The 57671-nt window shown below is 45.6% G+C and carries 35 protein-coding genes (2 of these 35 only partly in view); 20 read left to right on the plus strand and 15 right to left on the minus strand.

What is annotated here, in order from left to right; translation table 11 throughout:
* The 20 genes from U2P89_RS01860 to U2P89_RS01955 form a co-directional block, all read left to right on the plus strand.
* Positions 1 to 2447, plus strand: the 3' portion of a protein-coding gene (locus U2P89_RS01860; RefSeq protein ID WP_322190449.1) for a TonB-dependent receptor. It extends 736 nt beyond the left edge of the window; only the last 2447 of its 3183 coding nucleotides appear in the window; its start codon lies off the left edge, out of view; the stop codon is at positions 2445 to 2447.
* Between the two features lie 18 nt (positions 2448 to 2465).
* Positions 2466 to 4085, plus strand: coding sequence for a RagB/SusD family nutrient uptake outer membrane protein (locus tag U2P89_RS01865; protein WP_322190450.1), 1620 nt, complete (start codon positions 2466 to 2468; stop codon positions 4083 to 4085).
* Positions 4086 to 4106: 21 nt separating this feature from the next.
* A complete protein-coding gene (locus U2P89_RS01870) occupies positions 4107 to 5489 on the plus strand; it encodes a DUF5018 domain-containing protein (protein WP_322190451.1) in 1383 nt (460 codons plus the stop codon).
* A gap of 171 nt (positions 5490 to 5660) precedes the next feature.
* Positions 5661 to 6557 carry a PIG-L deacetylase family protein gene (locus U2P89_RS01875; protein ID WP_322190452.1) on the plus strand — a complete coding sequence of 299 codons (897 nt, stop codon included), beginning with the start codon at positions 5661 to 5663 and terminating at the stop codon, positions 6555 to 6557.
* A gap of 42 nt (positions 6558 to 6599) precedes the next feature.
* Entirely contained in the window at positions 6600 to 8900 is a 2301-nt protein-coding gene (locus tag U2P89_RS01880) for a DUF6259 domain-containing protein (protein ID WP_322190453.1), read from the plus strand.
* A gap of 91 nt (positions 8901 to 8991) precedes the next feature.
* Positions 8992 to 10338 (plus strand): alpha amylase family protein, encoded by a 1347-nt coding sequence (locus U2P89_RS01885; RefSeq protein ID WP_322190454.1) that lies wholly within the window; start codon positions 8992 to 8994, stop codon positions 10336 to 10338.
* A 29-nt stretch (positions 10339 to 10367) separates the two neighbouring features.
* On the plus strand, positions 10368 to 11618 hold the full coding sequence (locus U2P89_RS01890) for a phosphodiester glycosidase family protein (protein WP_322190455.1): 1251 nt from the start codon (positions 10368 to 10370) through the stop codon (positions 11616 to 11618).
* A 150-nt stretch (positions 11619 to 11768) separates the two neighbouring features.
* Positions 11769 to 14822 carry a TonB-dependent receptor gene (locus U2P89_RS01895; RefSeq protein WP_322190506.1) on the plus strand — a complete coding sequence of 1018 codons (3054 nt, stop codon included), beginning with the start codon at positions 11769 to 11771 and terminating at the stop codon, positions 14820 to 14822.
* A 16-nt stretch (positions 14823 to 14838) separates the two neighbouring features.
* Complete coding sequence (locus tag U2P89_RS01900) at positions 14839 to 16602, plus strand: RagB/SusD family nutrient uptake outer membrane protein (protein ID WP_322190456.1); 1764 nt, start codon at positions 14839 to 14841, stop codon at positions 16600 to 16602.
* A 221-nt stretch (positions 16603 to 16823) separates the two neighbouring features.
* Positions 16824 to 19997 (plus strand): TonB-dependent receptor, encoded by a 3174-nt coding sequence (locus U2P89_RS01905; RefSeq protein WP_322190457.1) that lies wholly within the window; start codon positions 16824 to 16826, stop codon positions 19995 to 19997.
* Between the two features lie 23 nt (positions 19998 to 20020).
* A complete protein-coding gene (locus tag U2P89_RS01910) occupies positions 20021 to 21682 on the plus strand; it encodes a RagB/SusD family nutrient uptake outer membrane protein (RefSeq protein ID WP_322190458.1) in 1662 nt (553 codons plus the stop codon).
* 7 nt (positions 21683 to 21689) lie between these two features.
* A complete protein-coding gene (locus U2P89_RS01915) occupies positions 21690 to 23204 on the plus strand; it encodes a Gfo/Idh/MocA family oxidoreductase (RefSeq protein WP_322190459.1) in 1515 nt (504 codons plus the stop codon).
* Positions 23205 to 23383: 179 nt separating this feature from the next.
* Positions 23384 to 24238 carry a sugar phosphate isomerase/epimerase gene (locus U2P89_RS01920; RefSeq protein ID WP_322190460.1) on the plus strand — a complete coding sequence of 285 codons (855 nt, stop codon included), beginning with the start codon at positions 23384 to 23386 and terminating at the stop codon, positions 24236 to 24238.
* Between the two features lie 116 nt (positions 24239 to 24354).
* Entirely contained in the window at positions 24355 to 26073 is a 1719-nt protein-coding gene (locus U2P89_RS01925; protein ID WP_322190461.1) for an FAD-dependent oxidoreductase, read from the plus strand.
* 31 nt (positions 26074 to 26104) lie between these two features.
* On the plus strand, positions 26105 to 27988 hold the full coding sequence (locus U2P89_RS01930; protein WP_322190462.1) for an FAD-dependent oxidoreductase: 1884 nt from the start codon (positions 26105 to 26107) through the stop codon (positions 27986 to 27988).
* A 55-nt stretch (positions 27989 to 28043) separates the two neighbouring features.
* Positions 28044 to 29090: a DUF4434 domain-containing protein gene (locus tag U2P89_RS01935; RefSeq protein ID WP_322190463.1), complete on the plus strand. Its 1047-nt coding sequence runs from the start codon at positions 28044 to 28046 to the stop codon at positions 29088 to 29090.
* 36 nt (positions 29091 to 29126) lie between these two features.
* Positions 29127 to 30206, plus strand: coding sequence for an SGNH/GDSL hydrolase family protein (locus U2P89_RS01940; RefSeq protein WP_322190464.1), 1080 nt, complete (start codon positions 29127 to 29129; stop codon positions 30204 to 30206).
* Positions 30207 to 30221: 15 nt separating this feature from the next.
* A complete protein-coding gene (locus U2P89_RS01945; protein ID WP_322190466.1) occupies positions 30222 to 31337 on the plus strand; it encodes a DUF4434 domain-containing protein in 1116 nt (371 codons plus the stop codon).
* Between the two features lie 75 nt (positions 31338 to 31412).
* Entirely contained in the window at positions 31413 to 32816 is a 1404-nt protein-coding gene (locus tag U2P89_RS01950) for a sugar porter family MFS transporter (protein ID WP_322190467.1), read from the plus strand.
* Between the two features lie 87 nt (positions 32817 to 32903).
* Positions 32904 to 34532, plus strand: coding sequence for a sialidase family protein (locus U2P89_RS01955; RefSeq protein WP_322190468.1), 1629 nt, complete (start codon positions 32904 to 32906; stop codon positions 34530 to 34532).
* An 84-nt stretch (positions 34533 to 34616) separates the two neighbouring features.
* On the opposite strand, the gene U2P89_RS01960 is transcribed toward U2P89_RS01955, so the two are convergent.
* The 15 genes from U2P89_RS01960 to U2P89_RS02030 all read right to left on the minus strand — a co-directional run.
* Positions 34617 to 37103, minus strand: coding sequence for a DUF4982 domain-containing protein (locus U2P89_RS01960; protein WP_322190469.1), 2487 nt, complete (start codon positions 37101 to 37103; stop codon positions 34617 to 34619).
* A 113-nt stretch (positions 37104 to 37216) separates the two neighbouring features.
* A complete protein-coding gene (gene acs / locus U2P89_RS01965) occupies positions 37217 to 39124 on the minus strand; it encodes an acetate--CoA ligase (protein ID WP_322190470.1) in 1908 nt (635 codons plus the stop codon).
* Positions 39125 to 39224: 100 nt separating this feature from the next.
* Entirely contained in the window at positions 39225 to 39389 is a 165-nt protein-coding gene (locus tag U2P89_RS01970) for a hypothetical protein (RefSeq protein WP_322190471.1), read from the minus strand.
* A 41-nt stretch (positions 39390 to 39430) separates the two neighbouring features.
* Positions 39431 to 40447, minus strand: coding sequence for a glycoside hydrolase family 5 protein (locus U2P89_RS01975; protein ID WP_322190472.1), 1017 nt, complete (start codon positions 40445 to 40447; stop codon positions 39431 to 39433).
* A 4-nt stretch (positions 40448 to 40451) separates the two neighbouring features.
* Positions 40452 to 41651 carry an AGE family epimerase/isomerase gene (locus U2P89_RS01980; protein ID WP_322190473.1) on the minus strand — a complete coding sequence of 400 codons (1200 nt, stop codon included), beginning with the start codon at positions 41649 to 41651 and terminating at the stop codon, positions 40452 to 40454.
* A 52-nt stretch (positions 41652 to 41703) separates the two neighbouring features.
* Positions 41704 to 44139, minus strand: coding sequence for a GH36-type glycosyl hydrolase domain-containing protein (locus U2P89_RS01985; RefSeq protein ID WP_322190474.1), 2436 nt, complete (start codon positions 44137 to 44139; stop codon positions 41704 to 41706).
* 51 nt (positions 44140 to 44190) lie between these two features.
* Positions 44191 to 45612: an MFS transporter gene (locus U2P89_RS01990; RefSeq protein WP_322190475.1), complete on the minus strand. Its 1422-nt coding sequence runs from the start codon at positions 45610 to 45612 to the stop codon at positions 44191 to 44193.
* 9 nt (positions 45613 to 45621) lie between these two features.
* Positions 45622 to 46803 carry a glycosidase gene (locus U2P89_RS01995; protein ID WP_322190507.1) on the minus strand — a complete coding sequence of 394 codons (1182 nt, stop codon included), beginning with the start codon at positions 46801 to 46803 and terminating at the stop codon, positions 45622 to 45624.
* 11 nt (positions 46804 to 46814) lie between these two features.
* Complete coding sequence (locus U2P89_RS02000; protein ID WP_322190476.1) at positions 46815 to 47960, minus strand: glycoside hydrolase family 26 protein; 1146 nt, start codon at positions 47958 to 47960, stop codon at positions 46815 to 46817.
* 10 nt (positions 47961 to 47970) lie between these two features.
* Entirely contained in the window at positions 47971 to 49368 is a 1398-nt protein-coding gene (locus U2P89_RS02005; RefSeq protein WP_322190477.1) for a glycosyl hydrolase, read from the minus strand.
* 6 nt (positions 49369 to 49374) lie between these two features.
* Positions 49375 to 52197, minus strand: coding sequence for a glycoside hydrolase (locus tag U2P89_RS02010; RefSeq protein WP_322190478.1), 2823 nt, complete (start codon positions 52195 to 52197; stop codon positions 49375 to 49377).
* Positions 52194 to 54563 (minus strand): hypothetical protein, encoded by a 2370-nt coding sequence (locus U2P89_RS02015; protein ID WP_322190479.1) that lies wholly within the window; start codon positions 54561 to 54563, stop codon positions 52194 to 52196. Before U2P89_RS02015 ends, U2P89_RS02010 begins: the two co-directional genes overlap by 4 nt.
* A gap of 28 nt (positions 54564 to 54591) precedes the next feature.
* A complete protein-coding gene (locus tag U2P89_RS02020) occupies positions 54592 to 55866 on the minus strand; it encodes a glycan-binding surface protein (RefSeq protein ID WP_322190480.1) in 1275 nt (424 codons plus the stop codon).
* A gap of 30 nt (positions 55867 to 55896) precedes the next feature.
* Positions 55897 to 57618: a RagB/SusD family nutrient uptake outer membrane protein gene (locus U2P89_RS02025; protein WP_322190481.1), complete on the minus strand. Its 1722-nt coding sequence runs from the start codon at positions 57616 to 57618 to the stop codon at positions 55897 to 55899.
* Between the two features lie 21 nt (positions 57619 to 57639).
* On the minus strand, positions 57640 to 57671 hold the end of the coding sequence (locus tag U2P89_RS02030; protein ID WP_416188604.1) for a SusC/RagA family TonB-linked outer membrane protein. 3163 nt of this gene lie beyond the right edge of the window; the window shows 32 of its 3195 coding nt (coding positions 3164-3195); its start codon lies beyond the right edge, outside the window — the gene reads right to left on this strand; its stop codon occupies positions 57640 to 57642.

Raw genomic sequence — 57671 nt, forward strand, 5'->3', positions numbered from 1 at the left:
AGATAACGTATACAGGAAAAGTTTCGTATAATCAAAACACTCTATTCCCTGAGTTTTTAAATGGTCCCGATTTTATCAAATGGTACAATAAAGCATTAGAGATGGACGGACTTGATCCTGTTTTTTCACAGGATATTTATGAGAAATCGTTATATGGAGATCCGGAAGGGAAAATATCCGACACCAATTGGCACAAAGAAATTATGAAACCCGGAACGTATTCCACTCACCATAATATCAATGTAAACGGAGGAAGCGACAGAGTAAGGTACTTTTTGTCCGTTGGATATTTTACCCAGGACGGAATTGTGGATAATTTTGATTACACCCGTTACAATGCACGTTCGAACGTAGATGTTAACTTAAATCATGGCTTCCGATTGGAGCTCGACTTTGCCGCCCGTCAAGAAAAGCGCAGTTCAGGATATTTTAGTGTTTCAAATCAAGCATGGAATAACCCAATTATGCTTGCATCGAAAGTATTCCCGTTTTTGCCTACAACTTATGATGGGCTACCGACTGTAGGGGCATTTAACAAGACCAATACACTTAATCCGGTAGTCTATAACAACATTGGTTATAATAATTCGGTGATGAATGTTTTGCAGACGTCTGCTAAGTTTGCATGGGAACTACCATGGGTAAAAGGATTAGAATTAGGTGTCAAACTAAGTTATGATAAAGATTATACTACCACTCGCAGTTGGGCCGCTCCCGTAACAGTGAATAGCTATGATATTGCGACGAACGAGTATTCGGAGGTATTAACGAATCTTGGAGTTACGGACACGAACACTGAAGCGTTTACCCATGGAATAGGACAGTTTTACCGGAGGACATTACAACCATCGATCACCTATGCTAATACGTTCGGTAAACATGATATTTCGGGTTTATTGCTATTTGAAGAAGCGGTACAGGAAGGAGAAAATCTTGGTGCAGTAGCCGTTGATTTCGATGTAACTTCGTTGCATGAACTGGATATGGGAAACGATATTAAGGATAATAACGGAAGACCGAATGTTTGGGGAAATAGCAGCATTTTCAAACGTGCAGGATTTGTAGGTAGGATCAATTACGCATTTGACAACAGATACTTAGTTGAATTAGCCGCTCGTTACGACGGCTCTTCACGCTTTCCTCCTACGAACCGTTGGGGATTCTTTCCTGCCGCATCTGTGGGATGGAGACTTACAGAAGAGTCATTCTTTGAGTCGTTTAAAGAAAAAAGCAATATAGAAGACTTGAAATTAAGGGCATCCGCGGGAGTTCTCGGTAATGACCGTATTTCAAATAATTATGCCTATCTCAATATGATGAGAAAAAATCCGGCAACCATATATATAGGAGATAAAGAATATATCTCAGTATATACAGCAGGAGAAGTAAACAGAGATATTACCTGGGAAAAAACAGCAACATATAATGTGGGATTTGAATTGATGTTCAACAAAGGAATCTTTGGAATGGAATTCGATTGGTTTTATAAATTAACCAAGGATATTTTGATTAGCGGTGGTTCGCTGTATCCTCCTTCGCTAGGAGGTAATTACCCCGGAACAATCAATGGAGGGGAAGTCGAAAACCGGGGTTTTGAACTGGTTTTAACCCACCATAACAGAATAGGACAAGTGCAGTATGATATTAAAGGAAATATGGGATGGGCGCGTAATAAAATACTTAAAATGAACGAAAGCCCCAATACTCCGTCATACCAAAAACGTACAGGACGTAAAATGGGAGAAAAAATGGGCTTCATTGCGGAAGGGCTTTATCAGTCGGAAGAAGAGATAATGAATTCTCCTACATTGAGCCATTTGGCAAAGATTTCGCAAATTCGTCCGGGAGATATTATTTACAAAGATCTTAACGGAGATGGAAAAATTGACAGTTCACAAGATTACACCTTCCTCGGGAATAGCAACTTTCCTGAACTAATGTATGGAATTAATCTGGGATTACAGTGGAAAGGTTTCGATGCCTCTGTTTTCTTCCAAGGGGCAGCCATAGTTGATATGTTTTTGAGCGGTGTTTATGACAATGGAAATGTAGATGCAACTATTTATACACGTCCGTTTCATGGAAATGGTAATTCACCCTACTTCCTGATAGAAAACAGTTGGACTCCGGAAAATCCAAATTCCGAGTTCGCCCGCCTCACTACAGTAGCGGCAGAAGTGGGTAATGCCAATGGATGGGCTTCTTCGTGGTGGATGCGGGATGCGAGTTATTTGCGATTAAAAAATGCCCAAATAGGGTATACAATACGAAGCAATTATTTGAATAATATCGGCGTGGAAAATATCAGGTTAACCCTTACGGGGTCTAATCTTATCACATGGTCTGGGCTTAATAAATACGGCATTGACCCTGAAGCGCCTGAGATCAGCAACGGATATTACCCGCAGCAAAGAACTTATGAATTCGGGATTAACATAACTCTTTAAAATAAAAACAAAATGAAAATGAATCATATAAATAAATATTTGCTTTTGATTGTATCTCTTTCCTTATTTTTAGGGGGATGTGACAGCAATTATTTGGATCCGGAACCCCGTACCATATATACTGAAGCTGAGATATGGAAAACAAAAGAGAATACATATCTGTACATCAATGGTTTTTATAAACCTATTTATGAATATGGTCCCTACGGCCTAAAATATGCCGATGTCTCATTGAGTGACGGCTTCAGTGATATTGTAAAATATCATCAACATGTGATGGGACCTAATGGTGGAGATGTAAATAAAACAATCTTAAGTTCCATAATCAGCCCGACCTCTATTGTTTTATCGGATTATGATTATGAATACAACCGTATACGTAGAATCAATGAATTCTTGTATGGATTGGAGAATTATGCCAGCTACGATCCGGCAGACATCACGCTAATGGAAGCTCAAGCACGATTCTTTAGAGGACTTTTGCATTTTATGTTGGTAAGGAGTCATGGCGGAATAATTATCAGGGATTATATTGACGGACCCAACGAAGCATATAAGGCTCGAAGTACGGAAGAGGAATGTTATGATTTTATTACCAAAGAACTTGACTTTGCAGCCGATAATCTACCAAGCGAATGGGATAAAGAAGAATTAGGGCGTTTGACCAAAGGAGGAGTGTATGGCTATAAATCAAGAGTTATGTTGTATGCCGAACGTTGGCAGGATGCTGTGGATGCAGCCGAGCAAGTTATAAAGGAAGAGGGAAAATTATACCAGCTTGAGTCGGATTATGATGATATTTTTAAAACAAAAGATAGCAAAGAAGGAGTACTAACCTATCGGTTTGGTGGTACTTTGGGGCATACATTTCACAAACTGTATTGTCCTAAAGGCGACAAGAGCGAAGGAGTTATTGGTATAGCAAGCCCTACTCTGGAAATGGTAGACTCCTATCGGATGAGTGATGGCAGTGAATTTGATTGGAACAATCCGGAACATGCCGCTAATCCCTATCAAAACAGGGAACCCCGATTCTATGCTTCTATCCTCTATAACGGAGCAACTTGGAAAGGACGCACCATTGAGACTTTTGTCGGAGGGACGGATGGTTTTGAACATTATGCTGCCCCGCAGAGCTCGGGAGGAACAACCACGGGATATTATATCCGTAAAATGGTGGATGAAAATGCTCCTATGGATGGCATCAGTACACAAAGCTGGTACGAGGTACGTTATGCTGAAGTACTCCTGAATCACGCCGAGGCGCTGAATGAATTGGGCAGAAGCCAGGAAGCGTTGGTTTCGCTTAATAAAGTTCGCGCAAGAGCTAAATTACCCAATATAACTACTACGGACAAGGAGGCTTTGCGCGATATTATCAGGGAAGAACGTAAAATTGAATTGGCTTTTGAAGGACATCGCTTGTGGGATCTTCGTCGTTGGAAAACCGCGGTAAATACACTTAACGGAAAACGAATGCATGGTACAAAAATAACAAAGGTTGGAGACTCTTTCTCGAATGAAACAGTTGAATGTGATGATGCCGACCGGGTCTTCAAAGAAAGTTATTATAAACTTCCCGTTCCTCAAAGTGAGATAAATAACAATCCGTTATGTAAACAAACACCACTTTGGTAAACAATTAAATAGATAATAGTTATGAGAAAAAGTATATATATATCAATATGCGTCTTTGGTTTGGCCTTTATTGTGGGATGCCAAGAAGCAGAAGAATTGATCCCAACTGCCGGGAATAAGCTTACTGCGCTTAGCTTCCTAACATCTGATCTTATTGAGACGAAGATATCGGTAGAAGAATTCGATTCAGACGAACCTATTGTAATTGACGCAGATGTGAATGGGTTAAAAACAACCGATATGAAAAAAATCAACGTTTCGGCAAATATTCCCAACAATGCACGAGTTGAACCTGCTTTCGTCGGGCCGGTGGATTTATCGCAACCCTATCATTTCGAAGTAGTGGGATCTGACGGCGCAAGACAAGAGTACATCATCGAAGCCAAACTAAGTGTTGTTTATCAACATCACACATTATGGAAGAAAACGGCAACCGAGCTTGGTTTTACAAACCATAACAATGGCGCTGTCGGCATTAGCGGAGATTATATTGTGGTGCATGACCGTGCCGGATTTAAATACTTCAACATTTCAGATGGTAGCAAAGCCGGAGATATATCCATGGAAGGAATTGACTGGGGAACCCTTCCAAGAACCGTACCTCTTCATATGGCCACGGATGATGCCGGAAATATTGCGTCTTGCAATTTTGCAGCTGCAGTAGGAGAAGAAATACACATGTTTTGGTGGGAAGGTGTAACAGCAAAACCCGAACTCCTGTTTACATATGTATTGGATATTCCGAATGCACAGGTCGGAAGGAAAATTTTCGTGAAAGGCGATATGACTACTCATGCATATCTTTATTTGGGTATATCAAACAACAACATCTTCTTACAATGGGAAATTAAAGATGGAAAAGTTGTTTCGGAGCAGCCCCGAAAAGTAGATTATTCTATTGATTACACTATGGGAATACAAGCTAAAATAGTACCTACAGAATTTGGGGCAAACAGTAATTACTTTATAGCCCGCTACGAAAACGGAGTCGCAAGGATTGCTATCACATATATGGATGGTACAACCAATCAACCTATTTATCAATCGGAACATCATATTCAAGACGTATTCCATCAATGGTTAGGCGGCGGGCATGCTTTTGATTATGCTGAAATGGACGGAGCCTATTATATATTCCTTATCGAACAAAACGAATATAATTGGATGCGAGAAATTTTCGATGTTAGAAAAGTGATACTCAGACCTGACAAAATTTCCTCAATAATGGACCTTATAAAAGAACGGACATGGAATGATTGGCTGAATTTTCCGTTAGATACCAATTTCGCCAGCAATGGAAATGTAACCGCAGATGTTCGGGCAAGAGTTGCTCCTGACGGACAATCGGCAATTGTTGCTTTTTTGTGTACAAATGGTGGAGTAGAGTTATGGAAAATTGAATAAAGCTCTAGGAAATAAGTTGACTAGTCCAAAAGGAGGGTGTCTGAATATGGAAGTGCACCCTCTTTTTCCCATTTTCTTACTTTAAAATAAGAAAATAACAGAACTCTATTTACAACGGCAAGTCTCGATTGTTTTTTCAGGAACATTTATAGATTAAATAATGGATAGGATATGAGACAAATCATTCATTTAATATTGGTTTTGATTTTGGGAGGAATAGCGATGAATGTGAAAGCGGAAGAGATGGAAAATAAAGGAAGAAGAGTGATCGTGATCTGCGCTCATCCCGACGATGCCGAACTGACAAGCGGAGGCACCTGCATCCTTCTTTCCCGAATGGGTTATAAAATAAAATATGTTTCTCTTACAAATGGGAATAAAGGACATCATGAAGGAACGAAAAATGAAACAGCCATTCGCAGATACAAAGAAGTACAGGAAGTAAAGAGACGGATGAACTGTGAATATGAAGTCCTGAATAATGAAGACGGCGAATTGGAATCAACGTTAAGGAATCGCATGGAAGTGATCCGGTTGATCCGTGAATGGAAAGCCGATATTGTGATTACACATCCTCCCTATGATTATCATCCCGATCACCGGCATACCTCCTTATTGGTACAGGATGCTGCTTTCCTGGTAAATGTGCCGAAGATACTGCCGGAAGTTCCGGCATTAGAGCAAAGCCCTGTATTTTTGTATACAAGAGGCCGCTACATTAATTCGCAGAAACCTCGGCCCGATATTACGGTGGATATCACGCCGGTTATTCGGGAAAAAGCACATGTAATCGATGCTCATGCGTCCCAGATATATGAATGGTTGCCTTGGATTAACCGAAGCAACGACATCATTCCTGTAACACAGGAAGGAAAAATAGAATATATCCTCCGGGAATATGTGCTGAAGCGCGGGGAGATAAAAGAGAAAGATAAACCTGTTGTTGAAAAATGGTACGGAGGCACTACAAAAGAAGTAAAGACAATCGAAGCTTTTGAAATTTGTGAATTCGGCCGTACTGTTAACGATCAGGATATTCGTGAATTGTTTCCTATGTTTTACAGGTAAATTACAGCGACTAACAGTCAAAGATATCACAAACGTGTCGTTATGCAAGTTATACGATGTTTTACCGTAATATTGTTTATTTCTTTCTGTACCCTGATGCATGCAGGGTCATTTGAAGATCATGGTGAGATCATTTATATAAAAAATGAACACTTGCTATTGGGTTTTAATTCAAAAGACGGAACACTTCGTCGGTTTGACGATATAACGGAACACTTGCCTCTACTTGCAGAAACGGACATGAAAAACTCGCTCTGGCATATCCATATACGAACATCTTCGGGAATAACTTCTCTGGATATGTTTTCTGCCTCCCTCTTCAGAGTGGAAACAATGGATACCGGATATTTGAAAATGATATGGTCGGATTTCCGTGAAATTGATAACCCCGATTTTGAGGTTGTAGCCTCTGTGCGGCTGAATAAGAATGAACCTGTTTCCAAATGGAAGATTTATCTTAGAGGTATACGGGAGAGACAAATAGAGAAAGTGGTTTTTCCAAAGATCAACGGATTAAAGGAAATGGATGCGGAACACCTAATTGTAGCCGATTGGATGGGATCTTTATTGAAAGAACCACGAAAATATATGCGAAAAAATAACAGGAATTATTTTGGATGGGCCTATCCCGGACATTTGTCCATGCAACTGCTGGCACTTTACAATCCCGGTAAAACCGGTCTTTATCTATCCTGCAACGACAGTTCGGCTTATCGCAAAAATTTCGGCGTTGGACTGGATCCGCAGGGATATTTGTCTTTTCAGATAGACAATTTTCCCGAATATGACACATCGTCAGACACCTATTCTCCAGATTACGATGCGATAATAAGTACATTTAAAGGAGATTGGATTACAGCCGCAGAGTATTACCGGGAATGGGCTGTTCAACAAAAGTGGGCCAGGGAAAGCCGTTTGAAAAACGGGCTGGTTCCTTCATGGGTAGAAGAAACAGCTTTATGGATATGGAATCGCGGTAAAGTACAGGGAGTATTGCCTCCTGCAGAAGAGTTAAAAAAGCGGTTAGGTTTGCCGGTAAACGTATTGTGGCACTGGTGGCACGGTTGTCCTTATGACGAAGGGTTTCCCGAATATTTTCCTCCCCGCGATGGAGAGACCTTGTTTAAAAATCAGATAACAAAAGCAGAAGAACAGGGAATAAAGACGCTGGTTTATATGAATCAGATCCAATGGGGAAATGCTACGGAAAGCTGGGAAAAAGAAAATGCTTCCCAACATGCGGTGAAAGGAACTGACGGAAAAACCATAACGCATGTGTATAATATTTTCTCAGGAAAAGCTTTAACAACAATGTGTATGGGCTCTTCTTTCTGGAGGGATAAATATGCATCATTGGCAGGAAAGGCCATCAATGACTATCATGTCGGAGGGATCTATATGGATCAGGCATGCCTGGGTTATCTGTGTTACGATCCTTCCCATGGACATCCGTTGGGTGGGGGAAATTATTGGGTGAAAGGGTCTGGAGAAGTTACCCGGCAAATACGTTCTTCGTCACGTTCAACAGACAAAATTGCTCTTTCGGGTGAAGGAGTCAGCGAATGCTGGCTGCCTTATCTGGATCTGTTCCTTACGCTTCAGGTTAGTAAAGAAAGATATGCAGGTGTTGAGGGATGGCAAACTATTCCATTATTTCAGACGGTTTATCATCCATACGCAGTTTCATACGGCAGTTATTCCTCTTTGCTCTCGCCTCCGTATGACGATTTATGGCCAAAGGAATCTGCACCGTCTGATACACTGCAATTACTCAATGAAAGTTTTAACGAACAATTCCTGATGGAACAGGCAAGGTCCTTTGTTTGGGGAATACAGCCGATGATCGCTAATTACAAGGACTTTTTGGCAACCGACCGCAAAGAGGAGATCGATTATCTGATGAAACTGGCAAAAGTACGATCACAAGGATTGAAATATTTACTTTATGGGGAATTTGTCCGGGCGCCGGAAATAAAAGTTCCGGAGAAAGAACTGAAAATTTCCAGGTTATCTATTTATGCCGGCAGAGAAGCGGAACGGGTAACAGAATTACAGGGCAGCTTCTCAACAATATATACTGCCGCATGGAAATCGGATGACCATATGCTCGGTATCGCAATGGCGAGTATCCTTGACCACACCTTTCCTGTAAAACTCCGGTTTGATACGAAAACCTACGGATTGCAACCAACCGGGGAAATTTTCCTTATAAAGGAGAACGGGAAAGAAAAAATCGGGAAATATCACAATGGAAAGATAAATCTCACGATACAATTATCTCCGAAAGATGCGTGTATCCTGGAATTCACATCCGATAACCAAAGCACTTTAGGGAACAGATAGTGAATCGACGGTTCAGGGGAGATAATATTAAAAAAGATATCGACAGGGCATTGGCAACAGATAAATAAATTACTTTTAAGCAAAACAAAAAATGATAAAAAAAATCACACTTTTCATTACGATGGTCATTGTTCTCTTTTGTTCCTGTCATAAGAAACAAAAGAATGAATCTTTTGAAGCGCCAGACCAGCTTCCCAAATTAATGTGGATTGACGCTACGGCAAATATACACCGGTTCAATAACAAAGACACTATAGACCATTATCTGCAAAAGTTAAGTGATCTGGGATTTACGGATGTAGTAGTGGATATCCGTCCAATTTCCGGTCATGTACTTTATGACAGTGAATATGCACCTAAACTGACGGAATGGAATGGGCAACCGATTACTTATACATTCGATTATTTGGGCTATTTTATAGAGAAAGCGCATAAGTTGAATATGCAGGTACAGGCATCCATGAATACCTTTGTTGCCGGACATAATTATGTGGACAGAGGCATTATTTATGAACAGGGAAAGACTGAGTGGGCTTCTGTTGTGTACCCTCCTTCCGAAGAAAGGACATTTATTCCCATCACGGAAGAAAAACAAAAATATTCGGCTATGGTGAACCCTGCCAATGAGGAGTTTCAGGAATATATCCTCGGTATTTTTGAAGAAGTGGCGCAAAAGTATCCCGAACTGGACGGGATCATTCTTGACAGGGTGCGTTACGACGGATTTACCGCAGACTTCTCTGATTTGTCCCGTTATAAGTTTGAAGAGTATCTAGGAAAAAAACTCAACAAGTTTCCCGACGATATCTATGTATGGAAAAAAGATCCGCAGGGAAATCTGTATCCCGAAAGGGGGCAATATTTCGTGCAATGGGTAGAATGGCGCACCCAGGTGATCTATGATTTTATCGTCAAAGCCCGTGACAGGATCAAATCCGTGAATCCTGATCTTTCTTTCGGAGACTATACCGGCGCCTGGTACCCTACGTACTTCGAAGTTGGAGTAAACTTTGCAAGCAAACACTACGATCCTTCGAAAGAATACGACTGGGCAGGTCCTACTTATAAAAATACCGGCTATGCGGAATTAATTGATTTGTTTACGGTAGGAAACTATTATACGACAATAACCAGGGAAGAATATCTTAAAAACAATCCTGAAGTAAGAAACGAAACCGATATGCAGGCTCAAAGCAGCTTATGGTATTGCGTGGAAGGATCTTGTGAAAATCTTCGTACGGTTATGGGGGAAAACAAATTCATTGGCGGAATCCTTGCCGACCAGTTCTACGATAACCCTGAAGGATTAACGGAATCCATTAAAATGAATCTTCATAAATCGGACGGAGTAATGATCTTCGATATTGTGCATATTATCAACAAAAATATGTGGGAGTATGTAGAAAAAGGTTTGCGTGAAAGCGAAGTTATTCCGTAAAACAGGTCAATTTTCACTTATGAAACAAGATGAAAAAGAATTTGATATATAATTTATTATTCATCACTTTCCTATTCGCATGGAGCGGATGTGGAGAGAAAACAGCACAAACTGATTTCGATTTCAGGTATGTCACCTCAGTGGAAGTAAAACGCCCGGAGGCATTGGATGTAAAAACCGACAATTTCATGCGGACTGTAACCATTCAGTTTCCTATGGGAACGGATATCTCGGAAACAGAGATCAGTATAACACCGGCTGAAAGTGTTAAGATGATCGAACCATCAAACACCATCTCAACATACAATCTGACGGAAGAGGCTTCTTTCAAAATACAAAAAGGCAATGAGATCCTGACATACCGCATACTGGTTCATTTTGCTTCCCTGTCTTTTGAACCACCATCCGACGAGTGGGAGAAAAGGAACGATTTCGGCACGTTACCTGATTATCTCTCCGTATATAAATACATAAAAAGTATTTCCGGGAAGCAGGTTCAAGCGTACATTGCCGTAGCGGATATCAGTGAAGAAAAAGGCCGGTTCAGAGTATTAGGGGAGAAAACCGGTTATCAAACCCCGAAGCAGTTCTATGAGAATAATTCCCGACCCGGCATAGTATTAAACGGAGGTTATTTCTGGAGCGGGACTTCGCTCGGGTTGATGGTCAGGGACGGACAAATCATTTCCGGAGCACAACAAACGGTTTACAGGGATTATAATGGTACAAGCACAGAATATTATCCCACGCAGGGAGCTTTCGGCACAAATCCCGATAATACGTTCGGTGCCTATTGGGTATACGAATCCGGCAACACCCTCTATACCTATCCCAATCCTTCTCCGAACAAGGCAGGAGAACAACCGCAACCTATCCCTTCATCCGATTTTCCCGAAGGAGCAAAAGAGTGGAAACCTCGACATGCCATAGGAGCCGGGCCGTTGCTTATTACGAACGGCGAATACAAGAATCTGTGGGAAGCGGAAATGTTCGATATCCAAAGCGGAGTAGGGCCGACGGCCAATCATCCCCGCTCAGCAATCGGATATCACCCGTCGGGACATCTTGTGTTATTCGTGTGTGAGGGAAGAAACAAAACACCCAATACACCCGGATTAACATTGAAAGAAGTGTCTGATATTCTCCTCGGGATAGGTTGTATCGAAGCAATAAACTTAGATGGAGGAGGCTCCTCATGCATGTTGATTAACGGGTTGGAAACTATTAAACCCAGTGATGGCAGTCAACGGACGATTACGAATGCAATCGCGATTTATTAATTTTAATTTGTAGAGACAATCAATATTGCAGATTGTAAACTATGATCAATTGGCAAAGATACTTGCCAATCGATAAAACAATGCGAATAAATATGATGACTAACTCTAAAACAAAGTAAATTCATGAAAAAAGAGAGAACCCTTTTTACAATGTGTAGAAAGAAATGTCTATCGTTCATTTTGAGTTTCTGTGCTCTGATAATTTATAGTGCAACAGTGTATTCACAGGTAAATATCAGCGGGATAGTAAAGGACTCAAATAATGAACCTCTGATTGGTGTAAATGTAATTGTGAAAGGTACCCAACAGGGAACTGTAACAAATACTGAAGGTGAATTCACTTTAACCGCTCCCAATACAAATGCGGTTATTGAATTCTCATATATAGGATTTCAGACCCAGGAACTTTCTCTTAATGGGCAAACTTATTTAAACGTCATTATGAGGGAAGATTCTGAGTTGTTAGAAGAGGTAGTTGTAGTAGGATATGGTACACAGAAAAAAGTAAACTTGACAGGTGCTGTTCAAAATGTTACCAGTGCAGACTTAACAAAACGCAGTTTATCCAACACCTCTACAGCATTACAAGGTTTGGTCCCGGGTGTTTCCGTGGTACAGCCATCCGGACGACCGGGAGGAGATGGCTCCTGGATTACTATCCGTGGAACAGGCTCAATCAATTCTTCTACCAGCCCGTTAATATTGATAGACGGTGTAGAAGGAGATATTAACAATATAGATATAAATGCAATCGAGTCAATTTCTATTTTAAAAGATGCGGCATCCGCCTCTATTTACGGATCCCGTGCATCTAACGGTGTTATTTTAGTAACGACCAAAAGGGCAAAAGAAGGAAAAGTAAGAATTACTTATAATGGATATGCAGGTTTCAATACTCCAACCTCTATGCCTGATCCGGTGAATGCAATTGAATATATGGAGGCAGTGAATACAGCCCGGGCAAACGCTGATATGGATCCACAATATTCTCAGGAGATCATTAATATCTACAAAACCCAAGGAGCAGATAATCTCAACTACTACGACACAAACTGGCGTGAAAAGGTACTCAAAAATCAGACGTTGGCTCACAACCATTCCGTAAGTTTAAGTGGAGGATCAGAAACATTCCGTGTTTTTGCGAATGCCGGCTATTATTATCAGGAAGGGCTTATTTCCAATAATGATTATTCGCGCATGACCCTGCGTTTAAATACGGACGCTCAAGTTACTGAATGGATGAAAGTCGGCATTGATATCAACATCCGGCAATCCGACGTCACACGTCCCAGCATGGAAGAACCGGAATCAACTATCAACAAAGCATTGACATTTACCCCGGTATTTTCTGGTCAAAATAATGATGGTACATGGGGATTCGGACAGAACGGAGATAATCCGATCGCGGTATCGAAAGCTGGCGGAGTACATACCGGCGTAACGCCTGAGTTAGGTGTAAAAGGGTTTATGGCCATAAATCCCTTTAAAGGATTTGAAGTATTGGGTAGTTATAGCAGCCGGAAAGTAGAATACAAATCGGATTATTTCATTAAACCATACGATACATATGAAAATGGAGTTTTCAGGACATCCTATCCTGCTACCGGAACCCAAAAGTACGAGGGTTGGAGTCAGACTATAACCAATCAATTCAACCTACAGGCGTCTTATGAAAAGACAATATCCCAAAATTATTTCAAACTGCTGGGAGGTATGCAAACTGAAGAACGATTGATCCGTAGTTTCGGTGCGAGCCGGAAAGGATATGAATTTGAAGGTTTCGAGGAATTGAACAACGGGGATATTTCGACAGCCACAAATTCCGGCGGGCGTTTGGAATGGGCTATGTTGTCCTACTTTGCACGTGCAAACTATATTTTTGCAGATAAATATCTTCTTGAGTTAAATGGAAGATGGGATGCTTCCTCCCGTTTTATGAAAAACTATCGGTGGGGCTTTTTCCCTTCAATATCGGGAGGATGGAGGATTTCCGAAGAATCCTTCTTTGAACCTATAAAAAAGAGCATAAACAATCTAAAAATCAGAGCTTCTTACGGAACATTGGGCAACCAGGATATTATACTTAACAATAATCCGGTATATTTTCCTTATGCTGCCTCCATCAGTTCCGGCTACGGATATTGGTTCGATAAGGTTCTGGGAACCGGCGTAGCTCAAACCCAGGTTGCCAATGAAAAGATATCCTGGGAGAAATCCACTCAATTGAATTTTGGATTGGATGGAGATATCCTGAATTCCCGATTAAGTTTCAGTTTTGATTATTACATACGCAATATAAATAATATGTTGCAGCAATTTCCCATTCCTTTGTATGTAGGATTATCTTCTCCATGGGAAAATGCAGGCTCTATGAGAAATAACGGCTGGGATCTGTCTCTCACCTGGAGAGAGAGAAAAGGCAATGTAAATTATTATGTCACAGGTAATCTTTCAGATGTAAAAAATAAAGTTACCAATCTTTATGGTAATGAATATATCGGTACTCAAATTACAAAAGAAGGATTACCTCTTAACTCGTGGTATGGTTATGTTTCAGACGGATATTTCCAGAGCCAGGAAGAAATAGATAACTCACCCGTTTATGGAGGCAATAAAGAAAATGTAAAGCCGGGATATATAAAATACAAAGATATCAGCGGACCCGACGGAGTACCCGACGGTGAGATCACAGATGAGGACCGGGCTGTCATCGGGAATCCATATCCCCGATACGAATTCAGTGTAAACATGGGAGCTGAATGGAAAGGTTTTGATTTTTCTGTTTTCTTCCAGGGTGTGGGCAAGAAGGATATTTTATATACCGGTGCGGGAGCCCGTCCTTTCTACGTAGGACGCACTATCTTCAAGAATCAGTTGGATACATGGACACCGGATAATAGAGATGCAGAGTTTCCACTTCTTTTAATTGACGGTTCTGGAAGTAATCCGAACAATATTGTCTCTGACTTCTGGATAAAAAGTGGAGCCTATATGCGATTAAAAAATGTAGTTCTCGGCTATAGCTTACCTAAAAATACATTAGATAATCTAAAGATAGAGAGCCTCCGTTTTTATATCAATGGACAAAATCTATTCACACTCAGCAGCGCTTACAAAGGGTATGATCCGGAAAACTACGTAAATAATGGAAGTTTTTATCCTGTAATGCAGACTTTCACTTTTGGTATCGATCTTCGTTTTTAAAAAATAAAATAATCGTATGAAAAAGTTTTTATCTTATATAATATCAGGTGTGCTTTTAGCAGGAACATTGGTGTCTTGTTCCGATTTTCTGGAAAGAGAGTCATCAGACTATTCATCTTCCGGTTTCTACAAGTCAGAAGCAGCAATTCTGAATGGGACTTCCGGTGTATACAATTGTTTATACATGGATCTTGGATACAACGTCCCGTTTAGCGTATATCTGGATCATTTCACAGGATTAGGTATGGAGCGGGCAGAGAATACCACTATTGGTGCAGGAGGTGCACTCAATCCCGATAATGCGTCTGTCCAATCCTTCTGGAGTATGTTATATGTTTTGGTCGCCAGGGCCAATTCGGTCATCTATGGTTCCAGTGAATATATAGACGACATAGGAGGTAAAGCTCTTCAATATATTTCGGAAGTAAGGGTTTTAAGGGCTTTTGCCTATTATAACCTGATCGCCACATACGGGGATGTTCCGTTTTTTACTTCTCCTGTCACTATCGATCAATACAAAGATGCCAGAACATCGAAAACGGAAATTCTTGATTTTATCTTAAAAGAGATAGACGAATCAGTTACACATTTACCCTGGACGGCTACAGAAAGGGGAAGGGTAGATAAAGCTTTCGCTTATGGGTTAAAGGCACGTGCAGCCCTGTTGGGAGGTAGTCTGGACTATGCAAATCAAGGGACTGAATATTTCCGTATCTCAGCTGAAGCAGCCGCACAGGTAATCGGACAAAGAGAGCTGGCCGGTTCTTTTGATGACTTATTTAATATAACAGGGCAAACCCAAGCAGATGTACGTAACGAAATGCTGTTCGAGTTAATGTATACTAAGCAGGGAACACAAAAAATCCATGTGATTGCTTTTGGACAGGTATCCAGAAACACAGGTCAGACAGGGAGGCATCCCTCCATGCTATTGGCTGATATGTTTGAGTGCATAGATGGAAAGCGGATAGACGAATCTCCACTTTATGACCCCAACTATCCGCAGAGAAACAGAGATCCGCGTTTCCATTCGACACTATGGATGCACGGTGATACGGTCACCGTAAATAATGGATCAGTTATACGCCATATCTTAAACGCTTATGACATCGAAACACCGTTCTATGATTTTTCTTCCGGCCAATGGACTTTACAAAATAACGCAGACATTAACAGTGCGGCGGCATGGGCGAGTTTCTGCAACGCAGGCTCAGGCTATATTTGGGCAAAATTCAGTAATGAAGTGGCAGAAAACATAAGCGCCCAATCATGTAATGTACCTGTCATGCGTTATGCCGAAGTTCTCCTGACATATGCAGAAGCGAAAATAGAATTAAATGAATTGGATGAATCGGTCTATAATGCGATCAATCAGGTAAGAAATCGTGCAGGTATGCCCAATGTTTCGGAAGACAGGATTGGAAATCAAAACAGAATGAGGCAGCTTGTCCGTAATGAAAGAAAAGTGGAATTCGCTCTTGAAGGATTACATCAGGTAGATATGAGAAGATGGGATATAGGAGACCTTGAAAATGGACAACCCAGCTATGGTCTTCCGATTCCAACCATTCGTTATGAAGGTATGACAAGCACCGATATTCCGGATTTCAAAAAGTCTGAACGTCATGATTTGAATAATATAGCCACATATGACTCATATAAGGATAAACTCAAAGTCCGTGACAGGAACAGATTCTGGGATAAGAAATTTAATCTGTGGCCGATTCCGCAAGTGGAAATAGACCGCAACCCAAATCTCACACAAAATGAGGGATACTAACTGTACATAGTCTATTGAACGTTTTCATTAAGCAATACGGGCAGAAGACAAACAAGTTTGTCTTCTGCCATTGCGAGAACTGGAAATTGAGGAGCGAAGGCGACTCAAAATGCCTTATGCAATTGAACTACTCAAGAATTGCCTAATTACTGTTTTCCGGGGAAAGAATATACTTTACCCGGAAATAGACTTATCAATCACCTAAACAAACACAAAATGAGATGAAAAGAAAGATTGTGAAACTATGGAAAGGATTTTTGTTCGCCTTGCTGTGGACATTTTCCTTATGTATATTTGCCCAGAACATTACTGTACAAGGTACTGTTACGGACACTAAAAGTGAACCCCTGATCGGAGTAACCGTACAGGTACGGGGAACAACCATCGGCACAATTACTGATATAGAGGGTAAATTCACTCTTTTAAACGTACCATCCAATGCCACATTGGAAATTTCCTATGTGGGTATGCATCCGCAGGTTGTTGAACTGGTTGGAAGAACATCTATTGAGGTAATAATGGAGGAAGATACCGAATTACTGGAAGAAGTAGTGGTTGTAGGTTATGGTACAATGAAAAAAAGTGATCTGACTGGTGCTTTAAGTCAGGTATCAGGCGAAGAACTAAAGAACTTACCTGTCAGAAGTGTAGCAGATGCATTACAGGGAAAAACCGCAGGAGTCACTATCACCTCCACCGGAGGAAGCCCCGGAACACCTCCCACAGTCAGGATCCGTGGAATTGGCACCGTCAATAACAATAATCCTCTCTATATTGTAGATGGATTACCTCAAACGGATATAGGATGGCTCAATCCCAACAACATTGCTTCAATGGAAATTCTGAAAGATGCATCGGCAACCGCCATATACGGATCAAGGGCTGCCAATGGAGTGATCATTATATCCACGATTAGAGGAAGCGGTCAGGAAAACAAAACCAGAGTAACTTTTGATGCCTATTACGGGATACAAAACCCGATCAAAATTTATGAAGTGATGGGGGCATCCGAATTTATTGACTATAAGAATCTGGCTAATACAAATGCGGGAAATGCAGCTTTTTATACTGAGAATCAGAAAAATCAGATATTACAGTTTCTAAAGGAGAATACGGGCAGTGAAGAAGGAACAAACTGGTGGAAAGAGATCAACCATAAAAATGCTCCTGTCCAAAACTATGATGTATCCCTCTCCGGAAGCGCAAACGGATTAGCATATCATACTAACCTGGGGTATATGAAGCAAGACGGCATCATAAACGGATCTGACTTCGACAGAGTATCATGGCTGACAAATATTGACCATCAATTGTATAAATGGTTAAAAATGTCTGGAAATGTAGGTGTAATAAAACAGTCAAGACGAAATGTAGTAGAGAATTCTCCCGGATTCAACACATCCTTTATTGCTTTCACGGCTGACCCTATATCTCCAGTATACAGAAAAGACCTAAAAGATATTCCCGATTTTCTGGAATCAGGTTTTTTTATGGATCAGGTTGATCCTAATGACCGTTATTCCTGGTACTCACCTATTCTACTGACCAACAAAGAAAATCCTGTTGCTCAAACAGATATCCGGAAGGATAATGTCTGGAATGATCTGTCACTAAAAGGAGGATTAAATTTCGATGCAGACATAACATCATGGCTGAAGTTCAGAACAAATTTTGGTGTCGATTTATACAGAGGAGGATCGGATGGCTTTAATCCAAAATATTATTTAGACGGAGACCAGTTTAGCAATGATGCTACCGTAAGCAAATATTATTCAAATTCCGATTACTGGGTTTGGGAAAATACGCTCACATTTAACAAGACCTTTGGCGATCATAATTTATTAGCCATGATCGGAACTTCCGCCGAAGAAACAATATCAGAAGCGACTTCTGCTTCTCGCCAGGGACTGGTAAGCAACAGTGAAGACCAGAGGATATTGGATGCTGCTTCAAAAAATCCGGGCGCAAGCGGCTGGAAATCGGAGTCCGCATTACAATCATTGTTTACACGTATCTTCTATTCATATAAAAACAGGTATTTATTCACTGCCAACATCCGTAGAGACGGTTCGTCCAATTTCGGCCCGGGATATAAATGGGGAACTTTTCCCTCTTTTTCGGCAGGCTGGAATTTTTCTGAAGAAGACTTCCTGAGTAATTCAAAATACCTTTCAAACGGAAAATTACGTGTAAGCTGGGGACAAATAGGTAATCAGGCTATCTACGACATAAATGATGCTAGTAACAGAGGGGGCGCTTATCAGTCGGCTTTCACCGGGAATTGGGGGTACTATCTGTTTGGCAGCAATTTCAACTCCCAGTTAATGGGTGGCAATAACCTGATGGGCAATCCAAATGTAAAATGGGAAACAACAGAACAGTTCGATATCGGTGTTGATCTGGGATTTTTCAAAAATACATTAAACCTGAATATTGACTATTTTCAAAAGAGAACGAAAGATATGCTTTTGAAAGTACCGCTTCCTTCCTATTTAGGGTTTCCCAATAATCCCTGGGTAAATGCCGGAAGTATTTTAAACAAAGGATGGGAAATAGATGTAAAATACAGGAACTCACTTGAAGATTTCAACTATTCCATTGGCGCAAACCTATTCACTTTCAGCAATAAAGTAACAAGCCTGGGTGGTGGAGAGCCTCTCTATGGTGGTGGCTGGATAACAGTTACCACGACCAAAACCGAAGAAGGGAAACCTATAGGTTATTTCTATGGATTAAAAACCGATGGTATTTTCCAAAGCCAGGACGAAGTGAATGCTTATAAAAACAAAGAGGGAGGGCTTATCCAACCCACCGCGCGTCCTGGTGATCTCAAGTTTTTAGATATAAACGGAGATGGTGTTATCAATGCAAATGACAGGACAAATATCGGCAATCCGTTTCCAAAAATGAGCTTTGGATTTAATCTTGCCGCCGATTATAAAGGCTTTGACCTTCAACTTTTATTCCAGGGGACTTATGGGAATAAAATCATGAATGCCAAGAAAATTGATATGTACTCAGGAGTCGGATGGTATAATGCCCCCAAAGACCTGATGGAGAAAGCCTGGTCTCCCACAAATCCTACCAATGAACAATTTCAAATAAATGCCGACAACACGAACAATCTTCAGGTTTCCGACTGGTTGGTAGAGGATGGTTCTTATTTGAGGTTGAAAAATATCCAACTCGGATATTCATTGCCGCAAAATATATTGACTCATTACAATATCTCGGGTATAAGAGTATGGGTAGGGGCATATAATTTATTGACTTTCACCAAATACACGGGGCTGGATCCTGAAATTGGCAATAGCAATCCTCTTAACAATGGGGTTGATGACGGTTATTACCCACAATCAGCCACTTATATGATGGGGATAAACATGACTTTCTAATAATTCGTAAAAATCAAGATACAATGAAAAGATATTATATATTATTCATATGGAGTATCTCTGTATTATTCTCATGTAGTGACTCTTTTCTTGAAAGAAATCCTAAGGGTAGACTGGATGAATCTGCCTACATGAAAACAGATGATGCCGCTTTCAAACTTGTAACATCGTGCTATCAACCTTTACACGATGGTTTTGCCTACTCTATCAACAGAGTAGCTATTGGCAGTGAAAGTGTGGATGATGCCGACGGAGGTGGATCGGATGCCGGTGACCGTCCCCAAACCACAGAATTGGGTAAAGGATATCCTCTTTCCAGTAATCCCTTGTTGCAAGAAGCATGGACCCATCGTTATACAGGAATTGGGCGTTGTAATGTCGGTATAGAACAATTAAGCAAGGAAGATCTGTCTTTAACGAGTGGCGGACAACCGGTCAGTAAGGAAACCGTGTCGAGATATATTTCAGAAATGAAATTTCTTCGCGCATGGTACTATTTCGATTTGGTCAATACGTTTGGAGGTGTTCCTTTGCTTAGCGAAATTCAATTGCCGGATACAAGGCTTGAGAAAGCATCACTGGAAGAAATGAGAACCCAATTATATAAGGACCTCGATGATGCCATCAATGATCCGAACCTGCCCTGGAAAAAAGAGATGAATCTGTCAACCGAGTTGGGCAGAGTCTCAAAAGATGCAGCATATACCTTTAAAGGACGTATCGCGTTATTTTTTGCGGGATTAATGGAACAAAACAAAATGCAGGGAAATGCCCAGGAAGAATACGAAATAGCAAAAAATGCAGCATCTGCAGTAATAATGCAAGGAGGGCTATCGCTGACTCCTGATTTTCAGGATCTATACGGAGGAGACTATGATAAAGGACTTTCTTCGCCGGAATGCATATTTACCTGCTTGAGCAAATATGTGCCGGAGACAGGATACCTTACAGACTCTTATGCCATTATGAACGTTGGTAGAAATAATGTTGGAGGATGGGGAGGAAATGTTCCCACTTCTGACCTGGCTGAGTTTTATGATGAGAGAGATCCAAGAAAATTATTTACTATTATCAGCGATGGAGATATTTTCAAAAGAGGTGGGGAAGAAGAAGTCCATAATTACAAAGGATATTATAATTTCAGTCTGCAACAAAGTCGCAAAGCATTTGTCCCGTATGATTACAGGGAAGATGGTAATCTACAGCGAAGCAAATGGGCTCCCTACTGGATAAGATATGCCGAAACACTGTTGATCTATGCGGAGGCAGTCTTGAAAACAGCCGGGAGCAAAGAAGAAGTTGCCACATATATTAATATGGTTAAATATAGAGCCTATGTCTCCACTTCCAAAAAAGATAGTTTTGCATTCCAAAGAAAATTTGAAGAAACATTGGAGGATATTGATGCATCAACATTTTTAACTGAATATGCCATAAAAGCAAGTGACGATTTAGAACAGGTCATTAAAGATGAACGTAGAGCTGAATTTGCTTTGGAAGGATTACGATTGTATGATTTAATCCGTTGGGGAGATTATGTCACAACAATGCAGGCATTTTCTTCTAAATATCAATATGCAGGAAAAGGAAGCGAAGCCTCCGAAAAAAGCTGGCCATTCCCGATACCTCAAGCGGAAATAGACCGTTCAAACGGAGTATTGACTCAAAATGATAATTATAAATAAATTTATTATGACAACTTATTCACGCAGAAAGTTCTTAAAGACCGCGGCCATGGGAGCCGCCGGTCTTACCATAGTTCCCAATACGGTACTTGGGAAAGTAAGGGGATATACTTCTCCAAGCGACAAACTGAATATCGCCGGTATCGGGGTGGGAGGAATGGGACGTCGCAACCTGGCGAACATGAAAACAGAGAATATCGTTGCGCTTTGCGATGTCGACTGGAAATATGCCGCCAAAACTTTCAACGATTATCCTAAAGCCAAACAGTTTAAGGACTGGAGAGCCATGTTCGACCAGATGGGTAAATCCATCGACGCTATTATGGTGGCAACCCCCGACCATACCCATGCCGGGGTAGCCGCCCATGCCATTACCCTGGGAAAACATACTTATGTCCAGAAACCATTGACTCATTCCGTCTATGAATCCAGATTGCTTACCAGACTCACCGAAAAATACAAGGTGGCAACACAAATGGGAAATCAGGGAAATTCGTTCGACTGGTGCCGGCAGATAGCCGAGTGGGTACAATCGGGCGTGATCGGCGATGTATACGAAGCGCATTGCTGGACAGACCGTCCCATCTGGCCACAGGGGTTGGGTGAACCCAAAGGAGGCATGCCCGTTCCCTCCACGCTGGACTGGAATCTGTTTATCGGCCCTGCAAAAAAACGCCCTTATGATCCCGCATATACTCCCTGGAACTGGCGCGGATTCTGGGACTTTGGGACAGGTGCATTGGGCGACATGGCATGCCATATTATGGATCCGCTATACTGGGCATTGGACCTGAAGTATCCGGTAAGTGTCTCGGCCAGTTCGACATTGGCAAATCTCTATTCCCCACCCCAGGCACAGAAAGTAACCTGCAAATTCCCGGCACGTCCGGCAAAGGGAAACGTCAATATGCCGAAACTGACGGTACACTGGTACGATGGCGGATTACTCCCGGACAGACCGCAGGAACTGAAAGACGGGGAAATGATGGGTGACTCCAATGGAGGTATCATACTGGTAGGCACCAAAGGGAAAATCATGACCGGCTGCTACGGGATGAATCCTACATTACTTCCCACATCCAGGATGGCAGATTTCAAACAGCCCGAGCCTACGATACCCCGCATCAAAGGAGGAAATGGCAATATCTGGGATACCAACGCACATGAACAGGACTGGATCAGGGCATGTAAGGAGTCTCCGGAAAACAGGACCGAAGCTTCGTCGAATTTTCGCTTTTCCGGACCTTTCAATGAAATGGTGGTAATGGGGGTATTGGCCGTACGCCTTTCCGGTTTGCAGGGACTGCACCGCGAACTGCAGTGGGACGGGGAGAATATGCAATTTACCAACATATCCCCGACCGATAAGATCAGCATCGTTACACATGATGAATATGCGGTGATTGACGGGGATCCGAAATTCGACAGAAGGTTTGCGGAGTTCAACGCCTCCGAAATGGCAAATGAATGGATCAGGCATACCTATGAAAACGGGTTCACCTTGCCGGATATGCCGAAATAACTTTTATACCCTTTCCCTCTCTTTAAACGGAGGAAAGGGTGTAAATTGCGAAAGGAATAATAGACATAATATATTTGTCTGTACCTTGCAATAAGAGTAATATGGAACAAGGACTTGAAAAGGCATGAGAATACTAAATCATTAAAAGAATTAACATTGCAAATAAATTACCCAATAATATGAAAACAATAAAAACAGTACTGATTGCATTATTCTGCATTATAGTAAGTACCGGTTGTACCCAAGACAATACGAAAACAAAAGTGGAAAAACAAGGATGGCATTTATCCATGCAATCCTATACTTTTCATCTGTTTACAGTAGCGGAATCACTGGATAAAACAGAAGAATTGGGGCTCCGTTTTATCGAGATCTATCCCGGGCAAAAGATGGGGGAAGGATTCGGAGATCTTGTTTTCGGCTATGATTTAAGTATGAGAGATCAGGAAAGGCTGAGAGTTCTGGCCGCGTCAAAGCGTGTCAAAATCATTTCTTCGGGCGTATGGACTGCCCAAAGAGAGGAATGGGACTCTATTTTTTCATTCGCAAAAAATATGGAAATGGAATTTATCAGCGCTGAACCGGCCCGTGAAGATTGGGAGGTTGTGGAAGAGCTGGCTAAAAAACATAACATAAAAGTGGCTGTTCATAATCATCCAAGTGAAAACTCTTACTGGAGTCCGGAGGTATTGCTTGGTAGTATCGGGGGTAGGGACGGTTTATTAGGAGCTTGCGTGGACGTGGGGCATTATAAAAGGATGGGATTGGATCCTATTTCTTCCATACGGCAACTCAAGGGAAAGATCATCGCATTACATTTCAAAGACATTGCACCGCAGGGAAAAGAACAAAGCCTCGAAGATGTGGTATGGGGACAAGGCATCCTCGACGTGAAAGGAATGATGAAAGAATTGAAAAAACAAAAATTCAAAGGCTATTTCACGATCGAATATGAAGCGGACTGGGAGAACAACCTGCCCCAGATAAAACAATCAATTGAATATTTCAATCAGGTTGCGGAAGAGATACTATAAAGTCTCTTTGAAAATGCCGATACCTCTATTGTGACAAGATAATTATCTGTCACAGGAATTACATGTTCTAACGCAGGAAGAACTGATTATTAAGTAAATAGAAAATAAACTGTATTATGGATAGAAGAAATTTTATCACTTACGCTTCTCTCTTGGGAGGTTCTGTTGCCCTACAGGGAAGTCATGGTTTTGTGACATCTGAGAAACGGGGCGATAAAAAAGATAAGAATTCCGGGGCATCTGAAATGCATGCAGATGTTATCATTATCGGAGCAGGGATGGGTGGTTGTGCAGCAGCTCTTGCCAGCTGTCGTAACGGACTAAGCGTGATCATGACTGAGGAGACCGACTGGATCGGCGGTCAGGTATCCCAACAGGGTGTTCCCCCCGATGAACATCAATGGATAGAGACGCACGGTGCACCGCAGTCGTATCGCGACTTCAGAAACAGGGTACGGGATTACTATCGTCGTAACTATCCGTTAATAGAATCTGCCCGTACCCGGGAACATCTCAATCCCGGTGATGGAAGCGTTTCCAGATTGTGTCATGAACCGAGAGTGGCCGTATCGGTATTGACAGATATGCTTTCACCTTACCTGAGCACCGGAAAACTGCAGCTACTGTTCAATTATAAAGCAAAGAGCGCCGGCGTAGAGGATGACCGGGTTACGAATGTAGAAGTAATACACCTTTATTCAGGCGACAAGATAATCCTCACAGGCAACTCCTTTGTAGATGCGACAGAGTGTGGCGATTTGCTTCCGTTAACAGGCACTGAATATGTTACCGGTACTGAATCGAAACACGATACAGGGGAACTGCATGCTCCGGAAAAAGCAGATCCGATGAATAATCAGGCTTTCACAGTCTGTTTTGCTATGGACTATCAACCCGGAAAAGACAATGTGCAGGATCCCCCTAAAGAATATGATTTCTGGAAAAATTACGTCCCGGAGATGACGCCACCCTGGTCAGGACGATTATTGGATTTATCCTATTCTGATCCGAAAACGTTAGTACCAAAAAAACTGGGATTCGATCCTACAGGTAAAGATCTGGAAAGTGTACTCAATCTGTGGAATTACAGGCGAATTATCAATCGAAAGAATTTTATTGAAGGTACCTATGATGGCGATATCACAATTGTAAACTGGCCCCAAAATGATTTCTTTCCCGGTAATCTGATTGATGTTCCTGAAAAAGAGTTTCAAAAAAATATCGACAAGGCCAAGCAATTGAGCCACTCACTCTTTTATTGGCTTCAGACAGAGGCTCCCCGTGCGGATGGAGGTGTCGGCTGGCGCGGATTGAGGCTACGTGGCGATATTATGGGTACAGAAGATGGAATGGCTAAATATCCTTACATTAGAGAAGCCAGAAGAATCAAAGCTGAATTCACTGTGCTTGAAGAACATGTGGGGGCAGAAAACCGAAAACAGGTTGCCGGCAATATTGCAGGTAAGCGTGCTGCGGATTTCTATGATAGTATAGGAATAGGCTATTATCATATCGATCTTCATCCCAGTTCGCGCGGCAATAACTATGTCGATTTCTCTTCACTCCCTTTTCAGATACCGTTGGGATCGCTTCTTCCGAAAAGAATAAACAATCTCCTTCCTGCCAATAAAAATATAGGAACAACCCACATTACTAACGGCTGTTACCGTTTGCATCCGGTGGAATGGAGCATCGGTGAAGCAGTGGGATGCCTGATCGCCTTTGCCGGCAGGAAAAAGGTGCCGTTTCGCGCCGTCAGAGCGGACAAGAACCTTCTGTCCGATTTTCAGAAAGAAATTGAACGTCAGGGAATAGAGACGAAATGGCCGGAATAATGATCCAGCCCATTAGAAAAAGATTCAATCTATGTGCATACTAAAAATATCCTTTCAACTCTTCATTCTCCTCTCAATAGTCTTTACTTCACAAAGCTGTAAAGACAACACACCATTCCCCGATGTACTTATCATTGGAGGAGGAACCAGCGGTGTCAGTGCAGGAATAGCTTCGGCACGAATGGGAGTACAAACGATGATTATAGAAGAATCGGAATGGTTGGGCGGAATGCTTACAAGCGCCGGTGTAAGCGCAGTAGACGGAAATTATCGTCTGCCGGGCGGTTTCTGGGGAGAACTGAAAGATTCACTGATAAATTATTACGGTAGCGCCGAAGCGCTGAAAACCGGATGGGTAAGCAATGTGCTGTTCGAGCCATCGGCTGGAAATAAAATCCTGCAACAGATCGTAGCGAAGGAAAAGGATTTAAAGATCCATTTCAAAAGCAGGTTAAAATCAATTATAAAGGAAAAAGAGAAGTGGATTGTAACCATTGAAACACCGGAGAAAACAATTATGCTTTATCCGAGAATCGTTATCGATGCTACCGAATTAGGCGATGTTGCGTTCCAATGCGGTGTAAAGTACGATGTGGGAATGGAAAGCCGTGAAGTAACAAAAGAAGAGATCGCACCGGAAACAGCCAATGATGTGATACAGGATTTAACCTATGTGGCTATTCTGAAAGATTACGGCAAAGATGTGACGATCCCTATACCTGAAGATTACGATCCAGGCTGGTTTGCCTGCCCGTGCGATAATCCGTCCTGCAGTAACCCCGACCCGAAAAACGTATTATGGTCGAAAGAACAAATGATGCTCTATGGCAAACTACCGAATAACAAGTATATGATCAACTGGCCTATTGAGGGCAACGATTATTACGTGAACTTAATCGGTAAAAGTGAAAAGGAACGCGAGGAAGCCCTGGAAAAAGCAAAAAAACATACGCTTCGTTTCGTTTATTTCATTCAAAAAGAATTGGGAATGAATACGCTGGGACTGGCAGACGATGAATTTCCCACTTCGGACAAAATGCCGTTGATTCCCTACCATCGTGAATCATTACGTATTCACGGTTTGGTTCGCTTCACGCTTAATCATATCGTGGATCCCCATACACAGGCAGAAAAGTTATATCGCACCAGTATTGCAGTGGGAGATTATCCGGTAGATCATCACCACGGAAGGTATCCTGAAAAAGAAACACTCCCTCATCTCTACTTTCACTCTATTCCTTCATACGGACTTCCGCTGGGTGTGATGATACCCCAGGATGTAAAGGGACTTATCGTAGCTGAAAAATCTATTTCTGTTTCCAATATCGTCAATGGTACGACCCGTTTACAGCCGGTTGTATTACAAATAGGCCAGGCCGCGGGAGTATTGGCGGCACTAAGCGTGAAAAGCGGGACAGATATAGATAAAGTACCCGTGCGCGACGTCCAACAAGTACTCCTGTCACAAGGGGGTTACCTTTTGCCATATCTCGATGTGGAAAAAGAGCATCCGCTTTTCCTGCCTTTACAACGTATTGGAACTACCGGTATTTTACAGGGTATCGGGAAAAACGAAGGCTGGTCAAACGAAACCTGGTTCAGAGCGGATGATCCGGTTTTATGGTCTGAACTCGGCGGTATGAAAGAGATATACCCTTATATCGAAATTTCCGACCTGGCTACTCCCGTCGTACTGAATGATATGCTTGAATTGATCATCACAATTGGCGATAAAGAAAAACTTTCTTACGACAGAGACATACTATCTATTGCCAAAGAGATATTTACAAGGTTTGACTTGCCCGGATATGAACCGAATAAACAACTCACCCGTGCAGAAGCCGCAGTGTTGATTGACAGCTTGCTAAATCCTTTTGAAAAAGATGTAGATATAAAAGGATATTATATAATGTAGAAAAAGACATGCGTGAAAGCGGAGTTATTTCCATAAAAGAAATTACATTTACTCAATGAAACGACGCGATTTTTTACGATTTGGAGGAACAGTACTGATTGCAGGAAGTGTTTCTCATGAAATCCAGGCCGCTATCCGACACAATTCGGAAAAAATAAAACCCATTGAAGGATCCTGGTTTGAATTCCAGCACCATAATCTTGCTGAAGGAAAATACTGGAATGAGACCCTGAAAACATTCTCCGCAGCACAATGGGATGCAAAGGTAAAAGAAATTGCCGACAGCGGTATCCGCTATCTGGTATTGCTCAACGTAGCCATATATGATAAAACGTTTTATCCTTCCGTATTACTTCCTCAACACGAAATGGGTTGTGAAGACCCGCTCGAGACTATATTGAACGCCGCTGACAAATACGGAATAAAGTTTTTCATCAGCAACGATTTTTTTGGCGACTGGACGAATCCTTATTTTCTGATGACAGATCCCGGAATCAATAAATTACGGTTGACAGCCATGAACGAGATCGCTGAAAAATACGCGCATCATAAAAGCTTCTACGGATGGTATTTTCCGAATGAAACGGGAATATCGGGACATTACGAAGATTTCTTTATCAATTATGTAAACGCATCTTCTGCCGAAGCGGCAAAACTGACTCCCGGCACAAAAACACTGATCGCACCTTACGGCACAAGGAACGTAAAGGCCGATGACAAATACGCACGTCAGTTAGAGTCGCTGAATGTCGATTATATCGCTTATCAGGATGAAATCGGAGTGGAAAAGACCAGAGTGGACGAAAGTGCAGGATATTTCGAGCAATTGCACCGGCTTCATAAGAAAGCGTCCAGATCCCGCCTATGGGCCGATGTAGAGGTGTTCCGGTTTGAAGGAACAGTATACCAAAGCGCATTGCTGCCTGCTCCGGCTGAAAGGGTTATCCGGCAACTGGAAGCCGTTTCACCGTTTGTGGAAAAGATATTCATCTACCAATATACGGGATTATTGAATAAACCGGGAAGTTTGCCTTTCGCCGGTCATCCTGATTCCCTGATATTGTATGAAGAACTGGCAAAACATAAAGTAATCAACAGCTAAAAAGCAGTCCGGAAGTAATTTATTAAGAAACGAGAAATGAAAAAAGCAAATCTATTCTTAGCATCTGTTTTATGTATTCTTGCTTTACAGCTCCCTGCACAAAAAGTGTATTATGACGCGGACCAATTCCCGTTGATCGGAAAAACGTCGGACGAGACCGAAACCAGGTACGAGCGTCTCCCGGCACGCCTGAAAGATATATGCCGTCCCCCGGTATGGACCCTGGGAAAAAACACATCGGGACTGGCAATACGTTTCAGGACAAACAGTACGGCTATTTCTGCAAAATGGGAAGTAACAGGGGACAACCGAATGAATCATATGACCGAAACGGGGATCAAGGGTGTCGATCTCTATGCATGGGAAGAGGATCACTGGCAACCCGTGAAAGCCGGACTCCCTTCCGGAAAAGTGACTGAACGAAATATTATTTCTGGCATGACACCACAGGAACGGGAATATATGATGTTCCTCCCGCTTTATGACGGAGTGGCTTCTCTTTCGATAGGAATAGATTCTACAGCTTATATTAAAAAACCGGCACTTCTCTACCCTGACACCACCCATCCTATTCTCGTTTATGGAACCAGCATCACTCAGGGCGGATGTGCCACGAGACCGGGAATGTCATATACCAATATCCTTTCCCGTAGGCTAAACAGAGAAGTCATCAATCTGGGATTCAGCGGAAACGGGCAGCTCGATTATGAGATTGCAGAATTGATGTCAACCCGCCGGGATGCATCCCTGTTCGTGCTCGATTTTATTCCCAATGTCAATGCTACACAGTTGACAGAGAAGACCAGACCTTTTTTCGATATAATACGCAAAGCCAATCCCGATACACCCATTCTTTTTGTGGAGACAGTTATTTTTCCTCATTCTTTTTATGATAAAAACATCTATGAAACCATAACGGAAAAGAACAGGTTGTTGCGCAAAGAATATGAAAAGATCAAGCACGAAGGAGACAAAAACGTATATTATCTGGCAAATGATGACCTGATCGGTAATGACGGAGAAGCCACTGTCGACGGTATCCATTTCACCGATTTGGGATTTCTGCGTTTTGCCGATAAATTATATAATACTATCCAACATATAAATATTCAATAACTATTAAACAGAAAAATGATGCAGAACAACAGAAGAGACTTTATCAGAAAAGCGGCTCTTGCGGGTGCTTCGGTAGCGGCTATTCCCGCATTATCTGCCTGCGAGGGCGCAGGGAAGTCGTCCTCAGCAAATGATAATCGATCCAACATATACAAGGACAATGAATTGAAAAGCCAACTTATTGTTCCCGGGAATAACGGAATACAAATAACCGGTACATTCCTGGATGAGATATCCCACGATATTCCCCATCAGAACTGGGGAGAGGCGGAATGGGACCTGGACTTCCAGTATATGAAAGCCATCGGTATCGACACTGTGATCATGATCCGCTCCGGATACAGGAAATTCATTACCTACCCGTCGGAATATTTATTGAACAAAGGATGTTTCATGCCGTCGGTCGACCTGGTGGATATGTACCTGCGCCTGGCAGAGAAATACGGCATGAAGTTCTATTTCGGCCTGTACGACTCCGGTCATTATTGGACAACGGGCGACATGACCCATGAAATTGAAGACAACAAGTATGTGATCGATGAAGTGTGGAAAAACTACGGTGAAAAATACAAAAGTTTCGGAGGATGGTATGTGAGCGGTGAAATAAGCCGTGCCACCAAAGGGGCAATCGGCGCTTTCTACGCCATGGGCAAGCAATGTAAAGATGTATCCGGGGGACTGCCCACATTTATCTCACCCTGGATCGACGGTAAAAAAGCAGTTGCTGCAAGCGGGGAAGCTCTAAGCAAAGAGGAAGCGGTATCTGTGCAGCAACATGAGAAAGAGTGGGATGAGATATTTGCCGGGATTCACGAGGTGGTAGATGCCGTGGCATTCCAGGACGGACATATCGATTACGATGAGTTGGACGCTTTTTTCACTGTAAATAAAAAGCTGGCCGACAAATACGGGATGCAATGCTGGACAAACGCCGAGTCGTTCGACCGCGACATGCCGATCAAGTTTCTACCCATCAAATTTGATAAACTCCGGATGAAGCTGGAGGCAGCCAAACGATGTGGCTACGACAGGGCAATCACCTTTGAGTTTTCCCATTTTATGAGTCCGCAGTCGGCCTATAGCCAGGCCGGGAATCTATACAACCGGTATAAGGAATATTTTAATCTGTAATAAAGGGGGAAAGACCGCCCGGGTTCAAGAGAAACAACAGTGTAATATACATAGAATATTAATTTATAACTAAAGATGCAGAAAGCAGAGAATATTAGCAGTTATGTGATCTTTCTTTCCGTTGTAGCGGCATTAGGCGGTTTCCTTTTCGGGTATGATACCGCCGTGATTTCGGGAACGGTGTCCCAGGTGACAAGTCAGTTTGGTTTGACAACGCTCCAAAGCGGTTGGTATGTCGGTTGCGCACTGATAGGCTCAATCAGTGGGGTTCTCTTTGCCGGAGCTTTGAGTGATTATTTCGGGCGTAAAAAGACAATGCTACTATCAGCGGTATTATTTACCACCTCGGCATTGGGATGCGCCATTGCCCCCGACTTTAACCAACTGGTCATTTGGCGAATTGTAGGAGGGATAGGTATCGGTATTGTATCTATTGTTTGTCCGCTCTATATCTCGGAGATTTCCCCCGCTTCCCATCGTGGTAGAATGGTTTCCCTCTACCAGCTTGCGGTCACAGTAGGTTTTCTGGGCGCCTACCTGGCAAATTACTATCTGCTAAATTTCTCTGCAGGATTTACCTCATCAAACTCGATATTGCATCAAATCTTCGGGACAGAGATCTGGCGTGGAATGCTCGGTGTCGAAACCATTCCGGCCATGATGTTCTTTATTATTATCTTTTTCATTCCCGAAAGCCCCCGCTGGTTGATCGTGAAAGGGAAAGACGAAACCGCATCGGGAATACTCTCTAAGATTTACACCAAAGCATCGGAAGTCTCTTTCCAGATCAATGAGACCAAACAGATGTTGGAATCGGATGTAAAATCGGATTGGAAACTACTTCTCACACCGGGCATCTTCCGTGCGGTACTGATCGGTTGTGCCATCGCCATCCTGGGACAATTCATGGGTGTGAATGCCGTGTTGTACTATGGTCCGTCCATCTTCGAGACAAGCGGGCTTTCAAGCGGTGATTCCCTGTTCTATCAGTCATTGATCGGTCTGGTCAATATGGGAACCACGGTACTTGCCCTTTTGATCATAGACAAGATAGGACGGAAGAAACTGGTTTATATCGGCGTTTCCGGCATGATCCTCTCTTTGATCCTTATCGGTATTTATTTCCTGACAGGTGAATCATTAGGCATGTCGAGTATATTTTTACTGGGATGTTTCCTTGCTTATATTTTCTTCACGGCAGGTTCCATCAGTGCGGTGATCTTCGTGTTCCTCTCCGAGATGTATCCTACAAAGATAAGGGGACTGGCCATGTCTATCGCAGGATTTTCGTTATGGGTCGGTACTTACCTTATCGGACAGCTTACCCCCTGGATGCTCGAAAACGCTACCCCCGCCGGCACATTTTTTCTGTTTGCAATCATGTGCATCCCTTATATGCTTATCGTATGGAAACTAATGCCTGAAACCGCCGGTAAATCACTCGAAGATATCGAAAGATTCTGGTTAAAAAAGAAATAAACGGTGTATCTGGAAAAATAATTTTTACTCATAGAAATTTTACAGTAGCTTTGTTAAATGATTACTTATACTGTAAAACATTTTATAATGAAAAGAATTATTTTAAGTTTCCTGCTTGCCTGTTTCATCTTCACCATCCAGGCCACAGATACGATATATATAAAACAAACACAAATTCCCGTTTTAATAGACAGGTTGGATAATGTATTGTTTTACGTTCGGATAGATGCCCGAAATTCAAAAACGCTGGATGAGATCAAACTCAGGTTTGCCGAAAATACCAACCTGGACGAAATAGCATCTGTAAAATTGTATTACGGGGGTACTGAAGCGCCGGAACGGCTGGGAAATATCCACTACGCACCGGTACAGTATATTTCAAGTCATAACGCGCAGGGGAAGACACGTGAGGCAATCCCATCGTATTCCATTAAAGTAAACGAGCAGCAATCACCGTCCGACGAAGTGATTTTTACACCGGCATATAGGCTGTTTCCGGGTATAAACTATTTCTGGATTAGCTTGCAGATGAAACCGAGCACTTCGCTTCTTTCTACGGTTGGGGTAGATCTTGTTTCGGCTAAACTCGACGGGAAGAATGCACCTGTAACAAGGCAGGATAAACCGGCAGCACATCGCATGGGAATTGGGGTTCGCCATGCCGGCGATGATGGCGCAGCTGCTTATCGTATCCCGGGATTAGCCACAAGCAATGAAGGCTCATTGCTGGCAGTGTATGATGTCCGCTATAATAACAGTGTTGACCTGCAGGAATATGTAGACGTAGGATTAAGTAGAAGTACCGATAAGGGACAATCCTGGGAGGAGATGCGTATTCCTTTGAGCTTCGGCGAATATGGGGGATTACCGAAAGCGCAGAATGGCGTAGGCGATCCCGCGATATTAGTGGATACAAAAAGCGGCACAATCTGGATCATTGCATTATGGACACACGGCATGGGGAACAGGCGTGCATGGCACAACTCGCAACCCGGAATGGATATAAACGAAACCGGACAACTTGTGCTTACAAAAAGTACTGATGACGGTAAAACCTGGTCTGATCCTATCAATATCACACAACAGGTGAAAGATCCGTCATGGAGGCTTTTGCTACAAGGTCCCGGAAGAGGTATCACCATGCAGGACGGGACGCTGGTCTTTCCGATACAATTTATCGACTCCACTTCCGTTCCCTTTGCCGGCATCATGTATAGCAAAGACAGCGGTGAAACATGGAAAATCCATAACCCGGCACGCTCGAACACGACGGAAGCACAAGTAGCTGAAACAGCTCCGGGAGTACTTATGCTGAATATGCGGGATAACCGGGGTGGTAGCCGTGCCGTTTCAACAACCGGAGACCTGGGATTGACATGGACGGAACATCCTTCATCCCGTAAAGTGCTACAGGAGCCAGTCTGTATGGCCAGCCTTTTACAGGTAGATGCCAAAGATAATGTACTGAACAGGGATATCTTATTGTTCTCCAACCCAAATTCTACCAAGGAACGGAATAAGATAACGATTAAAGCCAGCCTGGATGGTGGCATCTCTTTTCCTGAAGAGTATCAGTTACTGCTCGATGAGGATCACGGATGGGGATATTCGTGCCTGACGATGATCGACAAAGAGACCATTGGTATTATATACGAAAGCAGTGTGGCCCATATGACATTCCAGGCCATAAAACTGACTGATATTATCAGGAAATAGCTTCTATCATAGTCAAAAAATAAAGTAGGGTTACGCGGCATTACCACGTAACCCTACCGTTTTATGAGCCTGTACGAAACGGGCTTATTTTGCCTGAATGTTTATACTCGCTTTCCTCAATCCTTTGGATGTTGCTTCCAGCGTAATTGTACCGGGCTTCTCCGTCGATTCAACGACCGCTACCAGTTTGCCGTTGAAGAGGTACATCTGCGGCAGGTGGAAAAGATCGAGACTCGTGGGATCGCCATTGGCACCGGCCCGGTAACTGCCCGCCCCTTTCACGTTGAACCTGACCAGTTCGTTTACATTGGGACAGGGATTACCGTCTTTATCTACTACTGATACCGTAATAAATGCCAGGTCTTTACCGTCGGCATTGATGAGGGTCCGATCTGCTTCAAGCACTAATCCATGGGGTTCCCCCGCAGTACGGATTTCCTTTTCAGCTACGGCATTTCCATGCTCATCGTATGCCACTACCTTCACAGTTCCCGGCTCATACCGGGTATCCATCCACATCAGGCGATACCGTTTCTGTCGTGCAAAATTCTTTTGCGCCTCTTCTGTATAGCTTCCTTCGAGCGGTACAGAGAGGTCTTTGGTTCTTTTTCCCTGACTTTTTCCGTTGATAAACAATTCGGCCGAGGGGTGATTAGTGTACACAAAAACAGGCGTCACTTCGCCTTCCCGTCCTTCCCAGTTCCAGTGCGGAAGGATATGCAATGTCCCCTCTTCCTTATTCCAGTGGCTGCGATAAAGATAAAACCGGTCCTTGGGTATCCCAGCCAGATCCACGGCTCCGAACAATGAGCTGTGGCTGGGCCATGCACTGTAATAAGGGGTGGGTTCTCCCAGATAATCAAAACCGGTCCATATAAATTCACCCATTGTGTAGGGCAGGTCGTCGTGCTGGATAAAATCGTCTTCCGGCAGGTTCGACCATGCCGCATGTTCCACATCATATGACGAAGCCTGATGATCGTCATACATAGCCATCGACCTTCTCTCCACCGGAAACTTATACACTCCGCGGGAACTCAGGGCAGAAGTGGTTTCACTTCCCAGCACCAACTGCTGAGGCAATCGCTCATAGGCTTCCTGGTACCGGAAGGAACGATAATTGAACCCGGGCACATCCATGATAGCCGCCATGTGATTGGAGAATACATGATCGGGACGATCCATCCCATTGGTCACCGGACGGGTCGGGTCTTCCCGGTGGCAGATATCCTGCAGGAAACGGGCTACCCTGGCGCCCTGCTTATTGCTCTGTTCTTCCACTTCGTTACCGATGCACCACATCACCACGCTGGGATTGTTGCGGTAATGATGGATGACATTCACAATATCCTTTTCAGCCCATTCGTTGAAATAACGGTTATATCCATTCTTCACCTTGGGAATAGCCCATTCATCAAAAGTTTCCACCATCAGCATCATACCCATCTCATCGGCAATACGCACGTACTCCGGAGCCGGCATATTGTGAGAGGTACGGATGGCATTTACTCCCATATCCTGCATAATTCGTATCTGCCGACGGATAGCCGCTTCATTCACCGCAGCACCCAGCGGGCCCAGGTCGTGATGAAGACAAACACCCTGGAACTTCACTTTTCTGCCGTTAAGGATAAATCCTTCGTCAGCCACAATTTCAATGGTACGGATACCAAACGGGGTACTATACTCATCCATCAGTATCCCATCTTTATATAATTTTGAAACTACCCGGTACATATTGGGCTGCCTGATATCCCACAGTAACGGATCTTCGACAAACAGGTCCCGGGAAATTTCACCAAGATCATATGGGGTCAACAATGCTTCATCTGATGCGACTACACGCGACGACGCATCATTAATTTCTGTCACCAGCCTGTAATTTCCTTCTCCTGAAGTGACCACTTTTGTTTTCACATTCACCCGCGCAAATTTCTGGTTTACTTCGGGTGTGGTCACGTAAGTGCCCCAAACGGGGATATAAGCTTCGTTGGTAGTAATGATATGCACGTTACGGTAAAGCCCTGCCCCGGGATACCAGCGCGACTGCTCTTCGAAATTCTCCAGACGGACCGCCAGCAGGTTATCCTGCCCGTCATTATGCACTAAGCCCGTGATGTCAAAATAAAAAGTGTTGTAACCGTTGGGCCAGTAGCCGGCCTCCTTCCCGTTGACAAATACCCGCGCATTACTCATGGCACCATCGAACTGGATAATCACTCTCCTGCCTTCCGAATGGCCGGGTATGGAAAAAGTGTTCCGGTACCACCCCACCCCTGTGAAAGGCAGGCCACCGGTTCTGCCATAATGCTCGATGGCAGTAGTTTGTCCATCCTGCACAATCGCCATCCGGTGAATATCATTTTCTTTGCTGAAAGGACCGTATATTGCCCAGTCGTGAGGTACGCGCACGGTCTGCCAATTGCTGTCGTCATACACAACCTCCGATGCTTTGGGATCATCGTTGCGGGTAAATTTCCATCCCTGTTCAAGGGAAACAGTTGTCCGGGTAGCATACAAAGCACTTAGCCCGATCAAAAGTGCAATCCAAACAAATAAAAACTTCTTCATACAATTATTTTCCAATATCAGTTTTATTCAAAACTGTGAAGATACTAAATTTATTGCATGAAGAAATGAGACAAAACCAAAATATTTAAAAAATCTATATCCGTATCCGTATGTTATACCCTTTCCCGACTGATCTCCTCTACGATTTCGGGATTGACCAAGGTTGTGATATCTCCGAAGTCGGACTGTTCTCCTTCGGCAATTTTACGTAGGATGCGCCGCATAATCTTCCCTGAGCGCGTCTTTGGCAATCCCGTTACGAACTGTATCTTGTCCAGCTTGGCAATGGCACCGATCTGGTCGGAAATCAGTTGGTTGATCTCTTTTGCAAGATTCTGCCGGTCACGCCATAAGCCGGTTTCTTTAAGCACTACAAAACCGTACAAGGCGTTCCCCTTGATATCGTGCGGATATCCCACGATAGCACTCTCTGCTACCGTCTGATGTTCGTTGATCACATCTTCGATGGGCGCGGTTCCCAGGTTGTGTCCCGAAACAATGATCACATCGTCTACCCTCCCGGTGATGCGGTAATAGCCCACCTCATCGCGTAGTGCGCCATCTCCTGAAAAATATTTACCGGGAAATGTCTTAAAGTAGGTATCGATAAAACGTTGATGATCTCCCCAGATGCTCCTTGCAATACCCGGCCAGGGATATTCAATACAAAGGTTTCCGATTTGCTGGTTGCCCTCGATCTCGTTTCGCAGCTCATCCATCAAAACCGGCTTAATCCCAGGAAGCGGCAGTGAAGCATAGGTAGGTTTAGTCGGCGTGACAAAGGGGATAGCCGATATCACAATACCTCCGGTCTCTGTCTGCCACCAGGTATCCACCAAGGGACACCGTTTGTTACCCACGTGGTCGTTATACCAGTGCCATGCCTCTTCGTTGATAGGTTCACCGACGGAGCCGATCACCTTTAGAGAGTCGAGACGGTAATCCCTGACATATTCAATCTTCTCTTTGGCCAGGGAACGGATTGCCGTGGGTGCCGTATAGAACTGATTGACCCGGTGTTTTTGGATTACCTCCCAGAAACGGCTATGGGTAGGATACGAAGGGATCCCTTCAAAGATAACAGTAGTAGCCCCATTGAGCAGCGGGCCGTAAATGGTGTAAGAGTGTCCTGTAACCCACCCGATGTCGGCCGTACACCAGTATATATCTCCCGGCATGTAATTAAATACATTTTTAAAGGTGTACGCCGTATAGACCATATATCCCGCCGTGGTATGCAGCATTCCTTTCGGTTTTCCGGTCGAGCCGGAAGTATAGAGAATAAAGAGGGGGTCTTCGGCATCCATCACCTCTGCCATACTGGTAGCGGGAGCCTCATCCAGTAGCGGTTGCAGCCAACGGTCACGTCCTTCTTTCATATCGATCTCCTGGCCGGTGCGCTTTACAACCAATACTCTTTCTATTGAAGGGGACTTTACAAGTGCTTCGTCCACGATACGTTTCAGATCGATGGTCTTGGTTCCACGGTATCCGCCATCTGCAGTAATGATAAGTTTACAGGTACAATCATTAATACGGGTAGCCAGGGCATTGGAAGAAAAACCGGCAAATACCACGGAGTGAATTGCACCTATACGTGCACAGGCCAGCACACTGAAAGCCAGTTCAGGAACCATGGGCAGGTAAATACATACCCTGTCGCCTTTCTGTACTCCTTGTTCCCGAAGCACATTAGCCATTTTGGAAACCTCGGCATACAGTTGGCTATAAGTATAATAGCGTGCCGGTTCGTCCGGATCGTTGGGTTCAAAAATAATGGCATTCTCATCCCCCCTGTTTGCCAGATGTCGGTCGATACAATTCTTGGTGATATTGAGTTTGGCATTTTTGAACCAGATAAATTCAGCCTTCTCCATATCAAATTCCAACACCTTATCCCATTTCCGGTACCAGGTGAAATTATTTTCTGCTATTTTCGCCCAGAACTTTTTGGGCTTTCGGATCGACTTTCGGTATACCTTAAAATATTGCTCTAAGGATTTGATCGAATAACTGCTCATATTATGCCGGATTTTTAATAGTTACAATTAAACAAAAAATATCCGGCAAAAGTTTTATTTTATCATGTTTAAACCATTTTTTATTTCGATTTAATATTATTTAAATAAATGATTGGTTTTTCGGGAGATAACAGATGAAATCATCTATCCGGTGAAAGGTAAGAAAATTAGCATTCAGATAGGTGGGATCGAAAGGAAGATAATTTGTTTTCAACCAGCTGTCAGCATCCAAAAGGTCGGCATCGACAGGCGCCGAGACAACCATGCAACAATAAAATCAGAGAGTCTATTCTTGTTTGCATCTGATCAGATATCCGGGTTTTCATCATTCGCGTTCCGGATAGAATTACGCGTCAGTTTTCCCCAAGGCTTGAGCAGGTCTTCCGTCCAGTTGCCATCGGCAGAGGCGCGGGGGAGCAGCATGGAGCAGGTTTCGTTCTTGTCGGAAACGGACCAGGCCACCCAGCTTATTTTCCGACTCTCCATCCAATCGACGTAGGTTTTCCATTCTTCTATGCCTAACCGTCCGTCGCCATTGGCTTCCGAGCCGCCGCACTCCGATACGAAAACGGGAATTCCTTTGGCAATCGCCTCGTCGGTCCGGTCACGCAGCCAGGCCTCGTGGGTCGCGGCGTAAAAATGCATGGTGTACATGATGTTGCTTACATCCCGGATCGGGTCTTCGGCTACCAGATGCAGGTCCTGGTCCCAATGGGGGCTGCCGACCAATATAATATTGTCGGGGTCGATCGCGCGGATGACGGCGATCACTTCTTCCGAATAGGTTTTTACTTCTTCCCATTCGAAATAATCGGGTTCGTTCCAGATTTCATAGATCACGTTCGGATATTCCCCGTATTTTTCGGCCATCCCGGCAAAGAATGTTTTGGCTTCTTCGGTGTATTTGTTGTGTGCGTGGAAGTCGATAATCACATAGATTCCGTTTTCAATAGCCGATTCGATGACAGGGGTGATGCACTGTAAGGCAAATTCGGGATTTTCCCGGTAGTTGTCTTCAATTTCCAAGCCCATTGCAGCCCTGACGACCGTGCATTTCCAATCGTCGGCCAGCCATTGCACCGCGTTCTTGTTATAGAAGCGGGGCCAGAGGTTGTGCCATCCGAGGCTGGCTCCCCGTAAAACGACGGGTTCGCCTTTTTCATTGCTCAATTGTGTGCCGATCACCTGTAAACGGCCGTTCTGCGCTACGATGGAACGGTAGTCCGTTTTCCTGTTGTTTTCCGTTTTTTTACTGCTGCCGGTACAGGACAAAGCAACAATAACAAAAAGAACCAGTGTGAGAATGATTGAGTTTTTCTTCATATGATTATTTATTTTTTGAACGGATCCGGTTTATGAGCTCCAGACACATGCGTCCGTTGTGGTAGGGGCATTTCCAAAAACCGGCCTTATCGTTTACCGTATCCTGATGCCCGTCCGCCGATACGGACCAGAACCATTCGCCGTGTTGTTTGTCTACGATATGCTGTTTGATAAAATCCCAACTCTTGCATACGTGATAAAGGTAGTCATTTTTACCCGAAACCTGATAGGCATTGAAAAATCCGACCATGGATTCGGCCTGCGGCCACCAGTCGCTGTTGTCGTCGAGATGCCCGGTAACGTTGTCTTTCTCATTCATCAGGGCGCCGTTGTCGCACAATCCCCCGGCGGCCGCGTCGGCCACTTTCAGCACCACTTCACGTATTTCATGTGATGTTTCTTCATCGTCCAGCACCACCGCGGCTTCGTCCAGTAACCAGGATGCTTCGATGTCGTGCCCGAAAGACACGGTGGTCGATTTTACGTGCCAGTCTTCATCGAAAAACAGACGCAGATGACCGGTATTCTGATCGATGATCTTATCCAGAAAGATCCTGATAAGGTTCTTCAGTTGGCATGCCAGGTGCTCGTCTTTCCAAACCCGGTAGAGGTTGGTATAGGCTTCGAGGACATGCAGATGGGTGTTCATCGTTTTTTTCTCGTTGGCGTCTTTTTCACTCAGGCGCAGGTCGTCGAGCAGCGCCCAGTCGCGGCTGTAGGCTTCAAGATAGCCGTTCTTTGCGGTATCGAAACTGTGCCGCTCGATCAGACCGAACAACGCTTTGGCTTCCGACAAAGCTTCTTCATCGCCGCTGGCACGGTAATACTCGGCAAGCGCGTAGATAAAAAAGGCCTGGCTGTATACCTGCTTTTTCGTGTCGGCCGGTGTCCCGTCGGCATGCAGCATCCAATAGGTGCCGCCGTACTGGTCGTCGAAGAAGTGCCGGAAGATATAGTTCTTTGCCCGTTTCGCTTCGGCGAGGTACGCTTCCGATCTCAGATGCAACGCGGCCGAAGAGAATGTCCACAGGATACGGGCATTGAGGATCCCGCCTTTTGGCGCGTCCTTCACCAATTCGTTTCCGCCGGTCATCCGTCCGTAATAACCGCCCCGCTCATGATCTTTCATGTTCGTCATCCAGAAAGGAAGGATGTTCCGGGTCAGTTCGTCGAGCACTTCATTTTTCAATAATACAATGGACATTTTATACAACAAATTAGGGAACGTATGATTATCGATGTCTTATGATTACTTTCTACAGGATTACCTCCACTTCGCATACGCTTCCCGCAGGTTGTACCGGAACAACATTGCCTTCTACCGGTTTCCCATTGACAATAACGGAAGATACTCCTTTCATTTTCCCGCCGGGGTTGTTTACGGTAATATGGTATGTCGCGCCGCGGAATTTGCGTGTGACGCCGTAGGTCTTCCACTCCGGGGAGATACAGGGATCGATTTCCAGGCGGTCGTACGCAGGCCGGATGCCCAGGATATACTGGGAGACGGCATAAAAGTTCCAGGCGGCCGTGCCGGTGAGCCAGGAGTTTTTGGCTTCTCCGGGCCTGAAAGCATCTTTTCCGGCGATCATCTGGGCGTACACATAAGGTTCCACTTTGTGGAGATCGCTGATAGGCTCGGTATAGGACGGACATATCTTCCGGAAATACTCCCAGGCACGGTCTCCTCTTCCGAGTACGGTCTCGCCGATAATGATCCAGGGGTTATTGTGGCAGAAAATACCGGCGTTTTCCTTGTATCCGGGGGGATAACTCGATATTTCGCCGTACCCGATATGGTATTCCGTATAGGCCGGTTGGTTGAGGACGATGCCGTGTTCACAGTCGAGCCGTTCTTTCACGGAGTCGAGCGCTTTCTCCACCAATCCCTCTCCCAGTCCGATCCCGGCCATGCTGCACCATCCGTTGGATTCGATAAAGATCTGCCCTTCTTCGTTTTCCCTGGAGCCGATCTTATTTCCGAAATAGTCGTAAGCACGCAGGAACCATTCCCCGTCCCAACCGGACTTTGTCACGGCATCCACCATTGCATCCACGTGTTTTTGCGCACGAGCGGCTTCCTCGTCCCTGCCGAGCCTTTTACAAAGCTCCGCATAATCACGGCCATACACCGTGAACAGTCCGGCGATCATCAGGCTCTCGGCTTTTGAACCTTCGGTTTTGTTTTCGGTGGTCTGGAAGCTTTCATCCGGATCGCTGGAAAAACAGTTCAGGTTAAGGCAGTCGTTCCAGTCGGCACGCCCGATCAACGGCAATCCGTGGGGCCCGAGGTTGTTGACCACGTGATCGAAAGAGACGGTGAGGTGCCCGAAAAGCGGCACTTCGGAACCGGGCACGTTGTCGAACGGTACCGGCTCATCCAGTATGGCAAAATCTCCGGTTTCCTTGATATAGGCTGTTGTCCCGAGGATCAGCCACAACGGGTCGTCATTGAAGCCCTGCCCTATTTCGTTGTTCCCTTTTTTCGTCAGAGGTTGGTATTGGTGATAGCAAGCGCCGTCCGGGAACTGCGTGGAAGCGATGTCGATGATGCGCTGACGGGCCCGTTCAGGAATTTGATGCACGAACCCGATCAGGTCCTGGTTGGAGTCACGGAAGCCCATGCCTCGACCGATGCCGCTCTCGAAGTAAGACGCCGAACGGGAGAAGCAGAAGGTGATCATGCATTGGTACTGATTCCAGGTATTCACCATCCGGTCAAGTTTTTCTTCGGGTGTCCGCACATTGAAGTTACTCAACAGGTTATCCCAATAAGCCCGTAATCCGGCAAAAGCTTCGTCCACTTTTCCGGCGGTATCGAAACGGGCAATTGTCGCTTTCGCCTTGTCCTTGTTGATGATGTTCCGGCTTTCCCATTTTTCGTCCTGCGCGTTCTCCACGTAACCCAGCACGAAGACCAGCTCTTTGCTTTCACCGGGATCCAAATTTATTTCAAGGCAATGCGAGGCGACGGGCGACCAGCCGTGGGCGACCGAATTACGCGGAGCGCCGTCCATGACCGTTTGCGGTTCGTCGAAGCCGTTATATAATCCGAAAAATGTTTCGCGGTCGGTATCGTACCCGTCTACCGGCTGATTGACGGAGTAATAGGCATAATGGTTCCGGCGTTCCCGGTATTCGGTCTTATGGTAGATGACGGAACCGTCGACCTCCACTTCTCCGGTGGAGAAGTTGCGCTGGAAGTTCTCCATATCGGTCGCGGCGTTCCACAAACACCATTCCACAAAGGAGAACAGTTTCAGCTTTTTCGTTGTACCGCTTTGGTTCCGAAGGGTCAGTTTCTGTACTTCCGCCTGTGTTTTTAGCGGGACAAAACAGAGCACTTCGGCCTCAATGCCATTCTTGCTGCCCCTGATCACGGTATAACCCATCCCGTGGCGGCATTCGTAGGCATCGAGTGTTGTTTTGCAGGGTTTCCATCCCGGGTTCCAGACCGTATCTTCATCCCTGATATAAAAATACTTCCCGCCGCTGTCCATCGGCACGTTGTTGTACCGATAACGGGTTATGCGGCGGAATTTGGCGTCTTTATAAAAGGAATATCCGCCGGCCGTGTTCGATATCAGGCTGAAAAAATCCTCGTTCCCTAGGTAATTGATCCAGGGCCACGGCGTGCGGGGGTCCGTAATGACGTATTCACGCTTCAGATCATCGAAATATCCGTATTGCATTCTTGCTGTTTTTTTAACCGATACAAGGGAGTTGCGTAGGCACTTGAGGGTTTACAACCCTGCCTGTGCCCGTTTCTTTTCCAGCAGTTCAAAATTCTCTTTCACCTTTTTATCCGACAGGGGATAGAAGGACATGCCGATGAATGCGAGCAAACAACAAACCGCAGGGAGCAGGCTCATCATGATTCGCTCGCCAAAAATGGTTTCAGCGCTTTGCTGCGCCACGTCGGGCATATAGTTGAACATGGCCAGTATCCACCCGCTCATGGCTGCGCCCAAGGCCCAACCTAACTTCTGGGACATGGATGATGACGAGAAAATCAAACCCGACGCGCGCCGGCCGGTAGCCAACTCCTGATGATCGACAATATCGGCAAACATCGACCACAACAACGGCAATACATAGCCGGCGAACATCGATGTAAAGAACTGCAAGATGAGAATATACACAATATTATTGGGTATGAAATAAAATCCGGTACTCAGCATTCCCGCCACCAGGATGGCGATGGCGTAAGTCTTTTTCTTTCCGTACTTTGCCGAGATGGAAGGGGCGAGGATTACCCCAAGGAGATTGGCCGCCTGTCCTACTAAAAAATAGATCGTAGTCATATCCCAGCCGGTCCCGGCCATGCGGTAGTTTACCTGTACGTAATCGCGGAAATAGTAGATCGCGACGCTGTCACGGATAGCATTGAAAAGCAGGGCCGCCAATCCGGTTCCTACCAGTATCCACCAGGGAGCATTCCTGAACAGGTTCTTCAGATCCTGTTTGACCGATACATTCTCTTCGCTTTCGATCTGCACGACCCGTTCCTTTGTCCAGAAGAAGCATAACAGGAACAGCACAATGCAGATGATCCCGATGGCCCCTACCCCCATTACCCACCCGATGGGGGCTGTGCTGACGGATGTCTCCACGACTTGTGTGGCTGAAACACCAGCTTCTCCGCCAAAATGTTTCGAGAAGAAATCGATCAGCGGCTGCAACAGCATGAAGGTGACGAAACTGCCGATAAAGGCGAATGACATACGGTAAGACGACAGTGAGTTCCGTTCCTTCGGATCGGAAGAAATGACGCCCAGCAACGAGGCATAAGGCACATTGATCAGGGAATACACGATCATCATCAGCGAATAGGTGACATAGGCATAGATTAATTTGCCGGTTTGTCCGAAATCGGGCGTAAAGAAGGTAATCACCCCCATCACGGCAAACGGTATGGCGAACCAGAGCAGGTAAGGGCGGTATTTTCCCCAACGGGTCTTTGTGCGGTCACTCATGATCCCGACAAAAAGGTCGAAGAAAGAGTCCCACAGGCGGGCGATAAGGAACATCGTGCCGGCGGCGGCGGCCGTTATGCCGAACACATCGGTATAGAAGAACAGGGAATACATCCCGAAGATCTTCCAGAACATGGAAGAGGCGGCATCACCGAAGCCGTAACCAATTTTTTCTTTTAGCTTTATCATTCCACTTATTTATTCCTTTTCATTTAAAAGTCTTAAGTTCCCATCGATCAATCTTTTCAGTGCATATACCGAGGCGAAGGTTGTCAATCCGTCTTCGGGAGTATGCAGGCAATAATCGACCAGTTGTTCCACGGTGGAAGTGGCTACATGCATCCGTGTATCGGACGAGGCATAGTAGATAAATACTTTTCCGTCGTCATCGGCGATCCAGCCATTCCCGAAAAGGACATTCGAGACATCTCCGATGCGTTCTTCTCCTTCGGGCGCCATAAAATATCCTCCCGGAGAGGCGATCAATTGCGAAGGATCTTCCAGCGAAGTCATGTACAAATATAATACATATCTCAATCCCGCGGCACAGGCTCTTACACCGTGCGCAAGATGAAGCCATCCCTGCGGTGTTTTGATGGGTGCGGGGCCTTCCCCGTTCTTCAGTTCTTTGATGGTATGGTAAAAACGCCGGTCGACGATCTTTTCTTTGGTGATCACCGCATGCGTGATATCGTCAATAAGCGCCCATCCGATACCCAGGCCGTTCCCGGCATTGATGAACCCGTCCTGCGGACGTGTGTACAGGGCGTACTGACCATTTACGAATTCGGGATGAAGGACCACATTCCGCTGCTGGCTTTTCGACTGGATATCCGGCAACCGTTCCCAACTGACCAGGTCTTTTGTCCGGACGATCCCGGCGGATGCTTTCGCTTTTGACAAGTCTCCCTGCTCTGCGGTTTCATCGAACCGTTCCACACAGAATATGCCGTAGATCCATCCGTCTTCATGGAGTGTGAGCCTCATGTCGTACAGATTCGTAGCCGGATCGTCATTTTCCGGTATCGCTACGGGATAATCCCAGAAGCGGAAATGATCGATCCCATTGGGACTTTCGGCAATCGCGAAAAAAGATTTCCGGTCAACCCCTTCCACCCGCACCATCATGAGGTATTTCCCCTGCCACTTGATCGCTCCCGCATTCATGGTTGCATTGATACCGATGCGTTCCATCAGGAGCGGATTGGTTTCCGGATTAAGGTCATACCGCCAGAATAGCGGGGTATGGGCTGCCGTCAATACCGGATTTTCATATCGTTGGTACCACCCGTTACTGTTTTCGGTGGGATGGTTTTTCTTTCCAATCAAGGCTTCGTGGTCTTCCTTTAATTTTTGCATTCTGTAGTTGAACAGACTCATATCTTTCATTTTTATGGGTTGTATATCATAAGTTGTTGTATATCGCGGCAAAAAAGCGTTTTAGGATGGTGATAAAACGCCATAAAATCCTTTTCGGACAGATGGCCGGGATAAGGGACATAATAGTGATCGGGCCTCTCCCGGGCATTTCTCCAGACCAGCACATAACTGACAGGATATTGATCCAGTACGGGAAGAAGGACATTTGTCCACCAGTCGGGAACAGGGATCGTTTCCAATCCGGTTTCGGTCAATGCGATGGGTTTATTTCGCTTCCCTGCTTCTTCTGTCATAAAAGAAAGGATGGTATGCAACGTATGCTGATACGCTTCTGTCCCTTTTTCATTATCCCTGTGGTAGCAATCCAGCCCGAACAAATCCACATATTCATCTCCCGGATACCGTTCCATGTATATTTCCCCGGGGCCCTGCGCATCGGGCGAGTACGCATACAGCAGGTTATCGGTTCCCCGGTCATCCAGGAATTCACGTGTCATGGACCAGAGTTGCTTGTATTCATCAACGGTACAATAATCTTTCCCCCACCAGAACCAACTGCCGGTATGTTCATACCAGGGGCGGAACAATACGGGGATCTTTGTCCCGTCGTCGGTCTGCAGGGAATGGAAAAAATCCGCCACCGATTGCAGCCATCCTAAGAACAGTTCGTGCTTATCACCACCGGGCAAGATAGACGTAACGACACCACCTGTCCCAACATCCCACGAATGGCTGCCCGTCAGGGGATTATCGGCATGCCAGCTTATGGTTACCATGCCGCCGCGGTTGTAGTGACGGATGATCTCCTGCCGGATTTTCTCAAACGAAACATTGTCGATGTTTTTATCGTGCCCCAATTCGATTTTTCCGAGGTCGAACCCGAGCACCGCAGGGTAATCACCCACTACACTATGCACGTCGGAACGGCCGCTGTCGCCTTCCCAGCCGATCCCATAAAGGGTGGCATCCTGATGGCCGAAAAGAAATCCTTTACGGGCAACGGCCGTCAGGTTTTTCAGCAAGTGCTGAGTTTCGATGGTGCGTCCCGATGGTTCATCCTGGTGACCGGAACGGTTTTCCTGCGATTTTTGATTGCATCCACCCATGATCGTGATGATACACACAATGGATAGTATCTGATAAATGGTTTGTATCATATTTTTTATGTTATTTCAGTGACGGCATTTGATCCCTGGTAATCACATAATCGTTCTCCAGCGCTTTTTCCCAATACTGTATGTCGGCGTGTATATGTGTTTGTTCGTTGAAAGCGGCGGACGATGGATCGACGGTACGGTTATAGTCGTACCACGGCATCGTCCACGACCATTTTATGCCGGCGTCCCATTGGTCGGACAATCCGGCAATATTGCCGAACTCGCTCAGGGTGATGAGCTTGTCGGGGAACTCGTCGGTTAAGCTATCGTAGATGCCGGACACGGCTGTCAGGCCTTTGTTGTAAATATCGCAGCCGATGATATCCACATAGTCATCTCCCGGATACCAGTCGTAATCATCGGTCTGGCTTGTCCACACCCAGATAAGATTGTTCAGCCCTTTGGTTTTGAAGGTTTCGAACATCAGTATCCATAATGTGCGGTAGGATGCGGCATCTCCTGCTCCCCACCAGAACCACTTACCGGATGCTTCATGCAGAGGGCGCCAGATCACCGGGATGTTCTTTTCTTTCAGCAATAACAGGTTCCCAGCTATTTTCTCAAGATCTGCCTTTATGACACTGTTTTCGTCGGTTCCGTCAATGACAGCCTGCCGTATATCGAAAGCGGTCTCTCCGTCACCCCCGTTTTTCCCGACAGCGTAGAACCCATGTCCGTTGCTGTTGGCTCCTGACGGCACATTCCAGTGCCAACCGGCGGCGATCAGCCCGTTATTTCCCCACCATTCTTCGGCGACCCGGATATCCTCGTAATTGATCCAATTGGCGGGGGAAGCGTAGAGGTGAACATAGTCGAAACAATTGAGTGCCGGATATTTGCCCGTATGTGTATGGACCCATTCCGCTTCGTGCGTGTTCCAGGCCACATTGGCCATAACGCCCGAAATGATTTTCTCTCCATAGCTCTCCACCAGAAAATCATATACCCGTTGGGCTTGGGGTGAAGGGTCAGGAGATACAAGGGTTTTATTGATCGTGCTGTTGGCGCTGCCTCTTGTAGTGAAACGGACGGTTATTTCATCGGCGGACACACCGGTCGGTCCCTTTACTTTTCCGGCAGGGATCACCAGGGTGTAGGCGGTGGCCTTCTCCAGTGCAGCCGTCACCGTTAACTCCTTGAAGGCCGCGGCAGCTTTCGTTATCTCATTGCCGTTCAGGCGGATCTCATGCGGACTGGCCAGCACGATATTCTGATCAAACGTAAGCAGTATCGTCTGTTCGCCGGTGGATACGTTTTCGCTCCCATCGGCAGGCACCGAAGAAACCAGTTTCGGCTTTTCCAGTTCCGGTATCTTTTCGTCTCCTCCATCACTGCATGTAACGAAAACGAATAAAAGCGCCAACAGATGGCAGCAGGCTCCGGCAATTCTATTTTTATAGTGACTCATAATCATTTATTGGTACGTGGTGATATTTTTCACGCCCACGATCTCTTTTCCCCCGACAGTCGTGGTAAACAGTCCGGTGAGTTCTTCCGGTGTGAACGCTGTGGCGGGAGCAAATCCGGGTGAGGAGATATACTGTAGTATCGCTCTCCGGAATTGTCGTCCTTCAGGTTTGCCGGCAATGGCTTCCATGTTGCACATATTGACCAGCAGTTTTCCCTGGCCGACCCGCATTTCGAAGAGCAAGCCGAGCTTATGGTTCCGTTCGATGTTATCGATCACCTGTATAAGAGGCTTGTATCCCCGGGGAGTCCTGTTTAAGATGAAGGGTCTCGAATTCTTTGCAATGATCCACCATTGCCAGTTACTATGCATATCGGTCGGGAATTCCCGGAAGAAAGGATGATCCGGATCGGTCAACAGGGACAATGTGCCGGGTGACACCTCCCGGTTGAGCTGTTCCGATATGCTTTTGAACATAGCATAGTTCCAGTAATCGGGGGTAAACAGCCCTCCGACGGACAATGGTTCTATTTCCGTATGGACAGGAGAGAACAGTACCTTCTTTCCCTCCTTCAACAGGTCCAGGGCGTCCTGTAACGACGTTGTCTCTTCCAGTTCCGGATCGACCGCGCCGTCTTCGTTCTCAGGATAAACCCATATCTGATAAGAGTTGGTATAAGGCCCCCTATTCAATACGAGCCGTAACGAGGCAGCATGGTCTATCTCCCGCAACGGTACGCTGACCGTTCCGACTTCCGATAGCCCGCCCTGCGCAACATGTATGCCGTTTATGGACCCGGAAGAGACCGTCTCGTTCGTGCGGATATTTTGCAGGCTCCAGTTCAATGGTTCATTCGTCAATGCTTTATCCGAGAAATTACTGATCTTCAATAAGGCAGTAAAGGTCTCATCGCTGCTCCAGCAATATTTGGGGAAGAGAGCCAATGGAACGATTTCACCGCAGAAACCGCGGAATTCTTCGGGCGTAACTGCTCCTTTGCTGTCCATAAAGGCGTCCAGCAAGCCGACATAAGCGCTTCCCTGACCGGGATAATCCTGCAGGTCGAGTAACTGAAACCCTCCGAACCCGGGCGTACGGAAACACATTTCGATATCGGCCTTGTAACAGAGGGCGGCAAAACGGGCGGAGGCTTTATGAAAATCATCGGCCTGATCCGCCAGTCCGTTTTGTTGAAGGCGTTCACGAAACACCTCCATGTTGTAGGGATAGAGCACCCCGGTATATTTTTCGATCTCGCCGTAATCGGGGTACACCTGGAACTGCCCGTTCTCGTGGCTGATCACCGGTACGGTACAGCCGGCCACGGCTTGTTCGAATGCCAGATCCGTGGAAGGGTACGTTCCGTTCATATACCCGCCGTCCTTCGCATCGGCAAAGGAAAAGGTAGCGCGGGCATGTGTGGAATAATCACCGGAGCCGACCTCGCCGCCTACCCGGCAGGTGACAAAAAAGTCTTCGCCTTCCTGTTGCCCGGCCGTCCCTAATGCGTTGTTGGCACCAAAGGCATACAGGCGCCGGTCATCACTCGTCCTGAAGTTGTCCACCATCGTGCGCATATAACCGGTATCGCCTCCCAGTTCATTGCCTAAGGCCATCATCACAAATGAGGGATTGTTCCCGTAAGCGGTCAGTATTCCTTCTCCTTCGCGGATCAGGAAATCGTTCAAATCCTTGTTCTCCGGATCCATCATCCCCCAGTAAGGCAATTCGGCCTGCATATAGATTCCCTCTTCGTTGGCCGCATCGAAGGCTGCCTGCGGGGGAGTCCAGGAGTGGAACCGGTAATGGTTCAGGCCGTACTGTTTCGATATGCGCATCTGCCTCACCCATTCTTCTTTCTCCATCGGCGGATAGCCTGTCAGGGGGAAGACACAGGCGTCGTGTTTGCCCCGCAGAAATGTTTTCAGCGAATTGATGCTGAATTGGGTCCCTTCGGTAGAGAAATCGCGGAAGCCAATATCGGTGGTGTAACGATCTTTTTTGTCCTGATAGCTGAGTTCGAAATGCAATTTGTACAATGCAGGGTCGAATTCGCTCCAGAGAAGTGGTTTTTTACCTGTTGAGATCTGAAATTCATAGATCCCGGTGCCTTCTTTCAGCGCCATTTCAAACTGTTGCCGGGGCACCGATGCTTTTTCCTTTGTATTCCACGCATACCCTTCCACAGTGATCACGGCATCGCCGCTTGCGGATGAACGGATAAGGGCCTTGACGCGGACGGTGTGTGTTTCGGTATCGGGGAATAGCTGCAGGTTTTCGATCAGGATCCCTTCGTTCGCCTCCAGTCCGAATTTACCGAGGATGCCGTTCCAGTTCGTCTGAGTAGCGTCGGTCCACGCGTGTGAACCGTGTATTCCGGAAGGTACGGATCCGGGACCATTGTCGATCTCGATAGAGATCGTGTGTTTTCCGGGGGTCAGCCGCCCGATATCGTATATCTGCGGAGAGAGGATCAACGAACTTGTCCCCATACTGTCGCCGTCGATACGGAGCACGGACGGTTTTGCCCGTTCCATGATAAGCCTCCATTCCTTGTGCGCAGAGGACGCCGGGATCTCTACCTCGCGGGTATAGGTGACCTTGCCTTCATACGGATGCAAACGTGTAAGCCGGGATGTATTGAGCGTATCGGTATTCCGTGGTGCGAGACGGCTTTCGTCGATCGTCCCGGGAAGTCCGACGCTCCCCAGTTCAGTCTGCCATGTTCCGGCAAGCGGGATGAATTCCCGTTCGCTGAAAGCGGTCTCCTGCCCGGTACATCCGAGCAAGAGACAGACAAGTATCCACGGAATGATTTTTTGCGTCACTCTATCGTAACTTTATTGAATATCAGGTCCGAACCCTGGATAATCAAGCCGGCGCCAATATAATCACCCTCAACAGCCTTTTTATCCTCAATCTGGTCAAGAATAGCCCGGGTGAGTGTCACTTCAAGCACACGGCTTTCAAATGTCCACCCGTAGACATCTGTCGGCACCAGCGTTGCACTACCTATCTCAGTGAATACCAATTGACCCCATGTGCCGTCGTTGATCTGGGCCTGCGCCCATTTTTGGTCGATCTGGTCAAAGTAAAACCGCATCTTGGCACCGGCCCTCACACTGCTGAAGGTGGAAGCCGGAACCACGACCCGTCCCCCGTCACTCCAGGTTAACGTGACCGGACCGGTCCAGACAGTGGTTTCCAGGGCGACCTTATAGGTGATGGATACTTTAGAGATGATCCAATTTTCACCTTGTATAACAATACCGCCTTTGGTGCGGAAACGTTCTACCAGTTCGGGCGTCAGCGAGAGTTCAATTTCTTTTACATCTTTCCCTCCTGCATTGTCTGTAGTCAGGTAAGCGCCGCCTATTTCAGGGAACGAAATACCATTGTTGTTCCAGGTTCCGTCATTGAACTGAATTTGTCCCCAGGCATCTTTCTGGGCAAAATATATCTTCATTTTGGCGTCGGAAGGGATATCCCTGTCGAATTCGCTTGCAGGAATGAGAACCCGTGGATCAGACCAGCTACCGAGGTCGGTCAGTGTGTTGAAAATAACGATTTCCACATCCGTTGCCGGGATAAAGGCTATATTGTATGTGACCTCTCCATTCGAAGACACCAGTGTAACCTTACTGTTGGCATTCGCCAATTGCGGAATCTCAAAATAGAGCCTATTCTGGTTGATGATGTACTGGACGTTCGCTCCATCCACTTGCACACCGGTCAGTTTGTCTCCGTTGGCAATACCGATCGTCATGACCGTACCCCCTTTCTGGAGCTCATCGTCTTCACCCGGCAACACGGGGATATAAGCGAACTGGGGAGCGTTAATAGTCAATCTGGGAAATTCAACGCTTTCGCCGTTGGCCATATAGGCTGTAAGGACACCGGTCTCCACGTTCATCGTCGGCATCGCAACGGTCAGTCTGGTGGGCGATTCTGCGGAAACCTCCACTTCCCCGCCGCCGGTAAATGCCACTTTTACCACAAGGTCGAGGTGGTTCCCGGAAATAACGACATCCCCTCCCAACGATACGGCATCGCTTTGATAAGCCGTATGTTCGGGTTTCTCTGTTTCGATCGGTACTTCAACGGACATACCACTACCTGTATTGAGCAGCAGGTTGCCGCTGATGGCCAAAGCAGGCATCGCTACTTTTACTTCGGTAGCTGTTTGAGACGTTGGCTCAACCGCTTCCCCTACACCCGGGAAAGTAATATCCGTAATAAGTTCCATATTGACACCCGTCAGAATTATCTCATCACCGGCGCGCAATCCGGCGGCCGGAGTGGCCACTACTTCGGTAGGCAATGCCATGCCGATGTTGGCAATCGTAACTTCCACGCCGGAAGCAGGTACCATCACCACCGCACCATCCGACATATTTTCCGGCAGGACAAAGCTGATTGCCTCACCTTCCGCGGCAGATTTCACTTCGAACTCCACTTCATCGCCGTTCGGCATTCGCAGTGCCTTCACCAGATCGAGATCCTTACCGGCAATCTCAATGAGATCCCCCGGTTTTTTACCCGTCAGGTCGGCCACGGCATCTACGGAAGGCAGCACCACGCTCAGTTCTTCGTCCGAGTATATCCAGTTGGGCAATTCGGCTGCGTCTGAAATAACGACTTTTCCGCTTTGGGCTTCAGCCGGGACTACCACCTGGATTTCATCGCGCTGGTGCTTGATAAAGGCAGCTTCGGCGACGATCACACCGTCCGTGAAGATGACTTCATGCATCAGGTTCAGGTATTCTCCCGTAATGGTCAGCACTTCTCCCGGTTTAAGACTCAACGGGGAGATCGATTTTAGTGAAATAGGTTCGGAATAGGTCAGAGTTGTTTTTGTCGTGATATCACCTTTAGGTGTATGCAAAACCACGTAACCCACCTCGGCTGTCTGGGGAACGGTAACACGGATTTCCGTTTCGCTGATCACCTTAATATCCGTAATTTCGGTACTCCCCGGGATAAGGACGCCTGTCACCTGGTTCATCCCGCTGCCCAGAAAACGCAGTTCTCCACCACGCGCTACGGGACTCGGGCCAAAGACATTCAGTTCGATACCACCCGAATATTGATTGGTATCCAGTTCATCGCCAGTGTCACAGGCGGGAATGAGCAAGCCGGAGACCAGTACCATACACATCATCCAAAGGGCCTGTAAGCTATTTGTTTTCTTCATGATTATCATCTTTTTTATCATTGGAACATTAATTTGCAGGAACTACACGTATATTATCAATCCCCATCAGTATAGGGCCGTTGGTTCCGGCATTTTGCGGCCCGGCATAAAGGACGAACGTCAATCCGGTGAACGAATCCTTGTCAAGACTGTTTGCACTGGCCGCCCCATAGCGGGTGTATATGAAATTGCTCAACGGGACCGTAACGGTAACCCACTCATCAGCGGTATCGTAAGAGCCTGTTTCGAGCCATGGCGTCCACAACCCCCTGGGTATTTCATCATTTCCGATATACCCGTTATTGCCTGTGGCGTATGTCACATTAGCATTGCTGGTAAAAATCATCTGCAAGCTGGTTGTCGTCCAGGGAGTACTTGCCGGGATAAAACATTCGAACTTGAGCTGGAGCGTCCTCCATTCCTCGGCATCGAACAGGGTAGAGAGTTCCGGATAACCAGCAGTCGGTTCAGGCCAGTAATTGAACGATTGGCGATCCTCGTCGGGCCAGGCCGTATTATCAAGGTTTCCGCTAAAAACCAGATAATTACCGTCCAGCGGCTCAATGCCTTCGGTTGAGTTGGATACAACACCGTTTCTCCAACCGTGTCCGGAAGCCAAGCCTTTTATCCCGTCCCAGTCGAACAGGAAACCGCGGGCATCCATATAGTGAAAATTGGAACGCCCTGTACCGTAAATGGATTTCACCGTCACATTCCCGCTCAGTTCCGCACCTTCAGGAACCACAAAACGGACAGCCGTTTTGCTGATACTCAGGAACTCCGTCACGGCCACGTTTCCGGGGAAATTGATCTCTAACGGGACATTCGCATCGTCCAGCAGGTAATCGCCATAAATCGTAGCCACGCTTCCCGGTTTGGCATATTCGTTCGACATGGACCTGACCTGGGGAGCAGGGACCAGCACCTTAAAGTCGTAGGCGACGGTATCTTTATTGATATTGACCATATAGATTTTATTGGTCACATTGGCAGGGATGGTTTTCGGAACATCCACAATCACCGTATGGTCCGTCATCAGGCTCGTATTCAGGATGGCCTTCTGATCATTGAAGTAAAGTTCGTAGATACTACGCAGGTTATCGCCCACCAGGCAGATGGTATTTGCCATGTAAGCGCCGTCAATCAAAGAATCAGCCACGGCGGGATTTGTCATTCTCACATACTTTACAGTAGGCAGGCCGTCCGCCACTTCGTATTTATCCGGCTCGTCAACACACGCAGTCATCACGGTGCCCAACAGCACCATAGCGCTTACAGCAAAAAGCCGACTGATATTTTTCATCCTATATTTCATCTTTTCACAGCATTATAATTAATAACTAAATTCACTACGTACATCCACGCGAACCGGGTCTTCCATAAGGTTCGGATTGAAAACCACATCTTCGGTAGGGAACGGCAAGGTAAAGCTGGAAACCGTTACATTCGGTATCTGCGGATTGTCATTATACTTCTGGTCACCGGTAATGGTAAATGATCCATCCTCGAAATATTTCTTATATAAGGCGTCTAATCCATAGTATACGTCACGGCGCTGGGCTTTCAATTCATTGATGGCGCGTTGGGGATTATAATAAGACAACCGCACGTAATCATACCAGCGATCCCCTTCGCAAGCCAGTTCGAGACGACGCTCTTTCCAGACGTCTTCCCATGTAACCGATGCGGGACGCTCATACGTCGCCACGGCACGGCTGCGCACGGCATAGAATGCATCGATCGCTGCGGCATCGGTCGTGGAAGCGCTGTTTCCGATCTTTGCCTCAGTATAGATCAGATATACATCGGACAAACGTAAAATATGTGTGCTTAACCCGCTGACCATATTTCCGGCCGAGAGGCCCAGTCCGGCTATATGGTCATTGTTATTCCCGTATAAATGCTTCACGCTGTTGGATCCGGTAGGAGACGCCATTTGTCCGGGGCCTCCCGCGCCGTATTCCGCGTCATACAAGAACCTCAGGTAATCGAAACCGCCTTTGTCTTTCCAGAAATAGTCGTATTTGTCCCCGATCATCATCATCGAGGCTTTGCGGCGGGTATCCGTCTCGTAACGGTCGGCGGGCGACTGAAGCGCACTGACGCCGAAAGCATCCTGCAAATCGACGGATGGGCCGCCCCATTCTCCCCAGGTATCGCCAAATTCGCTGAACCCCTTCATTCCCAGGTCGGATTGCAATGTATTCTGGGCTGTCCAGGGATCACGGGTGGGGTACCAGTGCCAGGCCAAGAGCGACTCTTCACTTTTGTTGTTTTCAAGACGGAACACGTCGGAATAATTTTCGAGGAGATTACGTCCTGAGTGATCGATCACATTTTTGGCATGCATGGCCGCCTTATCCAGGTCGTCCTGGTTACGGGAACCGGACTGTCCGACGCCGGATCTGGTCAGATACACTTTGGCCAGCAAACCCTCGGCTGAATAACGGTCGATACGTCCCGCGGACGCACTTTCGGGTAATAATTCGATCGCTTTTTCCAGGGTCATGACAATGTATTCATATACGTCCGGAACCGCCACCTTATATTTATTGTTATAGGTTCCGTTGACCAGTTCGTCTGTATTATCGTGGATAATGGGTACTGCCCCGAACGAACGAACCAGATAGAAGTAAGCCATCGCTTTCCAGGTCAGGGCCTCTCCCATACAGGCATCGATAGTCGCCTGCGAAGCCTTCGCCGTCTTCAGTCGGTTATACACCGTATTGGCATGCCCATTCACAGCCCATAGGGAGTAGGACATGTTCACCAGATCTTCGTCTGTCCCGTTTACGGTAAAGGTTAGATAGGGGCTGTTACCCATATAGTAATTACCGGAAAGGACTTCTCCCACTTTGATAAAACCGCGTTGGAAATCATACCAGGGGGAATTATAAAGATAGTTGACCCCTTGTATACACTGTTCATCATTCTGATAAAAATTGGCCTCATTGTAGTTGTCTTCGGTCGGACGGTCCAGGAAATCTTCACAGGAAGACATCCCGATCCCGAATACAAAGGCAAGGGCTACATATTGAATATCTTTTATTTTCATACGATTATTTTATTTGGGCACTTAAAATGAAATGTTTAAACCAAACGAGAAAA

Origin of the sequence: Proteiniphilum sp., from assembly GCF_034331125.1 — a bacterium.
GTDB classification, from domain to species: Bacteria; Bacteroidota; Bacteroidia; order Bacteroidales; family Dysgonomonadaceae; genus Proteiniphilum; species Proteiniphilum saccharofermentans.

What these genes read in the sequence shown, in the direction of transcription:
- U2P89_RS01895 (WP_322190506.1), top strand. Translation starts at nt 11,769, where the DNA reads ATGTGTAGAAAGAAATGTCTATCGTTCATTTTGAGTTTCTGTGCTCTG.
- U2P89_RS01950 (WP_322190467.1), top strand. Translation starts at nt 31,413, where the DNA reads ATGCAGAAAGCAGAGAATATTAGCAGTTATGTGATCTTTCTTTCCGTT.
- U2P89_RS01870 (WP_322190451.1), top strand. Translation starts at nt 4,107, where the DNA reads ATGAGAAAAAGTATATATATATCAATATGCGTCTTTGGTTTGGCCTTT.
- U2P89_RS01945 (WP_322190466.1), top strand. Translation starts at nt 30,222, where the DNA reads ATGATGCAGAACAACAGAAGAGACTTTATCAGAAAAGCGGCTCTTGCG.
- U2P89_RS01925 (WP_322190461.1), top strand. Translation starts at nt 24,355, where the DNA reads ATGGATAGAAGAAATTTTATCACTTACGCTTCTCTCTTGGGAGGTTCT.
- U2P89_RS01990 (WP_322190475.1), bottom strand. Translation starts at nt 45,612, where the DNA reads ATGATAAAGCTAAAAGAAAAAATTGGTTACGGCTTCGGTGATGCCGCC.
- U2P89_RS01960 (WP_322190469.1), bottom strand. Translation starts at nt 37,103, where the DNA reads ATGAAGAAGTTTTTATTTGTTTGGATTGCACTTTTGATCGGGCTAAGT.
- U2P89_RS01920 (WP_322190460.1), top strand. Translation starts at nt 23,384, where the DNA reads ATGAAAACAATAAAAACAGTACTGATTGCATTATTCTGCATTATAGTA.
- U2P89_RS01985 (WP_322190474.1), bottom strand. Translation starts at nt 44,139, where the DNA reads ATGCAATACGGATATTTCGATGATCTGAAGCGTGAATACGTCATTACG.
- U2P89_RS01940 (WP_322190464.1), top strand. Translation starts at nt 29,127, where the DNA reads ATGAAAAAAGCAAATCTATTCTTAGCATCTGTTTTATGTATTCTTGCT.
- U2P89_RS01930 (WP_322190462.1), top strand. Translation starts at nt 26,105, where the DNA reads ATGTGCATACTAAAAATATCCTTTCAACTCTTCATTCTCCTCTCAATA.
- U2P89_RS01955 (WP_322190468.1), top strand. Translation starts at nt 32,904, where the DNA reads ATGAAAAGAATTATTTTAAGTTTCCTGCTTGCCTGTTTCATCTTCACC.
- U2P89_RS01880 (WP_322190453.1), top strand. Translation starts at nt 6,600, where the DNA reads ATGCAAGTTATACGATGTTTTACCGTAATATTGTTTATTTCTTTCTGT.
- acs (WP_322190470.1), bottom strand. Translation starts at nt 39,124, where the DNA reads ATGAGCAGTTATTCGATCAAATCCTTAGAGCAATATTTTAAGGTATAC.
- U2P89_RS01905 (WP_322190457.1), top strand. Translation starts at nt 16,824, where the DNA reads ATGAAAAGAAAGATTGTGAAACTATGGAAAGGATTTTTGTTCGCCTTG.
- U2P89_RS01980 (WP_322190473.1), bottom strand. Translation starts at nt 41,651, where the DNA reads ATGTCCATTGTATTATTGAAAAATGAAGTGCTCGACGAACTGACCCGG.
- U2P89_RS01995 (WP_322190507.1), bottom strand. Translation starts at nt 46,803, where the DNA reads ATGAGTCTGTTCAACTACAGAATGCAAAAATTAAAGGAAGACCACGAA.
- U2P89_RS01975 (WP_322190472.1), bottom strand. Translation starts at nt 40,447, where the DNA reads ATGAAGAAAAACTCAATCATTCTCACACTGGTTCTTTTTGTTATTGTT.
- U2P89_RS01935 (WP_322190463.1), top strand. Translation starts at nt 28,044, where the DNA reads ATGAAACGACGCGATTTTTTACGATTTGGAGGAACAGTACTGATTGCA.
- U2P89_RS01900 (WP_322190456.1), top strand. Translation starts at nt 14,839, where the DNA reads ATGAAAAAGTTTTTATCTTATATAATATCAGGTGTGCTTTTAGCAGGA.
- U2P89_RS01915 (WP_322190459.1), top strand. Translation starts at nt 21,690, where the DNA reads ATGACAACTTATTCACGCAGAAAGTTCTTAAAGACCGCGGCCATGGGA.
- U2P89_RS01890 (WP_322190455.1), top strand. Translation starts at nt 10,368, where the DNA reads ATGAAAAAGAATTTGATATATAATTTATTATTCATCACTTTCCTATTC.
- U2P89_RS02015 (WP_322190479.1), bottom strand. Translation starts at nt 54,563, where the DNA reads ATGAAGAAAACAAATAGCTTACAGGCCCTTTGGATGATGTGTATGGTA.
- U2P89_RS02000 (WP_322190476.1), bottom strand. Translation starts at nt 47,960, where the DNA reads ATGATACAAACCATTTATCAGATACTATCCATTGTGTGTATCATCACG.
- U2P89_RS01865 (WP_322190450.1), top strand. Translation starts at nt 2,466, where the DNA reads ATGAATCATATAAATAAATATTTGCTTTTGATTGTATCTCTTTCCTTA.
- U2P89_RS01970 (WP_322190471.1), bottom strand. Translation starts at nt 39,389, where the DNA reads ATGGTTGTCTCGGCGCCTGTCGATGCCGACCTTTTGGATGCTGACAGC.
- U2P89_RS01885 (WP_322190454.1), top strand. Translation starts at nt 8,992, where the DNA reads ATGATAAAAAAAATCACACTTTTCATTACGATGGTCATTGTTCTCTTT.
- U2P89_RS01910 (WP_322190458.1), top strand. Translation starts at nt 20,021, where the DNA reads ATGAAAAGATATTATATATTATTCATATGGAGTATCTCTGTATTATTC.
- U2P89_RS02025 (WP_322190481.1), bottom strand. Translation starts at nt 57,618, where the DNA reads ATGAAAATAAAAGATATTCAATATGTAGCCCTTGCCTTTGTATTCGGG.
- U2P89_RS02005 (WP_322190477.1), bottom strand. Translation starts at nt 49,368, where the DNA reads ATGAGTCACTATAAAAATAGAATTGCCGGAGCCTGCTGCCATCTGTTG.
- U2P89_RS01875 (WP_322190452.1), top strand. Translation starts at nt 5,661, where the DNA reads ATGAGACAAATCATTCATTTAATATTGGTTTTGATTTTGGGAGGAATA.
- U2P89_RS02020 (WP_322190480.1), bottom strand. Translation starts at nt 55,866, where the DNA reads ATGAAAAATATCAGTCGGCTTTTTGCTGTAAGCGCTATGGTGCTGTTG.